Source organism: Nonomuraea aurantiaca, from assembly GCF_020215705.1.
Classification (GTDB): Bacteria; Actinomycetota; Actinomycetes; order Streptosporangiales; family Streptosporangiaceae; genus Nonomuraea; species Nonomuraea aurantiaca.
The window spans coordinates 1-55,839 of sequence record NZ_JAIWNB010000001.1 but is presented as its reverse complement, the minus strand read 5'-3'; the positions used below and the strand labels follow the sequence as shown (position 1 = coordinate 55,839).

Sequence of the window (55,839 nt, the reverse complement as noted above, 5' to 3'; positions counted from 1 at the left end):
TCGACCAGCACCGAGCGGTTGCCGTTGTGCCAGTCGAGCGCGACCAGGCCGTGCTGCCCGACCCGCTGCGCGGCGGCCAGCTCGGTCAGGTAGTCGTGCACCGACTGCCCCCGGTCCGCCGCGAGCCGCGCGTACGAGGTGGGCACTGCGTTGTCGACGAACCAGGCGAAGATGTCGCCCACACCCGACTGTCCCGCCTCGTATCCCCACAGTCCCGGAACGATCCCGTCCTGGACCACCCCGCACATGCCGGGCACCTCGGCGAGCTGGTCGGACGGCATCACGTGGCAGGTGGAGGTGCCCATGATGGCGACCATCTGGCCGGGCCGGACCGCGTCGGCCGCGGCGGAGGTGACGTGCGCGTCGACGTTGCCGACCGCGATCGCGATGCCCTCGGGCAGCTTGGTCCACTCGGCGGCCTGCGCGGTCAGCCGCCCGGCGAGCCCGCCCAGCGGAGCCAGCTCATGCCCCAATTTGTCGACAAATCCGGAAAAGCCGGGGTTGAGGGCGGCGAGGAAGTCCTCAGACGGATAGCCCCCATCCTGAAAAATCCCTTTGTATCCGGCGGTGCAGACGTTGCGCGTCTCGACCCCGGTGAGCTGCCAGATGATCCAGTCGGCCGCCTCGATCCACCGCTCGGCCCGCCCGTAGGTCTCCGGGTCCTCTTCGAGCATCTGAAGGCCCTTGGCGAACTCCCACTCCGAGGAGATCTTGCCGCCGTAGCGCGGCAGCCAGCTCTCCCCGCGCCGGGCGGCCAGCTCGTTGATCCGGTCGGCGTGCGCCTGCGCCGCGTGGTGCTTCCACAGCTTGGGCCAGGCGTGCGGCCGCTCGGGCGTCTGGAAGGCGAGCGGCGTGCCGTCGGAGGTGGTCGGCAGCACCGTGCACGCGGTGAAGTCGGTGCCGAGCCCGACGACCTGCGCCGGGTCGATCCCGGCCGCGGCCACGGCCTCGGGCACCGCGGTGCGCAGCACGTCCAGCCAATCCTGCGGGGACTGCAGCGCCCAGTCGGGTCCCAGCCGGACCTCGGAGCCGGGCAGCCGGTCCTCGATGACGCGGTGGGCGTACTCGTGCACGGCGGTGCCGACCTCGGCGCCGTCCTCCACCCGCACCACCACGGCGCGGCCGGACAGCGTGCCGAAGTCGACACCAATCACGTATGTGTTGTTGTTAGCGTTCACACATTCTCCCTATATCCGGTACGGCGGAGGCCGTACCGGAGGTCAGGTCCGGCGGGCTGAGAACAGGCGCTGGAGCAGGATGAAGACGAAGAGCAGAAGTCCGATGAATATCTTGGTCCACCAGGAGCTCAGCGTGCCCTCGAAGCTGATGACCGTCTGGATCAGGCCCAGCACGAGCACGCCCAGGACGGTGCCGAGCAGGAACCCCGAGCCGCCGGTCAGCAGCGTGCCGCCGATGACGACGGCCGCGATGGCGTCGAGCTCCATGCCGACGGCGTGCAGCCCATAGCCCGACAGCATGTAGAACGACAGCAGCACCCCGCCGAGCGCCGAGCAGAACCCGCTGACCGTGTAGACCGTGATTTTCGTCCGGGCCACGGGCAGGCCCATGAGCAGCGCGGACTGCTCGCTGCCCCCGGTGGCGTAGACGGAGCGGCCCAGGCGCGTGTAGTGCAGCACGTACGCCGCCACGAGCACCACCACCGCGGCGATGATCACGCTCGGCGAGATCCACAGGCCGGCGAACAGGTCGATCCTGGTCTGCGCGAACGCCGTGAACGTCGGGTCCTCGATGGGGATCGAGTCGGTGCCGATCGTGTAGCACAGCCCCCTGGCCAGGAACATCCCGGCCAGCGTGACGATGAACGGCTGGATGTCGAAGGCGTGGATGATGTACCCCATCACCAGCCCCAGCGCGGCGCCGATGAGCAGCACCAGCGGGATCACCAGGTACGGCGGCCACCCGGGCCCCTTCATCAGGCTCGCCGAGATCATCGTGGACAGCGCGACCACCGAGCCGACCGACAGGTCGATCCCCCCGGCCAGGATCACGAACGTCATGCCGACGGCCACGACCAGCAGGAAGGCGTTGTCGATGAAGACGTTGAGTATCACCTGCCCGCTGGCGAACCCCTCGTAGCGGATGCCGCCCGCGACGAACATCGCCACGAACAGGCCGGCGGTCACCAGGACGGGCACGTACTTGGCCGGGATCGTCCTGAGGCCGTTGAGCGTCACGGTCGTCATGCCGTCACCCGGACCTTCTCCTCGGCCGCCGGGCTGGGCGGCACGGCTCGGCGGCGACCGCCGAACACCTTCTCGCGGAACGACTTCGATTGGATGAGGCAGACCGCGGTCACCACGAGCGCCTTGAACAGCAGCGTGGTCTCCGGCGGCACCCCGATGGAGTAGATGGTCGTGGTCAGCGTCTGGATGATCAGCGCGCCGAGCACGGTGCCGCCGAGCGAGAAGCGTCCGCCCGACAGCGAGGTGCCGCCGATGACCACGGCCAGGATGGCGTCGAGCTCGACCCAGAGGCCGGCGTTGTTGCCGTCGGCGCTGGACACGTTCGAGCTGATCATCAGCCCGGCGACGCCGGCGCAGAGCGCGGCGAAGGCGTAGACCATGATGATGATGCCGCGCGAGCGGATCCCGGCGAGCCTGCTGGCCTCGGCGTTGCCGCCGACCGACTCGATCAGCATGCCCAGGGCCAGCCTGCGGGTGAGGAACACGGTGATCGCCAGGACCACCACGACCAGCAGGATGCCGAAGGGCACGGTCAGCCAGTAGCCGCCGCCGATGACCTTGTACGAGGGGCTGTTGACGGTGATGATCTGCCCGTCGGTGATCAGCTGGGCCAGGCCGCGCCCGGCTACCATGAGGATCAGCGTGGCGATGATCGGCTGAATGCCGACGACCGCGACGAGCAGGCCGTTCCATGCCCCGAGCAGCACCGACAGGCCGAGCGCCAGCGCCACGGCGGTGAACACGCCGGCGTCGTCGCTGATCTGCAGGCAGGCCAGCGCCCCCGCGATCGCCACCACCGAGCCGACCGACAGGTCGATGCCGCCGGTCGCGATGACCAGCGTCATCCCGAGCGAGACCAGGATGAGCGGGGCGCCGAACCGCAGGATGTCGATCAGGCTGCCGTAGAGGTGGCCGTCGCGCATCTGGATCGAGAAGAAGTTCGCGGTGAAGAACACGTTGACGAGGAGCAGCAGGGCCAGGATGACGACCGGCCAGAGCAGGCGTCTCATTCCGCTCCCCCTCCGCTCGCTCCGCCGTTCGCTCCCCCGCTGGCAATGGTCTCCATGAGCACGTCCGTGGTGAGGTCGTCGTCATTGGGCAGCTGGGCGACCAGCCTGCGGTCGCGCAGGACGCCGACCTTGTGGCTGAGCCGCAGCACCTCCTCCAGCTCGGCGGAGATGAACAGCACCGCCATGCCGCCGTCGGACAGCTGGGCGACCAGGCGCTGGATCTCGGTCTTCGCGCCGATGTCGATGCCGCGGGTGGGCTCGTCGAGGATGAGCAGCCTGGGCTCCAGGATCAGCCACCTGGCCAGCAGGACCTTCTGCTGGTTGCCGCCGCTGAGGTCGCGTACGAGGTGCTCCGGGTTGGCCGGGCTGATCTTCAGCGCGGAGATGTACTTGCCGACCAGCTCGTCCTGCTGCTCACGCGGGACCGGCCTGGTCCAGCCCCTGGTGGCCTGCAGGGCCAGGATGATGTTCTCCCTGAGCGTCAGGTCGGGGATCAGCCCGTCCGACTTGCGGTTCTCCGAGCAGAACGCGATCCGGTGGTTCATCGCGACGCGCGGCGTGCGCAGCGAGACGGGCGTGCCCTCGATGCTCACCTCGCCGGTGCTCGCGTGGTCGGCGCCGAACAGCAGCCGCGCGACCTCCGTACGGCCCGAGCCCAGCAGCCCGGCCAGCCCCACGACCTCGCCCTCGTGGACGGTCAGCGTGAACGGCTCGATGGCCCCGGCCCGGCCCAGCCCGCGCGCCTCCAGGAGCGGCCGGTCGAACACCTTGGCCTCACCGTGCAGCTTCTCCAGGGCGGCGAGCTCCTGGCCGATCATCTTGGCGACCAGCTCCACCTGGCTGAGCTCCGAGGTGAGGTATTCGCCCACCAGCCGCCCGTTGCGCAGGATCGTCATCCGGTCGGAGATCTCGTAGATCTGGTCGAGGAAGTGCGAGACGAACAGGATCGCGATGCCCTCCTCCTTGAGGGTGCGCATCACGCGGAAGAGCTGCTCGACCTCGCTCGCGTCGAGGCTGGAGGTCGGCTCGTCGAGGATCAGCACCCGGGCCTCGATGTCGATGGCCCGCGCGATGGCCACCATCTGCTGGATGGCCGGCGAGTAGGTCGACAGGGGCGCCGAGACGTCGAGGTCGAGCTCAAGCCGGGCCAGCAGCTCCGCGGCCCTGGCCCGCATCCGCGGCCAGTCGATCCGGCCCCAGCGCCGGGGCTCGCGGCCGACGAAGATGTTCTCGGCGACCGAGAGGTTCGCGCAGAGGTTGACCTCCTGGTAGACCGTGCTGATGCCGGCCCCTTGAGCCTCCAGCGGGCTGCCGAACGCGACAGGCTCGCCGAGCAGCTCGATGGTGCCGGCGTCGATGGGGTGGACGCCGGTCAGCACCTTGATCAGGGTGGACTTGCCCGCGCCGTTCTCGCCCATGAGCGCGTGCACCTCGCCCGGCAGCAGTCGCAGGTCCACGCCGTCGAGAGCCTTCACACCGGGGAACTGTTTACCGATTCCGCTCATCAGCAGGATCGGCGCGGGTACGGCCATCGGCGCCCCTCTCCTCCTCTAGCTCTTGAATGTGAGTGGGCCGGCCGCGAGGGCCGGCCCGGTCGGCGGTCAGTACTGGCGCTTGGGGAGAGCGGCCTTGGCCTGCTCCTGGTTGAACGCCGTCTCCTGCGTGATCACGCGGGTCGGCACGGTCTCGTTCTTGACGACCTTCTTGGCCAGGTCCATCAGCTGCGGGCCGAGCAGTGGGGAGCACTCGACGATGTAGTTGATCTTTCCGTCGGCGAGCGCCTGCATGCCGTCCTTGACGGCGTCAACCGTGATGATCTTGATGTCCTTGCCGGGCACCTTGCCCGCGCCCTCGATCGCCTCGATCGCACCCAACCCCATGTCGTCATTGTGCGCGTAAAGGACGTCGATGTCCGGAGTGGACTTCAGGAAGGCCTCCATGACCTCCTTGCCCTTGGCCCGGGTGAAGTCGCCGGTCTGCGAGGCCACGATCTGGAACTTGGGCTCGGCCTTGATGACCTCCTGGAAGCCGGCCTTGCGGTCGTTGGCCGGAGCCGACCCCGTGGTGCCCTGCAGCTCGACGATCTTGACCGGGTCGGTGCTGCTCTTGTACTCGTCCACCAGCCACTTGCCGGCCTTGCGGCCCTCCTCGACAAAGTCCGAGCCGAGGAAGGTCTTGTAGAGCGAGGTGTCCTTGGAGTCCACGGCCCGGTCGGTGAGGATCACCGGGATCTTCGCGTCCTTGGCCTCCTTGAGCACGGTGTCCCAGCCCGACTCCACCACCGGCGAGAAGGCGATGACGTCCACCTTCTGCTGGATGTAGGAGCGGATCGCCTTGATCTGGTTCTCCTGCTTCTGCTGGGCGTCCGAGAACTTCAGGGTGATCCCGGCTGACTTGGCCGAGTCCTGCACCGACTTGGTGTTCGCGGTGCGCCAGCCGCTCTCCGCGCCGACCTGTGAGAAGCCCATGGTGATCGCGCCACCGCCGCCTCCACCGCCACTGCCGCATCCGGCCACCGCCATGGCGGTGAACCCGGCGAGCATCAACACCGAGATCCTCTTCAACACGTGGGGTCCCTTCTGATGTGAGCGCTAACACCAAAATCACGGGTGCGTGCGCGCTTCCTTCTGTGCATGGCCTACCGCCGGGCCGTACTGGCCCGGGAGACGAGCGAGGGCGGGACCACGAGGCGTTCGCGCTCGTGGGAGCCTTGGCCCTCGATCTGCCGAAGGAGCACCTCGATGCTGTGCCTGCCCACCGCGCCGAAGTCCTGCCTGATGGTGGTGAGCGGCGGCGAGAAGAACTCCGATTCGGGGATGTCGTCGAAACCGACGACGCTCACCTGGTCGGGCACTCTCACCCCCTGCTCGGTGAACGCTCGCAGCACGCCCAGCGCCATCTGATCGTTGGCGACGAACACCGCCGTGACGTCCTTCATGCTCGCCAGGCTGCGCCCCGCCTCGTATCCCGAGCGCGGGCTCCAGTCTCCGGCGAGCGGCTCCGGGGCCTGACGGCCCGCCTGCTCCAGCGCGGCCCGCCACCCGGCCACGCGCCCCTCGGCCTCCAGCCAGTCGGAGGGGCCGCGGATGTGCCAGACCGTCTCGTGTCCCAAGGAGAGCAGGTGCTCGGTGGCCATCCTGCCGCCGCGAACCTGGTCGACGCAGACGACCGACACATCACCGGCCTCGCCGCCTTCCACGGCGACCGTGGGCACCCCGAACGGGAGCTCGCCCAGAGCCTGGGCGGCCGACCGTTGCGGCGCGACCACGACGATGCCGTCGACGCCCTGGTCGGCCAGGTAGTCGAGGGCGTCGCTGACGCCGATCTTGTCGATGGACTTGAGACTCACGATGCTGACGAAGTAGCCGGCCCCCCGGGCCGCCTGCTCGATGCCGTAGACCGTGCTGGCCGGGCCGTACAGCGTGGTGTCGAAGCTGACGACGCCGAGCGTCCTGGAGTGCTTGGTGACCAAGGCGCGGGCGACGAGGTTGCGGCGGTAGCCGAGCTTGTCGATCGCCTCCATCACCCGCGCGCGGGTCTCGCTGCGCACGTTGGGATGCTCGTTGAGCACGCGTGAGACCGTCTGGTGCGACACCCCGGCCTCTTTGGCCACATCGGCCATGACCGGCGGTCGACGCCCCTGGGTCGCTCCCACTGCCGTGCTCCCTTCCTGGCTTGGCATGACTGTGAACGTTAACAACAGGTCTCGTCAAGAGGTCGCCAGATTACGGTCGCGTCACACGAGATCTCTTGACTTCCCAGTGAGCGGCCCTCATCTTTGATGCTCAAGGACCCACTCGGGATGTTAACGCTAACATATCCGCGGAGTTACCAGCCAGAACCGGCTCTCCGTGCGCGGTTACGCCGACGATGCCGTGGAATCGCGGATCACCAGCTGGCAGGGCATGCGATGCACGCCCGGCGTGGCCCGTCCGTCGATGGCCGCGAACAGGTGCTGGGCGGCCGTCCTGCCGAGGAGTTCGAGGTTCATGTCCACGGTCGTCAGGGCGGGGCGCGTCTCGGTCGACAGCACCTCCCAGTTGTCGTAGCCGATCACCGCGATGTCGTCGGGCACCCGCCGCCCCCGCTCGCGGACCGCCTCCACGAACCCGGCCGCGACCTGGTCGCTGCCGCAGAACACCGCGTCGATCTCCGGCTGGGCCATCAGCAGCATCTCCGCCGCGTGCCGGCCCCACCGCTGCGACCACGTGCCCCAGAGCGTGTCGCCCGCCTGCTCCAGCCCCGCCTCGGACAGCGCCAGCGCCACGCCCGCCACGCGATCGCGGGCCGCCTTGTAGTGCTCGGGCCCGGTCACGTGCGCGATCCGGCGCCGGCCCAGCGCGATCAGATGGTTCATGGCCATCGCCGCGCCGCCCACGTCGTCCGGCACGAACGACACGTCCTCCGGATCGTCCGACGGCCCGTAGGCGTAGACCACCGGCACCCCGAGGTCACGGCTGACGGACAGCCGCGGATTGGTGCTCTCGCCCACCACGATCAGGCCGTCGACGCGGCGCGACAGCAGCGCCCGCAGATGGTGCTGCTCCCTGATGGCGTCGCCGCGGGCGTCGCAGAGCAGCACCGCCATCTCCCCCGCGCCGAACGCGTCCTCCGCCCCGAGCAGCACCGGAATGCCGAACCGGCCCGCGCTGTCGGAGGTGAGCAGCCCGACCGTCCGCGTCTGCCCGGACAGCAGCCCCCTGGCCAGGGCGTTCGGCTGGAAGGAGAGCTCCTCCGCCGCGGCGAGCACGCGCTGACGGGTCGAGGCCCGCACGTCCTGCCGCCCGTTGAGCGCCTTGGAGGCCGTGGCGATCGACACCCCCGCCAGGGAGGCCACGTCGTTGATGGTCGCGCGCCTACCCGCCATATTTTTCGAAACCCTTTTCAGTAACCCGATATCTAGGACAAACCATAGTACCCATTGACAGGCCCCAATGTTTCTTCTACGTTTCCGAAAACCTTTCAGTTCACGGGGGGTCCCGAAGGAGACAACCATGAGACGACGGCTGGCTGGGATCGCCTTCCTCGGATTGTTAGCGCTCACAGCGGCCGCTTGCGGCAGCGGTGGGAGCGACAAGCAGCCACAAGCGGCAGGCCCGGTCACGATCACCATGTGGACCCGCGCGGCAACGCAGGCCCAGAGCGAACGGCTGGTGAAGGCCTACAACAGCAGTCACAAGAACCAAGTGAAGCTGACCGTCATCCCGACGGACAACTACCAGCCGCGCATCGCTGCCGCGGCCGGGGCGAAACAGCTGCCGGACGTGTTCGCGGCCGACGTGATCTTCGTCCCGAACTACACCTCGCAGGGCCTGTTCATGGACATCACCGACCGGGTCAACGCCCTGCCGTACAAGGCCGGTCTCGCGCCCTCCCACATGAAGCTGGGCACGCTGGACGGCAAGTTCTACACCCTGCCCCACACGCTGGACCTGTCGGTCTGGTTCTGGAACAAGGACCTCTACGCCAAGGCCGGGCTCGACCCGGAGAAGGGGCCCAAGACGCTGAAGGAGTTCGCCGAGCAGGCCACCACGATCCAGCAGAAGCTCGGCAAGGGCGGCAAGGTGCACGGTACGTTCTTCGGCGGCAACTGCGGCGGCTGTTACGTCTTCACCTTCTGGCCCTCCGTCTGGGCGGCCGGCGCCCAGGTCATGAACGCCGAGGGCACCACCTCGCTCAACGACCAGCCCGCGATGACCGAGGTGTTCAAGACCTACCGCGACCTGTACGAGAAGAAGGTCACGGGCCCGACGGCCAAGGAGGAGCAGGGCCCGACCTGGACCGGCTTCTTCCCCAAGGGCGAGATCGGCGTCATGCCCATGCCGTCGACCACGCTCGGCACGATGCCCGCCGGCATGAAGATCGGCGTCACCCCCATCGCCGGTCCCGACGGCGGCGAGTCGACGTTCGTGGGCGGCGACTCGATCGGCATCTCCTCGACGTCCAAGAACGCCGACGCGGCCTGGGACTTCCTGTCCTGGACCGTCTCCGATGACGCGCAGGTCGAGGTCATGGCCAAGAACAAGGACGTGCTCGCGCGTACGGACCTGGCCAACAACAAGTACTCGGCTGAGGACCCGCGCGTGGTCCTGATCAACTCGCTGGTCGCCAAGGGTCAGACGCCGTTCGCGTTGCGATTCGGCCAGACGTTCAACGACCCGCAGGGGCCGTGGCTCCGGCTTGCTCGCGAGGCAGTGTTCGGCGACGCCGCGAAGGTCCCCCAACTGAACGCCGAGATAACGAAGTCCTTGCAGCAATGATTGCAACTGTGTTCATGGCCTCACTCCGTTCGGCGAGTCGGTCGCTTAAAAAGCTCCCGACTTCGTCGGGAGCGCGACCTCCGGGGCGGCGGGCGGCCCACACGGTGCCGTCCGCCCGATGGCGGAGGAGACAGGTCCAAGGCTGGCTGTACGCCGCGCCGACCGCCGTCATCGTGGGCGTCCTGTTCCTCGCGCCACTGGTGCTGGTCGTCTGGATGTCGTTGAACCGCTGGCCGCTGCTGGGCCAGGCCGTCTTCAACGCTCCCGACAACTACGCCAAGATCCCGAAGAACCCGCTGTTCTTCGACGCGGTCCTCTTCACGCTCAAGTACACCGCCATCACCACCGTCCTGCTGTCCGCCGTCGCGCTCGGCCTGGCCCTGCTGGTGCAGGAGCGACGGCCAGGCGTCGCCTTCTTCCGTACCGCGTTCTTCCTGCCCGGAGCCGTCGGCTTCGCCGCCGCCGCGCTGCTGTTCTACGGCATGCTGAACAACGACTTCGGCCCGATCGACCCGCTGCTCCAGACCCTGGGGATCACGCACGAGCCGGTGAAGTGGATCGGCACGCCCAACATGGCGTTGTTCTCCACGATCGCGCTCGTGCTGTGGCGCTTCGCCGGGTTCAACATGCTCATCCTGCTGACCGGGCTGCAGTCGATCCCCGTCGAGGTGTACGAGGCGGCCAGGAGCGACGGCGCCAACCGCTGGCAGATCTTCACCAAGATCACGATGCCGCTGCTGCGCCCGACGCTGGCGCTGATGCTGATCCTCAGCATCACGGGCTCGCTTCTGGCCTTCGACCAGTTCTTCATCTTCACCAACGGCGGCCCGGACAACAGCACGGTCTCGATGGTCATGGTCGTCTACCGCGACGCGTTCTTCCGCTTCGACCTCGGCGGGGCGGCGGCGCTGTCCGTCGTGCTGCTGGTCGCCCTGGTCGGGTTCAACACTCTGCTGATGCGGAGGCTCAAGTGAGGTACTACCCCACTGTCACAGCGCTGGCCATCCTGTTCCTGTTCCCGCTGCTGTGGAGCGGCTGGGCCTCGCTGGAGGAGCCGTCCAACTACCTGAAGATGGCCCAGTTCGGCGAGGGCGTCGACACCTACGCCACCAACAGCGTGCTGGTGTCGTCGATGACCGTCGCCGGCACGCTGATCGTCTCCGCGCTCGGCGGCTACGCCTTCGCCCGCTTCGACTTCCCCGGCAAGAACCTGCTGTTCCTGGCCACGCTGGCGATCCTCATGGTGCCGTACGCGACGATCCTCATCCCGCTCTACGTGCTGCTCGGCTACCTCGGCCTGCAGAACTCGCTGCTCGGGCTGTCGCTGGTGTTCGTGATGTTCCAGCTGCCGTTCGCCCTGTTCATGATGCGCAACGCCTTCGAGGCGATCCCGCGCGAGCTGGAGGAGGCGGCGCTGGTCGACGGCTGCGGCACCTTCCGGGCCTTCTCCCGGATCCTGCTGCACGCCGTACGGCCCGCGCTCGTCACGGTCGGCCTGTTCGCCTTCCTCGCCTCGTGGAACGACTTCTTCGCGCCGCTCATCCTGCTCAACGACGGCGCGTCGTTCACCCTGCCGGTGGCCGTGGTCAGCATGACGCAGGGCACGTTCGGCGCCATCGACTACGGCATGCTCCAGGCCGGCGTCATGGTCATGGCACTCCCCTGTCTCATCCTGTTCGTCATTCTGCAGCGCCACTACGTGCGCGGATTCATGTCGGGAGCTCTGCGTGGCTAATCCTGTCCTGCCCTCATCGGGCGTGCTGTCCCCCCTCGGCCTGGACGCCGTACGCCTGGCGCCCGGCTTCTGGGGCGACCGCATCGCCCTCAACCGGGACGTCACCATCGCCCACTGCCAGGAATGGGAGGAACGCGAAGGCTGGATCGGCAACTTCCGCGGGCGTCTCCCCCGCAAGGGCAGAGAGTTCTCCGACTCGGAGATCTACAAGCTGCTGGAGGCCATGGCGTGGGCCGACCACCCCGCGCTGCCCGAGCTGGCCGAGACGGTGGCCAGAGCCCAGGAGGGCGACGGCTACCTCAACACCCGATGGACCGGCAACCGCTACACCGACTTCGAGTGGGGCCATGAGCTCTACTGCTACGGCCACCTCATCCAGGCCGGGGTCGCCAGGCTGCGCATGCACGGCGAGGACCGGCTGACCGAGGTGGCCAAGCGGGCGGCGGACCACATCTGCCGCCGCTTCATGGACACCTCGGAGACCTGCGGCCACCCGGTGGTGGAGATGGCGCTGGTCGAGCTGTACCGGGCCACCGGCACCGCCCGCTACCTGGAGATGGCCCGCCGCTTCGTCGAACGCCGCGGCCTGCCCGCCCTGGGCGAGATCCCGTTCGGCCGCGCTTACTTCCAGGACGATCTTCCGGTACGGCGGGCGCAGTCGCTGCGCGGGCATGCCGTACGGGCGCTCTACCTGGCCAGCGGCGTCGTCGACGTGGCCGTGGAGACGGGCGACGAGGAGCTGCTGAAGGCCGTCGAAGCGCAGTGGGAGCGCGCGGTCGCCCGGCGCACCCACCTGACGGGCGGCATGGGCTCGCGGCACACCGACGAGTCCTTCGGCGAGGACTACGAGCTGCCGCCGGACCGCGCCTACTCCGAGACCTGCGCGGGCATCGCGTCGATCATGCTGGCGCACCGGCTGCTGCTGGCCACCGGCGACGCCCGGTACGCCGACGTGGCCGAGCGGACGCTGTACAACGTGCTGGCCACCGCGGTGGCCCTGGACGGCCGGTCGTTCTTCTACGCCAACCCGCTGCGCGTGCGGGTGCCGGCCGTGCCGCTGAACGGGGTCAACCACGCCGCCGAAGGCGGGCTGCGGTCGCCGTGGTTCGACGTGTCGTGCTGCCCGAACAACATCGCCCGCACGCTCGCCTCGCTGCCGGCCTACATGGCGACCAGCGACGCGGGCGGGGTGCAGATCCACCACTTCACGCCCGGCGAGATCAGCCACGGGCCGCTCGCGTTGCGGGTGGAGACCGGGTATCCGTGGACGGGCGGGGTGCGCGTGCGGGTCCTGTCGGGCGGCAGCGGGCGGATCTCGCTGCGCGTGCCCGCCTGGGCGAAGGGCGCCACGCTCGCGTATGGACCGGCCGGTGACACGGAATCGGCCGCCGGTGGGTCCGACATTTCGCATATGTCGGGTAGCCGGGAGGTCGAGCCCGGGTACGCGGTCGTCGCGGGCGACTGGCAGCCCGGTGACGAGATCCACCTCGACCTGCCGATGGCTCCCCGCTGGACCTTCCCCGACCGGCGGGTGGACGCGCTGCGCGGGAGCGTCGCGGTGGAGCGCGGGCCGCTCGTCTACTGCGCGGAGTCCGTCGCCGACGAGCCACCTCTCGCCGACGTGGCTGCCCGCATCTCGTCCCCACCCATCGACCACGAGCCCGGCCCCCAGGCGGATCATCTAGTTGACCATCCAGCCGACCACCAGGTCGGCTCTCCGGCAGGGGCGTCCGCAGCCGTCCCCGTGCCGAGGGCGGCCGGTTCCGAGGCGGGCGCGCCCGATCCCGTCGCGGGCGCGCCCGCCGCTGACCCCACCGCCGACCCCGCCACCGGTCCCGCCGCAGGTCCCGCTGTCGATCCCGTTGTGGAGATCGAGGTCGCCGTCCTGCTCGGGACGCCGGCCACCGACAACTGGCCGTACAGGCCGGTGCCCGACGCGCCGGAGGGCGTGGACACCGTGCTGCGGCTGGTGCCGTACCACCGCTGGGGCAACCGCGGCCCCGCCACCATGCGCGTCTGGCTGCCCGTCGCCGACTGACAACCCCCCATGGAGAATTCCGTGCGCAGAACCCTCTCCGGCCTGGCCGCGTTAGCCGTCGCGGGCAGCCTGCTCGCCGTCGGCTCCCCGGCCACGGCCGTGCAGGACGACCTCGGCATGCCGGTGTTCACCGGCTCCGACCCCGTCCCTGCCGAGCCCGTCCGCTACCAGCCGCGCAAGATGATGGAGGAGATCTACAAGAAGGAGAAGGGCGGCGACTCGTACTGGATCGACCGCATGCTGGCCCGCCCCGGCGACGACCCGGCGGGCACGTGGCTGATGTCACGGGGCCGGGCGCTGTTCATGAAGGAACACGACCCGTCGGTCATCGGCTTCGGCGGCAGCGTGGCGTACTGGGAGAGCATCGACAACCGCGGCGCCTACAGCGTCTCGCTCGGCACGGACCTCAAGGAGGACGTGAGCAAGCGGTTGCAGATGCCCAGCCACTGGACCGGCCACTACGCGGGCGGCGATCTGGCCGTGACCGTCAAGAAGTTCATCACGCACGAGAACGTGGCGGTCACCACGCTCGCGGTCACCAACAGGGGCACCGCGAAGCTGCAGGTGCCGGTCACGGTGACCTCCCCGTACACGAAGACCGCGGACGGCGACCGTGAGCTGACCGGCGTGGTGGCCGCGAAGAACCGGCTGACCACGCTCTTCCCCCGGCTCAGCGGCGACGGCCTGAAGGTCGCGGACGGCGCGCTGAAGGGGACGCTCTCCGTCGAGCCGGGCAAGACCGTGCGCACCAAGGTGCAGATGGGCTTCGTCACCGAGGAGCTGGCCGGGTCGCGCGCCGAGTACGACGGCTACAAGGGGCGCTCGCCGGAGAAGGCGCTGCGACGCCAGCTCCAGGACTACAACGCCTGGTGGGCGGAGAACCTGCCCTACATCGACGTGCCGGACGCCAACATCAAGAAGTTCGTCTACTACCGCTGGTGGTTGATGCGGTTCAACTTCCTCGACGCCGACATCCCGGGGAACGACTTCCAGTTCCCGACGTCGGTGGAGGGGGCGCTCGGCTACAACAACGCGATCGTGCTGACCGTGCCGATGTTCCTGCAGGATCTGAAGTATCTGCGGGACCCGATTTACTCGTACGGCCCGTGGGTGTCGGCCGGCGAAGTATCACGTAACTCGAAATATACGGATAACCCGGGTGATCCGGAGAACTGGTCGAACAGCTACACCCAGTACATCTCGGCTTCCGCGCTGGAGAGCTACCAACTCCACGGCGGCCAGCCCGCGATCCTGCGCAACCTGGCCCGCTACGCGGAGAAGGACGTCTACGGGCAGCTCAACGCCTACGACTCCAACAAGAACGGGGTCATCGAATACGACTGGGAGGCGATGACCGGCAACGACGCCGACGCGGTGTCGTTCCATTACTACAACCGGGCGAACGAGCGCCTCGAGGGCGCCTATGTCTACGCCAACGCGATGGCGGCGGCGCAGGCGTACACGCTGATCGGTGACACGGCGAAGGCCGCTGAGCTGCGGGGCGTGGCCGACAAGGTGAAGAACGGCATCCTCACCCTGCTCTGGGACGACCAGGACAAGCTCTTCAAGCACCGCGACCTGCAGACGGGCAACCTGATCCCGTGGAAGGAATCGAACAACTACATCCCGTTCGCCACCGGCATGGTCCCGACGGACGACCCGAAATATCGGGAGGCGCTCCGTCTATGGGCCGACCCCGCTGAATATCCGACTTTCCCGGCCTATACGGCTAATCAAAAGGACAAGGCGGAGGCCGCCGCGCAGGGCCACCCGGGGTCGAACAACTTCTCGCAGATCAACTCGACCCGGAACTTCTCGCTGTTCTCCAGGGCGCTGCGCGAATACACCTCGCCGTACATCACGGCCGACCAGTACAAGCAGTTGCTGTACTGGAACGCCTGGTCGCAGTTCGTCGGCGGCGACACCCGATATCCGGACGCCAACGAGTTCTGGTCGAACTGGAACCCCGCCACCAAGAGCATCGACTACCGGTCGTGGATCCACCATACGATCCTCGGTAGTAGCAACTGGACGGTCATCGAGGACGTGATGGGTCTGCGCCCGCGCTCCGACGGCAAGGTCGAGCTGTGGCCGGTCGACATCGGCTGGGACCACTTCACGGTCAACGGCATCAACTACCGCGGCAGCGACCTGAGCATCGTCTGGGACAAGCCCGGCGACGGCACGACGCATTACGCGGGCGTGCCCGAGGGTTACTCGATCCTCATCGACGGCAAGCGCAAGGTCACGCTGTCCGGGCTCGCGCACGCGGTCTGGGACCCGGCAACGGGCAAGGTCGAGGGCGGAACGGTCGTGCACGCCGAGGCGGCGCGGTCGATGAAGGCTCCTGCCGAGGTGAAGCTGTCGGGCGACCGGGTCGAGGACCTGTTCCAGAAGGCCGGGGTCGATCTCGGCTCCACCCGGCCGAACCTGGTCAAGTCCGCCACGGCCTCGTACGGTGACCCGGCGGGCGCGGTGGACGGCTTCACGATCAACGAGCCGTACTGGGGCAGCAAGGGCTCCGGCAAGGCGCAGGACTGGCTGGAGGCGGACCTGGGCTCGCCCCGGCCCGTCGACCGGCTGCGGCTGTACTTCTACAACGACCGCAAGAGCTACAGCGAGCCCGCCCTCTACACGGTGCAGTACCTCGACGGCGCCACCTGGAAGGACGTGCCCGGCCAGGCCAAGGAACCGGTCTATCCGCGGGCCAACCTCAACGAGGTCCGCTTCAGGTCCGTCACCGCCCAGAAGCTGCGCGTGCTGGTCACCCACCGGCCGGGCTACTCGACGGGCTTGAAGGAGGTGCAGGCGTACGCCACCGGCGCGGCTCCGCCGTCCGTGGGCAACCGGGCTCCGTACGTGCTGGCCGTACAGGACGCGACCTTCAACCGCCCCGGGCAGGCCAGGCTGGACGCGGTCGTCAAGGACGACGGGCTGCCGTCGGGGACGCTCAGCATGGCGTGGAGCGTCGTCGACGGGCCGGGCGAGGCGTTCTTCACCGACCCGGCGAGCCCGGCCACGGTCGCCTCGTTCACCGAGGCGGGCACGTACCACCTGAAGCTGACCGCCTCCGACGGCGCCAAGTCGGCGTCCGGCACGGTCACCGTCACGGTGGGCCAGCTGGGCACGCAGGTGAACGTGGCGCCGTACGCGACGCCGACCGCCTCCTACACCTCGCCGTGGGAGAAGGTGACGGCGATCAACGACGGCATCGAGCCGCCGCGCTCCAACGACGGCGCCAACCCGCGCTGGGGCACCTGGCCGCAGCAGGGCACGCAGTGGGTGCAGCTCGACTGGCCGTCACCGGTACGGGTGAACAAGGCGGACCTGTACTTCTTCGACGACGGCGGCGGCGTCCTCGTCCCGGCGTCGTGGAAGATCCAGGCGTGGGACGGCGACTCCTTCGAGGACGTGACCGGCGCCGCCTCCTATCCGACCGCGGCCGACGCCTACAACACGGTCTCGTTCGACACGGTGACGACGACGAAGCTGCGCGCCGAACTGGTGTCCGGCCAGGCGTCCGTCGGAGTGCTGGAGTGGAAGGCGTACGCGGTGCCGCCGGACTCGGTGCGGCCCGTGCACGTCCCCACAGTGGCCGGCACGCTGCCCCAGCTTCCGGCCAAGGTCGAGACGCTGTACGCGGACGGCGGCCGGGGTCAGGCCGCGGTGACGTGGCAGCAGGTGACCGCCGATCAGGTCAAGACCGGTGGCACCAGCTTCAAGGTCGCCGGGCTCGCCGAGGGCCTGCGCTCGCCCGTCGAGGCCACGGTGTACGTCCGGACGAGTCCGGCGGTGACCATCACCTCGATCGCCGAGGAGGCGGTGCGGACCCGGGCGGGCACCGCGCCGTCGCTGCCGGCGACCGTCGTGGCCACGTACAACGACGGGTCCAAGGACAGCTCGGTCGCGGTCACGTGGGCGGCGATCGACCCCGGTTCGTACGCCTCCCCCGGCACCTTCTCGGTGACCGGGCAGGTGGCGGGCACCACGGTCCCGGCGAAAGCGACGGTGACAGTGGAGTGACCACCACAATAAACCCGATATTTCGCCAATATTCGGGTAGCTGGGAGCCCTCGCGATCTCATGGAGGGAACCTCGATGGGCTGGAGCTACAGAAAGTCGATCAAGCTCGGGCCGTTCAGGCTCAATCTGTCACGCGGCGGCGTGGGGCACAGCTGGGGCAACCGGTTGTTCCGGGTCACCCGCACGGCGGACGGCCGCCGCACCATATCCGTCAACCTGCCCGGTGGCTTCACCTGGCGCAAGACCAGTCGGCATAACTAGCCGGATATTTCGAAGGGCCGGAGGCGACCGCCTCCGGCCCTTTTTCGTACCGCTCCCACCTGCACGTTCTCCGGCTGGCTGACGAGGCCGGGAAAGACAAGACTGCCTCTTCCTGAATATTCGCCCTAGATTCCTCGGCACCGCTTACCCCCTGAGGAGGATGTTGTGGCTGAGCTATGGGAACTGGCCGCCGGAGATCTGGCACGGCTGATCGGCACCCGCGAGGTGTCCAGCCGTGAGGTGGTCCAGGCCCATCTGACGCGGATCGCCGAGATGAACCCGCGGGTCAACGCCATCACCGTGGTGCTGGAGGAGCAGGCCCTCGACGCGGCGGACGCGGCCGACCGGGCCCTGCGCGACGGCACGGCGCCGGGCCCGCTCTGCGGCGTCCCCATGACGGTCAAGGAGAACGTCGACGTGGCCGGCTCGGCGACGACACTCGGCATCGTCCCCCTGCGCGACGCCGTCGCCCAGCGCGACGCCCATCACATCGCCCAGTTGCGCGCGGCGGGCGCGATCCCGATCGGCCGGACGAACATGCCGGAGTTCGGCATCCGCTGGCACACCGGCAACGACCTGCGCGGCGCGACCCGCAACCCCTGGTCGGCCGGCCACACGCCGGGCGGCTCCAGCGGCGGCGACGCGGCCGCGGTGGCGACCGGCCTGACCCCGCTCGGCATCGGCAACGACGGCGCGGGCTCGCTGCGCTGGCCGGCCCAGTGCTGCGGCGTCGCCGCGCTGAAGCCGTCGCTGGGCCGGATCGGCCAGCGAGGACAGGCGGCGCCGTTCGCGTTCCAGCTGCTGGGCGTGCACGGTCCGATCGCGCGGCGGGTGGCCGACCTGCGGCTGGCCTTCGACCACATGTGCGGGCACGCGCCCGGCGACTCCTGGTACGCCCCGGTTCCCCTGCGAGGCCCGGCCCCGGCGGCGCCGATCGGCGTGGCGGCGGTCACCGGCCTCGACGCGGACCCCCAGGTCACCGCCGCCGTGCGGCAGGCGGCCGAGCTGCTCGCCGGCGCCGGTTACCAGGTGACGGAGAGCCTGCCGCCCGCCCTGGACCGGGCCTCGGAGATCTACACCCAGATCATGTCCTCCTACAGCCGTGTCCACGAGGAGCAGCCACCCGTCGAGGCGGTCGCCTCCAAGGAGTTCGTCCAGTTCTGGACCGCCTACAAGGAGATCTGGGCGCGAGCGGGCGGGCGCGCCGCCTTCGACCCGATGATGGAACGCGCCGCCATCATGCGGACCTGGGCCGACTGGACGGCCTCGACCCCGCTGGTCCTCGCGCCGATCTGCACGATCCCGGCCTTCCCGGTGGGCGCCGACCTCGATCCCGAGTGGCTGGCCGGGTGGCCGGCGGCGCTGCGCATGAGCGTGGTGGCCAACCTGCTGGGGCTGCCGTCGGTCGCCGTCCCGACCGGTCTGGCGGACGGGCTGCCGCAGGTCGTACAGATCATCGGACCGCGCTTCCGCGAGGACCTGTGCCTGGACGCGGCCGCCGCCATCGAGGCCGGAACCCCGCCCCTGACACCGATCGACCCCCGATAACCGGTGGACACAGGTCCAATACTGAACGCATGACACGAATGCGGCGCATCCTCGTGGCCGGCATCAGCGGGGCCGGCAAGTCCACCATGGCACGGGCTCTGAGTTCGCGGCTCGCGGTGCCGTACCACGAAATGGACGCCCTGCACTTCGCCGGCCCCGGCTGGGCCGTGAACGACGCGTTCGCCACGCAGGTCGCCCAGATCGCCGCCTCTCCGGCCTGGATCTTCGACTCGTACGGCTATCCCCAGGTCCGCGACCTGCTCTGGGAGCGTGCCGACACCGTCGTGTGGCTGGACTACTCCAGGCGCGTCATCATGCCGCGGGTCCTGAGGCGATCGCTACGGAGGACCCTTCTCCGCGAGCGGATCTTCGGCGGTAATCGCGAGACCCTGACCGGCTGGTTCCGCCGCGATCACCCCGCGTGGTGGGCGGGTCACAGCACAGGGTGCGCCGGACGGACATCCAGCGGCGGGTCCACGATCCCCGCTTCGGCCCCTTACGAGTGATTCGCTTCGGCTCTCCGGACGAAGCCGACGACTGGCTGCGCGGTCAGTGACAGGTCTCAGCGGAGCGCTCTGGCCAGCGGCGTGTCGGCCGCCGGGTCCAGCGGCTCGGCCAGCATGAACGGCATCTGCGCCATGAACCTCGGCCGCTCGCCCAGGTGCTCCTGCGCGGCGTGCACGGTCAGCGGATGCACCAGGTAGGCGTCGCCCGGTGAGCCGGTCGCCAGCGCCACCGGCCGGTCCTTGCTGGCCGCGTCCACCAGCGCGCCCGCGCTGATGTGGTCGTATACCTGCTGCTCGCCCAGCGCCCCGAAGCTGTCCCGCTGCGACCCCGCCCTGATCCGGGTCGGCGCGTCCGACTCGCCGACCTCCGAGAACAGCATCAGCACCAGGAGGGTATGCGAACGGGCGGTCACCCCCCAGCTGCCGTCAGGCCGCTGAACGCCGGCGTCCAGGTGCCAGCCGCGGTCGTCGGCCGGCGGTCGCCGCGGGAACCGGATCGGGATGTTGCCCACCGCGCCGCGCGGCTGCCAGCCGCCCTTCCCGCACACCGCGTCCAAGCCCGCCGCCAGCTCGGGCGATCGGACCAGCTCGCCGAACGGCCCCTGCCCGGTCATGTCCGCGGCCCACACCACCGGCTCGCGCCATCCTTCAGGCTCGTCCGGCGACAGGCCGATCTGCTTCCACAGCAGCGCCTGCGCCGCCTCACCCTGCTCGCGCGATCCGATCGTCAGCTTCACGAAGCCGTCCCGCACAAACGACTCCACCAGTGCCTCCATGGCAACCACGCTATTCATGGCCGCAACCGGTTTTCGCGCAGGACCTGCTGCGAGACGGCAACACCATCCTGTTGACCCAGTTGCCGGGACCGGCCTACTCCGCCGTCGCCCGCGACTCCGACGGCAACCCGATCGCCACCGGACTGGGCGAGAGCGTCAACGAGGCCCTGCGACGCCTGCGCCCACCCGAGGCCGGGGCCTGATCACTTGCCGTCCTTGTCGGAGTCGGCCGAGAAGACGATCACCCCCAGATAGCCGTCGTCCTCCTCGGTCATCTTCAGCAATCCATAGCGAGAAACCCCGGGCCTTTGGGCCCGGGAGGAATCGCTGACGGCGCCGCACGTCTGTTCTAGTCACGGTAATTTCACAGTGTGAAATTCGTTGTGCAGGTTCGGCTGTTCCCCACGCCCGCCCAGGAGGCGGCGCTGGCGGACACGCTGCGCCTGTGCAACGAAACAGCGAACCTGGTCTCCCGGATCGCGTGGGAGACGAAGACGTTCCGCAACTACGACCTGCGCGCGCACACCTACGGCGAGCTGAAGAACATGGGCCTGTCGGCCCAGCCCGCCCAGCACGTGATCAAGAAGACACGCTCGCCCCTGTCGAGGTGGTCACCGCTGGCGCGTCCTGGCCGCAGGCTGCGAGCAGGCCGCCCAGCCCTAGCAGAACTTCTCTTACGCCAGCAAAGCTAAGAAACCCCCCTTGGGACGCCATTTGCGGCGGATGAACTTTTCATGAGTCTCCGCCCGTACAAATCAGGACAAGCCTCCCGGATGGCCCTTGGCTTGCTACTGTCCTCTTAGCCGGGTGGGAGCGAGGAGATGACAAATGAATGACACGCCCCGACGGCCAGGGGTGTCGGCCAACGCTCCCAGCGTCGCCCGGATGAACGACTACTTCCTGGGCGGCAAGGACAACTTCGCCGCCGACCGCGAGGCGGCCGCGCGGGTCCTGGCGCTGATCCCCGACGCCAAGGTCATGGGCGAGTACGTCCAGGAATTCCGCGAACGGGTCGTGCGCTACCTGGTCGAGCAGGGTGTCTCGCAGTTCGTCCACGTCAGCTCCGGGCTGCCCACCAAGCGGAACCTCCACGAGGTGGCCCAGTCGCTCGACCCGGACGCCAACGTCGTGTACGTCGCCGACGACCCGGTCGCGCTCAACCACGCGCGGGCGCTGCTCGCCACCAACGCGCGCACGGGAGTGGTCGAAGGGGACATCCTCCACCCCGACGCCATGCTGGACGATCCCGCTCTGAGCCAGCTGATCGACTTCGACCGGCCCGTCGGCGTCCTGATCATTGGCGCGCTCCAGTACATCCCCGACGAGGACGGCCCGTTCGAGCACGTGGCCCGGCTGTGCGAGCGGCTGGCGCCCGGGAGCTTCCTCTGCCTCACCCACGCCGTCTTCGACGGCCGCCCCGAGATAGCCGAGCAGATCGCTGACGTCTTCCGGGAGGCGCTCAACCGGCCCAAGGGCGGTCCGCGCACCCGTGACCAGGCGGTGCGCTTCTTCGACGGGCTGGAGCTCGTCGACCCCGGCTTCGTCTATGTCCGCCAGTGGCGCTCCGGCACCCCGATCTCCGACCAGGAGGCGAAGCGGGCCTGGGTCCTGGCCGGAGTCGCCCGCAAGCCGTGATCCTGCGGGCCGGGTCCTACCGGTCGGGGGTCGGAACCGATACGCGCGCCGACCGCGCCCTGATCTCGCCGAGCGCGGCGTGGCTGGCCCGGATGTCGGAGATCAGCACGTACGCGACCAGCAACAGCCCGAGACAGAGGGCGTCGGCCCCCCACCAGGGGATCTCGGCGAGCAGCAGATAGCCGTCACTGTCGCTCAGCGACCTGATCACCACCGTCACCGCGGCCACCACCACGGTGACCATCAGCCAGCTGCGCAATCGGGGCAGATTCCCGTTGTTCCACAGCCGGATCCGCCAGGTCATGAACACGGTGAGCACGCCGAGCAGAGCACAGAACCCGATCAGCCACCACGGCAGCGCGAAGGCGGTCTGATCGGCGATCTGCGCCTGGGTGGTGCGCAGCTCGGCCTCGGCCTTCCGCTTGGCCACCATGGCCGCGTCGAGCTGCTTCTGCAGCTGGGCCACGCTCTTCTCCTGCCGCGTCTCCTGACGCGGCGGCGTGGAGACGTCCGTCGGCAGCATCCGCGCCACGACGGTCAGCATGATCGCCACGAAGGACAGTGCCAGGACGATGGACATGAACAGGTCGATGAAGCGCAGGTCGAGCGGCGGCGCGAACGATCTGACGGCGCGCTTCCTCACTGCTCCCTCACCAGGGTGTACTTCTGCGGCCGGCTCTCGGCGGCGCTCAACCGCTCCACCGCGGTGCGCAGCGCGTCCAGGCCCTTGACCAGCTCCTCGGTCCTGCCTCTGGACTGGGACAGCTCCTGGGTGAGCCCCGTCATGGCGGGCGCCACCTGCTTGACGGGCAGGCGCGCGATATAGATGAGGAACACCTCGTCGGCGGCCACCACGCTGGCCCGCTCCGCCCGCTCGATCAGCGCCATCCCGCCGAACGCGAGCACGCTCAGGAACAGCGCGACCAGGGTGACGCCGAACGCGGACGCCAGCTCGGGCAGCACGTGCTGCTTGAGCGCGGTGATCAGCACGCTGGGGTCCCCCTGGTTGTCCAGGGCGTTCGAGAACGAGCTGACCATCGCGGCCATCGTCAGCGCGGTGCCGATGAACCCGAACACCGGCAGCGCCCAGATGAGCGCGTGGTCGAGGTGGTGCTTGTTGGCCATCTCGCTGTCGTCCAGCGCGGAGCGGGCGCCCAGCACCGCCTCACAGTCGTTCCCGGCCTCGGCCGCCTCCTTGAACAGCTTGAGCCGCCGCCCCACCAGCGTGTCGTCGTTCGGCTTCACCGCCTGCACGTTCGCCACGGCCCGCGCGGTCGCGGCACTCTCCCGCCGGATATCCGGTATGGCCCTGACGAGCCGGAGAACAGTGGTCAGGAACACCGCGATGATCAGCGTGACCACGACCTCCGCGGCCGGCGGGGCGGTGGTCGCGCCCACGGACACCAGCAACGTCTCCACCGCTCCGGCCACGAGCAGCAGCGCGGAAACCATCAGGCCCACCACAGGCGCGAACGCCGAGTGACGCCAGCCGTACTTTGACACCCTTCAACCCCACTCCGGCCAACAAACTGTCAAAGGACTACCTAAGCACACGTAAAGCAACCATTGGGTTACGGAGGGCAGATCGGCTTCCGTTGATTCGATCACAGCGACGGGCACCTCTCTCTGACACCGTGCGCGCATGGACCTTCGACCGCGCCTCCCCGACGAGCTGCACCGCAGGCCGCGCGCTGTCGCGGAAGACAACGGCAAGAGCCCTGACGCGGAAATAGTCGACGGCAACAAGCGACTCGGATGGACCTCGGCGGTCGTCTTCCTTGAGCTGAATGGCGAGACGCTGGACGCCGCCGAAGCCATCGTGACCTCCGTGACGACCGGGGAGCTGGACGACAACCCGGCCAACGTCCCCCATCTATGCGCAGCATCGCCGAATCCCGCGTCACCGCATTCACAAGCGTCACATCAGCCCTGGCGGAGGTAAATTTTCTGCGCCGTATTCCATGCGGAGGCTATGTTCCGCCTACACTCCTCAGATGCGTTACGTCCCTTTTGTCATAGTTTTTGCTGCCACGATTGCGTATTCAGCCACGCCCGCGGCAGCCATCACCAACGGCGAGGACGACGGTAACGCCCATCCGGAAGTAGGGGCCCTCGTCGCAGAGAAGCCGCACTCCGACGGTACCTGGGCGTACTGCACCGGCACCCTCGTCTCGCCGACGGTCTTCCTCACCGCCGCCCACTGCGGGGAGCGGAACCAGAAGACGGCCCGAGTCTCCTTCGCCCAGCACTACCAGCCCGAGGGCCAGGTCTACGCCGGCCGGTACATCCCCGACCCACGGTTCAGGATGAACTCGGATCTGCACGACATGGCAGTCGTCGTCTTCGACAAGCCCGTCCCGGGCATCCGGCCGGCCCAGTTGCCGGAGGTGGGCATGCTGGACCGCCTCAAGGCCGACGGCAAGCTGAAGTCCGTCCGTTTCACCCCTGTCGGGTACGGCGCCCTCTCCCCGGCCAAGAAGGGGCACGGCGAGCAGTGGCGGTACACCGACACGCGCCACCAGGCATCCATCTCGTTCAAGGGCCTGTCCGCCAAGTGGCTGGACCTTTCCCTGGTCTCCAAGGCGGACGGCAGCACCTGCTTCGGCGACTCAGGCGGCCCGAACTTCCTGGGCGGCCCCGAGTCGCATCTCCTCGTGGCCACGTCGATCAGCGGAGAGGACGACGCCTGCAAGGGAACCAACTACGACTACCGCCTGGACAAGCCTTCAGCCCGGCAATTCCTCGGCAAGTACGTCGCACTGCCCGCCGGCTCCCCGGCCGACCTCCGGTAGCCCCACTGGAAGGACGATCTCGGCCAGCTCGCGGAGCCGGGAGCAGCCGGGCACATCGATGTGCCACAATCCCGAGACACCCGCACCCCTGATTGACGACCAGGACCGCAGACGCCGAAGACCCACAGAGGACAGGCAGTCGTCGCTCCACCCCGGAGGAGCCCGCCCTGAGCCAGCGCGGGGATACGAAGTCCCGCGACATACGGTGTTCGCGGCGAACCACCCGCGCGGCACCGCGCCCGCAACGGGCAAACGCGGTCGAAAGCTGCGGCTTCCCGGATGGCCACCGCAACGAGCCGTCCCCATAGGGCGAAGCGGCCTAAACAAGAACGCCCGAGCGAAGCGAAGGCCCTACAGGGGTCGGGACCAGGCCCGACTGGAAGAAAACGCCTGAAGCCCCCGAGCGCGAAGCGCCAAAAGAGGCGAAGCCATTTGGGGGAAAAAGAAAAACAGCCCGGAGCGAAGCGAAGGCCGATTGGCCCGACGCTGGGGGTCCGGGGGTTATCCCCCGGGGTAAACAACGAGAAGGCCGTTGGGGAAGCGAAGCCCCCGTAGGGGGCGAGCGACCAACCAACCCCGCCGACGAGTGGAGCTATGGGGATTCGAACCCCAGACCCCCTCCATGCCATGGAGGTGCGCTACCAGCTGCGCTATAGCCCCTTGATGCGGTCTTAGTGTATCGGAATCTGGGGGTGTCTGTGTCACACACGATCCCCCGTGATACGTCTTAAGTCTCATGTCGACCTTCGAAGACCACCGCAGCCTGCTGACCGGCGTCGCGTACCGGATCCTGGGCAGTGTGGCCGATGCCGAGGACGTGGTGCAGGAGGCGTGGCTGCGCTGGTCCGGGGTGGATGAGACGACCGTCGCCGATCCCAGGGCGTACCTGGTCAGGGTCGCGTCGCGGCTGGCCATCGACCGGTTGCGGTGGGCGAAGTCGCGGCGCGAGTCGTACGTCGGCCCGTGGTTGCCCGAGCCCATCAGCACCGCGCCCGACGTGGCGGAGCACGCGGAGCTGGCCGACTCCGTCGAGTTCGCGCTGCTCGTGGTGCTCGAAACGCTCTCGCCGCTGGAGCGGGCGGTGTTCGTGCTGCGGGAGGCGTTCGATCTGCCCTTCTCCGAGATCGCCGAGGTGATCGGCCGGGCCGAGCCCGCCACGCGGCAGCTGGCCAGGCGCGCCCGCGATCACGTACAGGAGAAGCGGCCCCGCTTCGACGTGGACCGCGGCGAGCGGCGGCGCATCACCGAGCGCTTCATCCGCGCCTCCACCAGCGGTGACCTGGATGGGCTGATCGAGCTGCTGTCCACCGACGTGACGCTGGTGAGCGACGGCGGCGGCAAGGCCCGCTCCCCGCTGCGCGCCCTGACCGGCGCCGCGAACGTGACGCGCTTCCTGACGTCCATCACCACCCCCGACGGCGTCGCCAAATTCATGGCCTCGATCGGCGCGAGCGACTGCGTCACCCTGTCGTACGACCTGGCGACCGTGAACGGCGCACCCGCCATAGTCGTCTCGGCCGCGGGCCGGGTCGTCACCGTCATCTCCCTGCTCGTCACGGACGGCAAGATCGACACCATCTACCTCATCGCGAACCCGGACAAGATCACCCACCTCGACGCCCCGACCTGACGCGTCCGGGCCACCGTCACCCCCGCGTCCTCCACCACCACTACGCCGTCCGGGCCATCGGTATCCCCGCCTCCTCCACCAGCGCCCGCAGATCCACCCCGCCGTCCCGCAGGATCCGCCCCACCCCGTTCGAATAGTCGGCCAGCAACCCCCAAAGCAGCCGCTCCCCCGTGACCGCCCCCGGCCGCCACATCGCCACCTCCACCGCCTTGCGCGCGTGCATGGCCAGCGGCACCGCCCCCAACGGCCCGTACAGGGTCACCCGCAGCGGCTTGAGGCGCGACCGCGTCAGTCGCCACCGGGCGGGGTCGGCGGTCCCCTCCCTGGTACGGCGGTGCACGGCGTCGAGGTCGATCCCCAGGGTGGCGAGCAGCTCATGGGCGTCACCGAGATCCACCTGCCCCCGCACGTCCTCAGCCGTCATGGTGAACCGCTCCAGCGAGAAGGGCCGGATCTCGGCCAGGGCGAGCAGCAGGAGGTCAGGGGTGAGCGCCGGCCGCCCCGCGTCGAGGGCCAGTGTGCCGGCCCTGATCAGCGTGCGGCGGGCGGGGTCGGTGAATCTGGCGAGCATGTGGCTACCTTCCGACTCGGCGGGCGTGCTTGCGGTGCGCGGACTGCCGCCTGATCCCGAGGGCGTCGGCGATCTGCTCCCAGGACCACCCCCGGTCTCGCGCGTTGGACACGTGCGTGGCCTCGAGCTCCTCCAGCAGAGCTCTCAGGGCGGCCACGGCCGCCAGACCCACACCGGGATCGCGATCGGTGGCCGCCTCGGCCAGCTCGTTGACCTTCATGGTGTCAGCATGCGCTGACAAGCATCCGCTTGTCAGCATATGCTGACACCCTCAAAGGCGCTCCGCCAGGACGACCAGGATGGGCAGAGCGGCGGCCAGACGTGCGCGTTCCTCCTCGGTGAGCGAGTCGACGACCGCGGCCAGCCGTTCGGTGACGACCTGTTCGCGGCTGTTCAGCGCGCCGCGACCGGCGTCCGTGATGGCGGTGATGACCCGGCGCCCGTCGGCCGGGTCGGGCCCCCGCGACACCATGCCCCGGCGGTGCAACCCGCCCAATGCCGTGCCGATCGCCTGAGCGGTCACCTTCTCCAGGTTCGCCAGCTGGGCCGAGGTGTGGGGCCCCTCGCGCTCCAGCCGCGACAGGACCGCGATCTCGGTGAAGGAGACATCATCGTCCGAGGCATATGCGTACAGCTGGCGGATACGCCGGGCCAACCGCCCGACCGCGAGCCGCAGATCTTTAGCGAGCACGAAGCCAAGCCTAGCTTTATCAATCTGGCTTTGGTAATTTCGCCCCACTATGTGCTACGACAACGATGCACGACCACCCGCCCACACCGCCCCCATCACCGGCACGAGCGCCGCCGGCATCAGGCTGACCTCGGCCGACGGCACCGTGTTCGCCGCCTACGAGGCCCGTCCCGACGACGTCCGCGGGCCGGGCGTGGTCATCCTGCCCGACCTGCGCGGGCTGCACGACTTCTACAAGCAGCTCGCCGTACGGCTGGCGGAGCAGGGCCACCCGGCCATCGCCATCGACTACTACGGCAGGACCGCCACCGACGACGAGCGGGGCGAGGACTTCCCCTTCATGGAGCACGTCTCCAAGCTCGGCAGGCAGACCATCCAGGACGACATCATGGCCGCGGCCGACCGGCTGGGCAGGCCGGCGGTGGCGCTCGGATTCTGCGCGGGCGGGCGCAACGCGTTCCTGGCATCGGCGCCGCGCTTCGGGCTGGCGGGCGTGATCGGCTTCTACGGCGCGCCGGGCATCGTGGGCCCGTACGGTCCGGGGCCGACGCAGCACGCGGCCGAGCTGGGCGCGCCGATCCTGGGCCTGTTCGGGGGCGCCGACGAAAAGATCACCGGTGAGCAGGTGAGCGAGTTCGGCGAGGCGCTGACGGAGGCGGGGGTGGCACACGAGCTGATCACGTACCCGGGCGCCCCGCACGGCTTCTTCGACGCCACCGCCGCCGAGCACGAGGCGGCCTGCGCCGACGCCTGGCAGCGGGTGCTCGCCTTCCTCAGCGACAAGTAGTACGCATGGTCAGCGCGGCATCCGCCAGATCCAGCTCGACCGTGACGACCCCGAGCTCCGCCGTACCCCGGACATGCGTGCCGCCGCACGGGATCGAGGTCTCCCCTTCCGGCAGCGCGCAGTGCCACGTACGGCGGGCCGTCAGCCCGGGCTCCGGCACATCGAGCCAGACCGCCGCGTCGGCCGCGACCCACGCCTTGAGCCGGTCGTTCACGTCCGAGGCGATCTGCGAGAGATCCAGCCCCTCGGCGGAGAACCCCTTCTTCCGCAGGGACTTGCCGAGCCGGTAGACGTCCTCGCTGCCGAAGGGGGAGATCCGCGAGGAGGTGATCGCGCTCTGGTCGAAGTCCGGGTGGCCGAGCCCGTCGGGGGTCACGGGCTTGCGCCAGTGCCTGGCCAGGGCGGCGTTCAGGGCGAGCGCGGCCAGGTGGCAGGCGGTGTGCCCGGCCGACAGGGCCGCCCGATGGCCGGGGTCCACCTCCAGCGCGACCTCGGTCCCCACGGGCAGCGGGGCGTCGGTCACGTGGACGACCAGCCAGGCCCAGCCCTCGGTGCCCCGGCGTACCGGGATGTCGGGGCCGAGGAAGATCTCGCCGGTGCCCGACTGGGCCCCCGTGACGCAGTCGGCCACCGGCAGCCCGCCGATCGTGCCCCGGTCGGCGGGCTGGTCCGGCCAGGTGTGATCGAGCGGGTGGAACGGTGTTTCGGCGACGACGAGACCGTGCCGGCCCCCCGCCGGCACGGCCCCGACGATTTCCGAGCGGCCACTGACATGACCGTCGGGGAAGGTGACAACTGTCGAGTTCATCCGCCCATTCTGGCAGGGACGGGCTTGTCCACCGACTGGGACTCGTCTTCGAGATACCGGTCGCGTCCCGCGTACAGCCCGGTGAGAAGCTGCACGACCAGCACCGCGAACATCAGCGCGTACGGCAGCGTCCACCCACCGGTCATCTGGTGCAGCACCCCCACGAGCAGCGGCCCCGCACCCGCGATCAGGTAGCCGGCGCTCTGCCCGAACGCCGACAGCGCGGCGGTGGTCTCCGGCGTACGCGTGCGCAGGGCGAGCATCATCAGCGCCAGCGGGAAGGACCCCATGCCGATCGCCACGAACGTCACCCAGACCGCCGCCGTCGAGATCGGCGCGAGCCACAGCCCGGCGAACCCGATGGCGTAGCAGGCGACGAGCCCGACGACCACCGGCCGCTGGTCGCGGAAGCGGGAGGCGATGACGGGCACCAGGATCGAGACCGGGATGCTCAACGCGGTGAACACGCCGAGCAGGAGCCCGGCCTGGCCGGTGGTGTAGCCGCCGTCGGTGAGGATGGTGGCGAGCCAGCCGAACATGATGTAAGCGATCATGGACTGGGTGCCGAAGTAGATCGCGACCATCCAGGCCAGCTTGCTCCTGACGAGCCGGCGGATGCCCGCGTCCTCCTGGTCGATGCGCCGCTCCGGCTCACTGCGCAGGAGCGCAAGCCACGGAATGACGGCGACGGCGGCCAGGGCCGCCCACACGCCGAGCGCGATGTGCCAGTCACCTGACGCGCGCTCGATCGGTACGGTGGCCGCGGCGGCGAGCATGGTGCCGACGGCCAGCGCCACGGTGTAGACGGTGGTCATGATCCCGGTACGGGCCGGGAAGTGACGCTTGATCAGCGTCGGGATGAGCACGTTGCCGACGGCCCCGCCCGACAGCGCGACCGCGCTGCTCAGCAGGAAGACCGGCGCGGAGCCGACCAGCGAGCGCACGAGCAGGCCCACGCCGAGCGTGACGAGCGCGAGCAGCAGCAGCCGGTGCTCGCCGACGCGCCTGGCCAGCGTGGGCGTGACCGCGCCGACCGTCGCGAAGGCCAGCACGGGTAGCGTGGTGAGCAGGCCGGTGCCGACGCTCGACATGCCGAGCGCGCCGGCGAGCCGGTCGAGCAGCGGGCCCACGCTGGTGACCGCGGTACGCAGGTTGAGCGCCGCGAGGACGATTCCCAGCACGAGGAGCCAGACAAGGGATCTGCCTTTGGACTCTTGGTCGGTCTCTTGGGCGAGCACGCTCATGCGGGGACGGTCCTCCACTCATCAAGTCATGGGATGAATCGCCATGTTAACAGGCCCGAAACCCGCATTTATTCCTAGACATGGCAAACCCCCCGAGAACACCCGGGGGGTTGCGGTGAAGCCATCACAGGATGGGGCGCGGCTCCTGCGGCGGCTCGTCACGCGGCGGCACCGGGCCGGGCGGCGGGCTGGGCACGGGGCCGGGCGGCGGCAGCGTGGCGCCGCCGGGGAACTCGCCGCCACCGCCGATGGTGCCGGGCGGCATCGGCCGATCGCCACCGCCGGGCGGCGTCGGGCGGTCCCCGGTCACGGGCGGTACCGGCTGGTCGCCGGCGTCGTAGCCGGAGCCGCTCTGGTGCGGGCCGGGCACGTCGCCGCGCCAGCCGCCGGTCTCGCCGCCGCGCGACTCGATGAACGACTTGAAGCGTTCCATGTCGTTCCTGATGCGCAGGCGGACGATCTGCAGCCAGTCACCGACCGTCTCTACGAACCCCTCGGGGTCGTACTCCATCTGGAGCGTGACCTTGGTCGTGTTCGGGTCGAGGTGGTGGAAGGTCACCACGCCCGCCTGGTGCGGCCGGTCGACCGACCGCCAGGCGATCCGCTCGTCCGGGTGCTGCTCGGTGATCTCGGCCTCGAACTCGCGCTTGACTCCCGCGATCTCGGTGACCCAGGCCGTACGTGTGTCGCTGAGTTGTTTGACTGATTCGACACCCTCCATGAACTCGGGGAAGCTCTCGAACTGCGTCCATTGGTTGTATGCCACCCTGACGGGGACCTGGACATCTACGGAGTGCTCGATCGTGCTCATGTGGGGGCCCCTGCCCGAGCCCCCGGCTCGCTAACGCCTGCGCAGCAACCAGTAGAGGCCGACGAACGGCAGTATCAGCGGGACGAACAGGTACCCCTTCCCATAGACCGACCAGACGGTGGCCTCCGGGAAAGCGGCCGGATCGAGGACGCTGGCCGTGCCGATGAGCAGCACGCCCGCCAGCTCGACACCCAGCGCCGCCAGCGCGAGGGTACGCGCCCCACGGGCCAGCGCGACGGTGAGCAGGATGTAGACCAGCGCGGCGAGCGCCGACAGCGTGTAGGCGAGCGGCGCCTCGCCGAACCGGGTGAGAATCTGCACCGTGGCCCGCGCGCCCGCGGCGAGCGCGAAGAGCCCGTAGACGGCGACGAGCGCCCGGCCCGGCCCGCTGCCGATCGCCGGCCCGCTCACGGGAAGCCCTGCCAGATCTGCAGCAGCCGGCCCGTCATCACCGCGATCGCGAACCCGGCCACGACCAGGATCGCCGGCCCCCACCGGCTCCGCTCGGCCAGCGCGAGGAAGACGCCCGCGGGCGGGATGACCGCCTGCCCGGCGAGGTAGCCGTAGAGCGTGCCCTTCTCGGCGGGGCCCTGGCCGCCGACCACGGCGGCGATCACGATGCCCGCCTGGACCAGCACCGCCACCTCCAGCACGGCGAACCCGACCAGCAGGATCATGCCCATGGACCGGTTGCGGATCGCGGCGATCAGGCTCGCCAGGGCGAGCAGCAGCGAGCCGACGATCACGATCGTGGCGACGGTGGTGTTCATCGGGAAAAGGCTATCGCCCGGGTAGGCCGCCCTCGATTCCGTCCGGCGGCCAGTCGCGGCCTGTCGTCGGCGCCCCTGACCATGCCGACCGCGCTCCTAGAATCGTCGGTATGGAGAGAGTCCTCGTCAGCGCCTGCCTGATGGGCCGGCGGGTGCGCTACGACGGCGGCGCCAAGACCAGCGCCGACGCGCGACTCGCCGCCTGGCGCGAGGAGGGCCGCTTGGTGCCGTTCTGCCCCGAGGTGGAGGGCGGGCTGCCGACCCCCCGCCCGGCCGCCGAGATCGAGGGCGGGGTGAGCGGCGCGGCCGTGCTGTCGGGAGCCGCCCGCGTGCTCACCGCCGAGGGGTCCGACGTCACGGCCGAGTTCCTGGCGGGCGCGCAGTCGGCGCTCGCCGTAGCCCGCTCCTTCGGCATCCGGGTGGCGGTGCTGAAAGAGGGCAGCCCATCGTGCGGCGCGCTGACCGTCTACGACGGCACGTTCCGGGGCCGCCGCACGCCCGGACAGGGCGTCACCACGGCACTGCTGGAGCTCAACGGGATCCGCGTCTTCACCGAGGACCATGTCGCCGAGGCCGACGCCTACCTGCGTACCCTCGACACGTAGCCGGCGGCGGCCAGGCCCGCGATCAGCAGCGCCGCCATCGTGCGGTGATACCAGGTGTTCAGCCCGGTCGTCTCGGCCGCACCGAACGCCATCGCGAGTATCCCCATCAGCACCCCGGCCAGCGCGCCCGCGTGGGTGTGGAACAAGCCCTCCCACGCCCACGGCCGTCGGCTCAGCGCGCCGTGGGCGCCGACGAGCATGGCCAGGCCGCAGAGCGTCTCCACGATCGTCGCCGGCACGATCGCGGGCTGGCGCAGCGGGCCGAGCGGGAGCCCGGTGTGCAGCAGCGCCGCGCAGAAGAAGATCAGCGCGTAGACCGCCGAGAGGGCTCCCAGCGCTTTCCGCAGTGCGTCCATGCCGTCACGTTCGCACCTGGGGCGGCGCTGGGAATCGGCTGTACGGCGATGGCTCGGCTACTCCGTCCGTAGTAGTGAGCCCCCATCAGTACTCCCAGGTGTCGGTGCGCTGCTCGCCGCTGATGCACCACACCCCCGAGCCGTGCTCGCCCTTGACCAGGTCCACCCTGATCCAGCCGGTGTTCCTGGCGACCTTGGTGGAGTAGCCGCTCCTGGGAGTGGCCGACACCAGGCGGCAACCGTCGGGCCCAAGCGTGAACGCCACCTCGCCGCCCTTCACCGACACCACCCGCAGGTTCTTCGGCGTCCTGGCGGGTGCGGGTGCCTGCGTCTTCCGCACTGCGGGTTTGGTGGGAGCGGGAGTCCTGGTGGGGGTGGGCGTCTTCGTGGGAGTGGGCGTCCTGGCGGGAGTGGTGGGACTGGTGGGAGTGGCGGGAGTGGTGGGTGTACGGTCGCCGTCCGCGACCGCCTGCGCCAGGAACGGCTCAACCTGGACATCGTCCACGAACTCGGTACGCAAGACACCGCGCACGCCGAACCACGACACTGAGACCGCGATCACGGTGGCTCCACACCAGACCACGATGTATCCAAGGGCTCGACGCATGGGACGAATTATGGACGGTTGGTGCGCATGGCGACGGTTCTCGTAGTGGAAGACGATGAATTCGTCCGGTCGGCGATCATCCGCGAGCTGGCCGGCCGGCAGCACGCGGTGCGCAGCGCGGGCTGCGCCCTGGACGCGCTCCGGGAGATCTCGCAGAACCCGCCGGACGCCGTCATCCTCGACCTCGGCCTGCCCGACCTCGACGGCTCGGAGGCGCTGAAGATGGTGCGCGGCATCTCCGACGTACCGGTCATCGTGGCCACGGCCCGCGACGACGAGGCCGAGATCGTCAGGCTGCTGGACGCCGGCGCCGACGACTACCTGGTCAAGCCGTTCTCCGGTGACCACCTGGGTGCCCGGCTGGACGCCGTACTGCGCCGGGCCAGGTCCGCGCCGCCGCCACAGGTGCTGCGCGTCGGCGGGCTGGTGGTCGACGCCAACCGGCGGGCGGCGGCGCTGGACGGCGGGCCGCTCACGCTGACCCGGCGCGAGTTCGACCTGCTCGCCTACCTCGCCACGCGGGCGGACCGGGTCGTCACCCGCAAGGAACTGCTGACCGAGGTCTGGCACCAGGCGTACGGGGACGACCAGACCATCGACGTTCACCTGTCCTGGTTACGCCGCAAGCTCGGCGAAAGCGCCTCGAACCCCCGCTACCTGCATACCGTCCGGGGCGTCGGCTTCATGCTGTCAGCGCCCCGATGAGGCGGGCGCTGGCCGTGCTGATGGTCGCCGTCACCTCGATGGTGGCGCTGGCCTTCCTGGTGCCGCTCGCTCTGATCGTCAAGGAGACGGCCCAGAGCAGGGCGGTCTCCGGCGCCGAACGTCAGGCGTCGGCGCTGGTCCCGGTGCTGGCCTTGACGACCAGAACAGACGACCTCGCCCACGCGATGGCGCGTACCGAGGCGGGCCGGCGCGGCCTGCTGGCCATCCACGTCAACGGCGGCCCGACCACGGGCACCTCCCGCGCCCCGGCCGCCGACGTGGCGCGGGCGGCGGCGCAGACCAGGGCCGACACCGTCGAGCTGCCGGCGGGCCAGGTGCTGCTCCGGCCGGTCGCGCTGGACGGTGACCGAGGCGCGGTGATCGAGGTCTTCGTGCCGGCCGACGACCTGAACCGGGGAGTCGGCACGTCGTGGGCGGTGCTGACCGGTGTGGCCGTGGTGCTCGTGCTCGGCTCGGTGCTCGTCGGCGACCGGCTGGGCGCTCGCGTGGTCCGCTCGGCCCGCCGGCTCGGTTCGGCGGCCACCGCGCTGGGCGCGGGCGACCTGAGCGAGCGCATCTATCCCGAGGGGCCGCCGGAGCTGGTCGCGGCGGCCACGGCGTTCAACGCGATGGCCAACCGGGTCACTCACCTGCTCGCCGCCGAACGCGAGCTGGCCGCCGACCTGTCACACCGCCTGCGTACGCCGCTCACCGCGCTCCGGCTCAGCCTCGACCAGCTCGGGACGCAGGCCGAGCCGAGCAGGCAGGCGCTGGCCCGGCTGGAGGTCGAGGTGGACACGATCATCTCCGCGGCCAGGCGCCCGTCACGCGCCGACCGGGTCTGCGACGCGGCGGAGGTGCTGCGCGACCGGCTGACGTTCTGGGCGGCGCTGGCGGAGGACCAGCAGCGGCCGTGGCAGCTCATCGGCGCGACGCTGCCGGTACGGGTGCCGGTGCCCGCGACCGAGCTGACGGCGGCGGTCGACGCGCTGCTGGGCAACGTGTTCCGGCACACGGCCGAGGGCACCGCGTTCAGCGTGTCCTTGCACGAGGGCAAGGACACGGTCGGCATCCTGGTCTCCGACGCCGGTCCCGGCATCGCGGATCCGGAGGCGGCGTTGGAGCGGGGCACCAGCGGCGCCGGCTCGACCGGGCTCGGCCTGGACATCGCCCGCCGGCTGGCGGAGTCGTCCGGCGGGTCACTCCGGCTGGACCGCTCGTCGCTCGGCGGGGCGCAGGTGCAGGTCTGGATCCGCCGCACTGAAAAGGCACCTAAGTCAGCCTTAAGAGCGCTTTAAAGGGCATTTTTCGCCCCCTTTCATGCCTCAACGTGATCTACATGCAGATCAAGCGCAAGGCGCTCGCCGCCGCCACCCTGACCGTTCCCACGCTGCTCGTTCTGGCCGTCGCGCCCGGTGCCGCCAGCGCCCACGGCACCATGAACAACCCGCCCAGCCGGACCCTGGTCTGCTTCAGCGAGAACCCGGAGAGCCCCAAGTCCGCCGCCTGCAAGAAGGCCGTGGAACTCGGCGGCACCCAGCCGCTCTACGACTGGAACGAGGTCAACCTGGCGAACGCCGCCGGCAGGCACCGCGAGCTCATCCCGGACGGCAAGCTGTGCAGCGCGGGCCGCGACAAGTACCGCGGCTTCGACCAGGTACGCGCCGACTGGCCCGCCACCGGCATGCCGAGCGGCGCCGCGTTCACCTTCCGCTACCGGGCGACCGCTCCGCACAAGGGCTCTTTCGAGCTGTACGTCACCAAGGACGGCTATGACCCGTCCAAGCCGCTCAAGTGGTCGGACCTGGAGTCGAAGCCGTTCCTCACCCAGCGGGACCCCGCGCTGGCGGACGGCGCCTACACCCTCCAGGGCAAGCTGCCCGCCAAGCAAGGGCGCCACCTGATCTACAGCATCTGGCAGCGCAGCGACAGCCCCGAGGCGTTCTACTCCTGCTCGGACGTGACCTTCGGTGGCGGCACGACCACCCCGACGACCAGCCCGACCACCGCCCCGACCGCTGCGCCGACCAGCAAGCCCACCACGCGGCCGACCAGCGCTCCTCCGGCGCAGCAGCCGGGCGGCATCGCCCTGTCGGCGATCAACGCGGGTGCCGGGATCAGTCCCGCCTCGGTCAGGGTGGGCGGGCAGGTGACGGTCACGGCGGTGTGCGGTGGGTCCAAGGTGCGCGGCGTGGCCTCCGGCGCCTTCAGCCCGCGCCAGGCGTTCGCTCCGGCACCGACCGCCGCCTGGACACCGTCGTTCAGAACGGCCCGAGCAGGTACGTACCCGGTGATCGTCTACTGCCGGAACGGCGGCCAGGCCCGCACCGTCCTCACCGTAAGGGCCTGAGGCCGTCCTCATTGTGGACAGCTGCGACAAATGGGTCTTCTCAGGATCAAGGCTGCTGGTTACGTTCAGGCAGCGCGGCTGTTTACGGGGCTGTCCGCGCCTGCCACACATCCCAGACCGGGATAGCGACCTGACCTCTGTCCACCCCCCACGGAGGACCCCCGATGAAGTTCCTCGCGGCATTAGGTGCTCTCGCGCTGGCCTTACCCCTGGCGCTCAGCGCGCCCACCACTGCGGCCGTCGCGGCGGCACCGCCGAACATCTCCCTCACCAATGTCAAGGCCCACCTGACGCAGCTGCAGACGATCGCCAATAACAACGGCGGCACCCGCGCGCACGGCCGGCCCGGCTACCTGGCCTCGGCCAACTACGTGAAGGGCCAGCTGGCCGCCGCCGGATACACCACGACGCTGCAGTCGTTCACCTACAACGGCGCCACCGGCTACAACGTGATCGCCGACTGGCCGGGCGGCGACCCCAACGACATCCTCATGACCGGCTCCCATCTCGACAGCGTCACCGCCGGACCCGGCATCAACGACAACGGCTCCGGCTCGGCGTCGATCCTGGAGGTCGCGCTGGAGGTCTCCCGCCAGGCGCTGCAGCCCACGAAGCACCTGCGCTTCGCCTGGTGGGGCGCCGAGGAGCTGGGGCTGCGCGGCTCGCAGTTCTACGTGAACAACCTGCCGGCCGCCGAACGTACCAAGATCAAGGCGTACCTGAACTTCGACATGGTCGGCTCCCCCAACCCCGGCTACTTTCTCTACGACGGCGACAACTCCGACGGCACCGGCTCGGGGCCCGGCCCGGCCGGGTCGGCGCAGCTGGAGCAGACCCTGGCGGCGTACTTCTCCTCCATCGGCGTCCCGACCCGCGGCACCGACTTCGACGGCCGCTCCGACTACGGCCCGTTCATCGCCGTCGGCATCGCGGCGGGCGGCACGTTCACGGGCGCGGAGGGGATCAAGTCGAGCGCGCAGGCACAGCTCTGGGGCGGCACGGCCGGCCAGGCGTTCGACGCCTGCTACCACCGCTCCTGCGACACGACCGCCAACATCAACGACACCGCTCTCGACCGCAACGCCGACGCCATCGCCTACTCCGTCTGGACGATCGCCACCGCCACACCGCCCGCGACCGTCTGGTCGGACACGTTCGAGTCCGCCACCGGCTGGGTCACCAACGCCGGCGGCACCGACACCGCGACCACCGGCCAGTGGGAGCGCGGCGACCCGGAAGCGACGACCTCCAGCGGCACCAAGCAGCTCGGCACCACGGTGAGCGGCACGAACGACCTGGTCACCGGCAGGCTGGCCGGGGCAAGCGCGGGCGAGAACGATCTGGACGGCGGCACCACCTCGATCCAGTCGCCGCCGATCACCCTGCCGGCCGGCGGGACGCTCCGGCTGTCGCTGTCGTGGTATCTCGCGCACGGCAGCAACGCCTCCACCGCCGACTTCTTCCGCGTCAGGGTGGTGGGGAGCACGTCCAGCACGGTGTTCCAGCAGCTGGGGGCGGCGAGCAACCGCGACGCGGCCTGGAGTACGGCCGGCGCCGACATCTCCGCCTTCGCCGGGCAGAGCGTCCGCGTGGTGATCGAGGCCGCCGACGCGTCGGGGGCCAGCCTGGTCGAGGCGGGCGTGGACGACGTCAAGATCACCCGGTAGTCAAATGACCCAATGAGCCCGGGCCGCGCGGCCCGGGCTCATTGCCGACCCGCCCTAGAGGGCACTCACGCGGGGGCTCACACCATCTCGCCTAAAAACGGGAGCACTGGCCCGCATCTCGGTAGAGGGACCGCCAAACCGGGCGTCACCTGCCGGTTCTCCGTTTCCAGCGGTGCTGCATGGCAACGCGCGTCCTATGTGACTGTCGTCCGGCTTACTCCCGGTTTAGATCCGCGGAGATTGAATCGGAGCAACTCAGCTGGAGGACATAGTGACGCCAACGAGTTCTGACCACCCAAACAAGGACCTGTCGATCGGACCGGACGAGCCGCGCAGGCGCGTCCCACGACCGCTGATCGTTGCCGCGACCGTCGCAGTGATGGCGACGAGCGGGATCGGAGTGGCCGCGGCGGCGTCGGGAACGCCGGCGGAGACGCCGACTCCCACGCCGACGGTCAGCGAGACACCCGCCGAGACCCCGACCGAGACACCCACCGCGCCCGAATTGCCGCCGATGAGCCCTTGGGGCTTCGTCGGCGCGATGCACGGCGAGTTCGCGGTGGCGACCAAGGACGGTTGCGGCATCGTCACGCTGCTCGCCCAGACCGGGCAGGCGACCGCCGTCGCGGCGGACTCCATCACCGTGAAGAGCCAGGACGGCTTCGAGAAGGTGTACGCGATCAGCGAGTCCACCCGCACGATCGCCGGACGCCGTGGGACCAGCAAGGTCAAGGAGGGCGACTGGGTGTCGGTGACCGCCACCGCCAACACCGACACGGGCACCCCGCCCCCCACCGAGACACCCACAGAGACACCGACCGAAACACCGACCGAAACACCGACCGAGACCCCTACAGCGACCCCCACAGAGACACCGACCGAGACGCCCACAGTCACGCCCACGGAGACGCCGACCGAGACGCCCACGGTCACGGCGACATTGGCGCCCACCGAGACGGCGGCGCCAACCGTGACGGCGACGGCCGCTTACGTCTTCGACCTGTCCAGGCCCACCAAGAACTTCTGGCGCGGCCACGGCTGGTGGCAGTCGAAGCAGCCGTGGATGAACCCGCCGACCTGGCGGACCCCGACCGCCTGCCCCACACCCACCGAAACCGTGACCCCGCCCGAAACCCCCACGGACACTCCGACACCCGACCCGACCCCGACGATCTCCGAGACCCCAACCCCGACCCCCACGCCCACCCCGAACTCGTGAGCATCCGGTAGCGGCGCGGCTCCTGTCCCGAGCAGCCCCTCACCACCCCCGGAAGTGCGCCGACCAGCCGCTCCACCCCTGAAGTCGCGGTGGGGCGGCCGATGCGAGGCGGACGTCGCCGCCCATCTTCGGTCTCATCCGCGCGCCGCCTATCATCGGACGCCGGGGGTCTGACATGTTGCGGGCGTTCTTCAAGACCGAGACCGGCAGCACCAGCGTGCTGCTGGCGGCCACTCTGCTTGCCCTGCTGTGGGCCAACTCCCCCTGGGGCGGCACGTACGAGTCCTTCTGGCACACCAACATGGGCCTGTCGTTCGGCAGCGCCACGTTCGAGCTCGATCTGCGCCACTGGGTCAACGACGGCCTCATGACCATCTTCTTCTTTCTCATCGGTCTGGAGATCTCCTACGAGGCGCGGCTCGGCCAGTTGCGGGATCGGCGGCTGATCGCGGTGCCTGCGGTGGCGGCGCTGGGCGGGATGATGGTGCCCGCCGGTGTCTATCTGGCCCTGAACGCGGGTGGGCCCGCGGCCGGTGGGTGGGGCGTGCCGATCGCCACCGACACCGCGTTCGTGCTCGGCATGCTCGCCATCGTGGGTGCGCGGTGCCCGGAGCCGTTGCGGGTGTTCCTGCTGACGCTGGCGATCGTCGACGACGTGCTGGCGATCATCATCATCGCGCTCTTCTACACCGCGAGCCTGGACGTCGTCGCCCTGGTGGTCGCGGCGGCGCTGCTGGCGGCGATCATGACGCTGCGGTGGCTGAGGATCTGGCGGGCGCCCGCGTACATCGTGCTCGGGTTCGCGCTGTGGGTGGCCACGCTGGAGAGCGGCGTGCATCCGACGCTGGTCGGCATCGCGCTGGGCATCCTGGTGTTCGTGTACGCGCCCAGCGACCGCAAGTTGCTCCGCGCCGACGAGGCCGTACACGAGTTCACCAACGACCCGAGCCCGCAGGCGGCCAGGGTGGCGGCGCGCACGCTGCGGCGCGCCGTGTCCGTGAACGAGCGGCTGCAGCTCCAGCTCCACCCCTGGAGCAGCCATGTGATCGTGCCGATCTTCGCGCTGGCCAACGCGGGTGTCCGGCTCGACGCCGAGACGCTGCGCACGGCGTTGACCTCGCCCATCACGATCGGGGTGGCCGCCGGGCTGCTGCTGGGGAAGTTCGTCGGCATCTCGCTGGGCACCTGGCTGCCGCTGAGGTTCGGCTGGGGGATCCTGCCCGGCAACCTGGTCTGGGGGCAGTTGCTGGGCGGCGCGGCGGTGTCCGGGATCGGGTTCACGGTGGCGCTGTTCATCGTGGACCTGGCCTTCGACGACCCGGCGGTGCAGAGCCAGGCGAAGATCGGCATTCTGGCCGGGTCGCTGCTGGCGGCGCTGATGGGCGGGGCGATCTTCCGGATGGTCTGGGACCGGGGCGGGGTGTGCGCGCCTCCCGACGCCGAGCCGGAGGAGGAGCTCCCCGAGCTGCTGACCGAGCCCGTGGGACCCGACGACCACGTACGGGGGCCGGCGGACGCGCGGGTGACGATCGTGGAGTACGGCGACTTCGAGTGCCCCTACTGCGGAGCTCTCCATCCGGTCCTGAGCGAGCTGCTGCGGAAGTCTGACGATGTTCGCCTCGTGTTCCGGCACTTCCCGCTGCGTACGGTGCACCCCCGGGCCTTTCCCGCCGCGGTGGTCGCCGAGGCCGCGGCGAGGGAGGGCCGGTTTTGGGAGATGCACGACACCCTCTTCGACAACCAGCGCTTCCTGACCGACACCGACCTGGCCCGCTACGCCGCCGAGCTGGACGTCGAGCCGTGGTCCGACGTACCCGCGCAGGCGGCGCGGGTCGACCGGGACGAGGAGTCGGGCCGCGCGAGCGGCGTCCGCGGAACGCCCACGCTGTTCCTGAACGGCGTCCGCTACCAGGGCGACCTGGATCTCCGTTCGATCACCAAGGCAGTGGAAAGCGCGCGCCAATCCCCGTAACGTGATCGCGACTCGATAGGGGCGGAGTGAACAAGTGAACATAGCGTCGACCTTTGGGGCTTTTGTCTTCGCGCTGCTGATGATCATCCTGCTGATCGTCGGCATCGTGCTGATGATCAGGGCAAGGGCCGAGCACGGCCGGGCTGCCATGCTGGGCTTGTACGGGTGCATCGTGTTCCTGATCAGCGTGGTGTTCGATGTCGCGCGCAGCCTCACGTTCCCGTACCTGGTCGAAGCGGTCGGCATCCGGTCGATCGGCGGGGTGGTGCTGGTGGAAGCCTTGATCAGCCTCGTACTCACCGGAGGGGGCGTGGGTCTGCTGATCTGGGCCGTGGTCGCCCGCCGCACGCCGGCCCAGCCGCCGCAGACGCCGGGCTGGCCGCAACCCCCGCAGCCGCACGGCTGGCAGCAACCCCAGCAACCGCAACAGCCGCAGCCCCAGCAGCCCGAGTGGCAGCGGCAGTCCCAGCCGCCGCCCGAGTGGCAGCCGCAGTCGCCGCCGCAGCCTCCCGCGGGCCCGCAGCCGGGCTGGCAGGACCCCGAGCGGCCCGGATGGCAGAACCCGCAGGGCTAACCAGCCGCCCGACCACCAAGGAATGTGACAATGTCTGGATAAAAGCTCTTTGCGGACGTCCGAGGGGATCATGAATCCAGAGCAGCCGGATCAGCCCGGCCCCGACCCCAACCGGACCATCAGGCATCGCTGGCCGCAACCCGAGCAACCCCACCAGGAACCCGGCCAGAGCCCTTACACGCAGCGCCTGCCGTACACCCCCGACATGCTCCCCGACGTCCCTCAATACGAGGCCGAGCCACCGAAGTCGGGCTGGTGGTGGGTGATCGTGGTCGGCGGGATCGCGATCCTGGTGGTTGTGGTGGCCGTGGTCGCCCTCCTGTGGGCCCGGAGCACCGTCGAGCCACCCGTCAAACCGGGCTCGCAGCCGACCGCCAAACCGGCCGCGCAGTCGCCCGCGCGGGTCACCGACACCAAGGCCCAGGTGTCCTACCTCATCCCGGCGGGCTGGACCAAGGCCGACCGGCCGTCCTCCACCTCGGGCATCGCCGCGGGCGGCGCGGTCGTGGTCGCCTTCCCGCAGCAGCAGGGCGGCATCGGCGGCGCCGCCACGTCCGAGCAGCTGCAGTCCACGGCCGACGCCGTGGCGCTGGACACCGCCCGGCGCTTCCTGCCCGACCTGGGCAGCCGCGACGGCCTGCGCACCAAGGCGCTGGAGGTCGGCGGCCAGCCGGCGGCCACGGCGTCGTTCCGGGTGGTGTTCAAGAGCGCCACCAAGGAGCCGGCTTATGTCCGCATCGTGGCGGTGCACACCGCCGACGGCGGCCTGTCCTACGTGTACGGCAGCACGGTGCCCGACGGCGACGCCGCCCGCCGGGCCCTCGACGGGGTGCTCGACAGCGTCACGCCCGTGTGAAGTCCATGGTCCAGTTGGTCTCCCAGGTCTGCCCGCCGTCCGCCGAGAAGGCCTGCTCCCACCGGCAGGAGTCCGGGGCGTGCACGGTCCAGATGAACCGGCAGCGCACCGACGCGCCTTCGTGCTGTTCCTCGCCGTAGAACTCCCCCCGGTCGCCGTCGAAGGCGCCGACCATGGGCGAGGTGTCGAGCGCTCCTCTGGACGTGCTGGCCCAGTAGATTGACCACTGCTTCGTATCAGGGTTGAAGATCCGGATGGTCAGCCCGGAGAAACCCCTGGTCGGGCACTTGATCTCGTCGAAGCTCGCCGCGCCGTCGAAGTGGCGGCTGGCCACGCTGGTGCCCGGGAACTCGTCCCACTCGTCACTGCCCGTCAGCGGCTTGACGAGCCTGCGGTTGATGACGTTCCAGGAGCCGGAGAGGAAGTCGAAGTCGTTCATGCGGACGAACGTAGAGCAGGGTCACTGACAGGTAGTGTCAGTGAATGCGCGCCTCCCGGCTGATCTCCCTCCTCCTGCTGCTGCAGACGCGCGGGCGCATGACGGCCCAGGAGCTGGCCGAGCGGCTCGAGGTCTCCGTACGGACGATCTACCGCGACGTCGAGTCGCTGCACACCGCGGGCATCCCGCTGTACGGCGACGCCGGGCCGAGAGGCGGCTACCAGCTCCTCGACGGCTACCGCACCAGGCTCACCGGGCTGACCACGGACGAGGCGGAGTCGTTGTTCCTCGCCGGGCTCCCGGGTCCGGCGGCCGAGCTGGGATTGGCCGCCGTGGTGACGGCCGCGCAGCTCAAGCTGATGGCCGCGCTGCCCGTCGAGCTGCGCGACCGGGCGGGGCGGATCCAGGAGCGCTTCCACCTGGACGCCCCGACCTGGTACCGCGACCAGCAGCCGGTGACGCACCTGCCCGCCGTGGCCGACGCCGTGTGGAACGAGCGCGTCCTGGAGGTCAGATACCGCCGCTGGAAGGCGCCCCAGGAGGTCGAGCGGCGGCTGGAGCCGTACGGGCTGGTGGTCAAGGCCGGGCGCTGGTATCTGGTGGCGCGGGCCGGTAACCAGGTGCGCACCTACCGGGTGTCGCAGATCCTCGGCCTGCACGCGTTACCTGAGCGCTTCACCCGGCCCGACGGCTTCGACCTGGTCGCCTACTGGCAGGAGTACCTGGCCGAGTTCGAGGCCCGGCTGCGGTGGGGCGAGGCGGTGGTCCGGCTGTCGCCGCAGGGGAAGCGGCTGCTGGCCAACCTCATGACGCCCGGCGTCGCGGCGGCGGCGAAGGAGAGCGCGCGGCCGCCGGACGGCGCGGGCTGGACTCAGGTGACGGTCCCGATCGAGTCGATCGAGCACGCGGCGGGTGAGTTCCTCCGGCTCGGCATGGACGTCGAGGTCCTCGCTCCCGCCGAGCTCCGCGACCGCATCGCCACCACGGCCGCGGAGCTGACCCGCCGCTACCACGGGTGAGCTCACCGCAGGAGCGCTGTCTCCTCAGCTTGCCAGCAGTGCGTCCAGTGCCCCTCGCCCACCTCGGTACGGCCAGGCACCCGCTCCGAGCAGACCGGCAGCGCCACCGGGCAGCGCGGATGGAACCGGCACCCGCTCGGCGGCTCGATGAGGCTCGGTGGCTCGCCATGGCGCGTCGCCGCCGGTGCCGTCACCCGGTCGGGGTCGGGCGCCGACTCCAGCAGCAGCTTCGTGTAGGGGTGGGCGGGCGACTGGGTGAGCGTCTCGCCGTCACCGCTCTCGATGAGCCGCCCGGCGTACATGACCGTGATGTCCTCGGCGAAGTAGCGCGCGCTGGCGATGTCGTGCGTGATGTACAGGAGCGCCAGCCCGCTCTCGTCGGCCAGTTCCTCCAGCAGCCGCAGCACGCCGAGCCGGATCGACACGTCGAGCATCGACACCGGCTCGTCGGCGATGAGCGCGATGGGCCGCACGGCCAGCGCGCGGGCGATCGCCACCCGCTGCCGCTGCCCGCCCGACAGCTCGTGCGGCATCTTGTCCATGAACTGATCGACCGGCGTGAGGCTGACCCGTTCGAGCAGCTCGGCGACCTGCTCCTGTTCGTGCGCGGACGAGCGGACATGTCCGTGGATGCGCAGCGGTCGCGCCAGGTGGTAGCGGACCCGGTGGAACGGGTTCAGCGACGCGAACGGGTCCTGGAAGATCAGCTGCACCTGCCGCCGGTAGTCGCGGAACGCCGGCCCGCGGTGCGCCTTCACCCGCTCGCCGCGCAGCAGCACCTCACCCGAGGTCGCCGGGTACACCTGGGCGAGCAGCCGCGCCACCGTGCTCTTGCCGCAGCCGCTCTCGCCGACCAGCGCGGTCACCGTCCCGGCGCGCAGCGCCAGGGACACCTCCTCGACCGCGCGCACCGGCGGCCGCCTCCCAAACCGGCCGCGCGGGCCACGGGCCGCGGTGAAGTGCTTGGTGAGGTTCCGGCCCTCCAGGACGATCTCGCCGCTCACTGGCGCACCCCCTTGTCGTCGTTCAACAGGCACGCGACCTGCCCTTCCGCGCCCGGGACCAGCTCGGGCCGCCGCAGCGAGCACGCGTCCATGGCGAACCGGCAGCGCGGATGGAAGGCGCAGCCGGGTGGCGGTGAGCGCAGGTCCGGCGGGGTGCCCGGGATGCCGAGCAGCTCCTCGCGCGGCCCGTGCAGGCGGGGGAACGAGCGCAGCAGGCCCAGCGTGTACGGGTGGCTGGGCGCCTTGTGCAGCGCCTTGGCCGAGCCCGTCTCCACCACCCGGCCCGCGTACATGATGGCGATCCGGTCGGAGATCTCCATGAGCAGCGACAGATCATGCGTGATGAACACGACCGCGAAGCCGTACTCCTCCCGCAGCGTCCTGATCTCGTGGAGGATCTCCCGCTGGACGACCACGTCGAGCGCGGTGGTCGGCTCGTCCATGATGATGATCTCGGGGTTGAGCGCCAGCGCGATGGCGATCGCGGCGCGCTGGCGCATGCCGCCCGACAGCTCGTGCGGGTAGCCGCGCCGGCGGTCGGCGCCGATGCCGACGCGTCGCAGGAGCTCGACCGTCCGCTCGACGCGTTCCTTGCGCGACATGCGCGGGGCGTGGATGCGGAGGACGTCGTCGATCTGGTCGCCGATCGTGCTGACCGGGTTGAGCGCGTTCATGGCGCTCTGGAAGACGACCGCCAGCTCCTTCCAGCGGAAGGCGCGCAGCTCGCCCCGGCCGAGACCGAGCACGTCGACCGGCTCGCCGTCCCTGCGGTGGTAGACGACGGAGCCCGAGGTGATCGCCGCCGGTGGGCGCAGCAGCCGGGCGACGGCGTTGGCCAGCGTCGACTTGCCGCTGCCGCTCTCGCCGGCCAGGCCGAGGATCTCGCCCCGGCGCAGGTCGAGCGAGACGTCGGAGACGGCGTGCACGGCCCCGCTGCCCGACTGGTAGTCCACGCTGAGCTCGCGGATCTCCAAGACGTTCATGAGTGGATCTCCAGGACGTTCATGCGCGCGCCTTCCGGACCTTGATCGTCCGCAGACGGGGGTTGGCGATCTCGTCGATGCCGAAGTTGACCAGCGCGAGCCCGGTGCCGATCAGCGCGATGCACAGCCCCGGCGGGATGAACCACCACCATGCCCCGATGAGCAGCGCCTGCCCGTTCTGCGCGAAGTACAGCATGCTCCCCCAGCTCACGGTCGACAGGTCGGCCAGGCCGAGGAAGGACAGCCCGGCCTCGGCCAGGATCGCGCCGACCACCGTGGCCAGGAAGCTGGTGGCGATGACGGGCAGCAGCACGGGCAGGATCTCGAAGAAGATGATCCTCAAGGGCCCTTCGCCGCCGGCCCGGGCCGCCGCCACGAAGTCGCGCCGCCGTACCGAGAGGGTCTGGGCGCGCAGCACGCGGGCACCCCAGGCCCAGCCCGTGACGGCGATCACCACGGCGACCGAGGCGACGCCGCGCTGCGGCAGGTAGCCCGCCAGCACGATGATCAGCGGCAGCGAGGGCAGCACCAGGAAGATGTTGGTCAGCACCGAGAACGTCTCGTCGATCGCGCCGCCGAAGTAGCCGCCGACCAGGCCCACCGCCACGGCCAGCACCGTGGCGATCACCGCCGACAGCAGGCCGACGCCCATCGAGATCCGGGCGCCGTACACGATCTGGGTGAGGATGTCCTGTCCGGTCTGCGTGGTGCCGAGCCAGTGCGCGGCCGAGGGGCCCTGCAGGCCGTCGTCGCTGGTGGCGGCCGGGTCGGCGCCGATGAGCAGCGGCCCGACGAGCGCCATCAGCGCGAAGAAGACGAGGATGCCCACGCCGATCTTGATCTTCACTGGGCCTCCTGCCGGGTGCGAGGGTCGAGGACCACGTACGCGAGGTCCGCCAGGAAGTTGGCGACGAGCACGGCCAGCGAGATGACGAGGAAGATGCCCTGCATGAGCGGAAAATCCTCGTTCTCCACGCCTTTGAGGAGCATCGACCCGATTCCCGGATAGGAGAACACGATCTCGGTCAGCACCGAGCCGCCCACCACGAAGCCGAGCGACAGGGCGAAGCTGGTGATGTTCGGCAGGATCGCGTTGCGGGCCGCGTAGGCCCACATGACCCGGCGGCTGGTCAGCCCCTTGGCCTCGGCCATCACCACGTAGTCCTCGCCGAGCGTGGTCACCATGACGTTGCGCATGCCGAGGATCCGGTCGGCCATCGAGGCGACCACGATCGTGACGGCCGGCAGCGTCGCGTGGTAGAGCACGCTCGCGGCGAACTCCCCGGTGAAGCCGGGCACGACCTCCAGCCCGTACGCCCGCGAGACCGGGAACCACTGGAGCGTCACCCCGAAGACGAACACCAGCGCCAGCGCCACCCAGAAGTACGGCACCGCGTGCATGAACGTGGCGGCGGGCAGCACCCCGTCGAGCCAGGTGCCGCGCTTCCACGCCATCAGCACGCCCAGCGAGGTGCCGACGAGGTAGCTGATCAGCGTCGCCACGCCGACCAGCCCGACCGTCCACGGCAGGCTGTCGGCGATGACGGTGGACACTTCGGTGGGAAAGAAGGTGATCGAGCGGCCGAGTTCCCCGTGAGCGAGATTGCCCAGATAATCCAGATACTGCTGCCACAGGCTCGCGTCGCTGATCCCGAAGGCCCGCCGCATCGCGTCGATGGCGGCGGGGTCCACGTTGTCCCTCATCCGGGCGACCAGCAGCTCGACCGGGTCCCCCGGCATGAGCCGGGGGATGAGGAAGTTGAGCGTGACGGCGGCCCAGGCCGTGAGCAGGTAGAACCCGAGCCGTCTGGCGAGAAACCTCACTTGGCCGCCGGCTTCAGGTGGAGCAGGACCACGGCGGCGTCGGGCGAGGTGAACGGCGAGGGCATCGCGTACGGATCCTGCTCGGAGGGCCAGCCGACATACTTGTTCGTCCGGTACTGCGACCAGGCCGGACTGTAGAACAGCGGCACCGTCGGCAACTTCTCCACCATGATCTTGCCCAGCCCCTGGACGGCCTTCTGCTGCGCGGCCTGGTCCTCGGTGGCCGCGTACTCGTCGATCAGCTTGTCGGTCTCGGCGTCCTTCCACCGCTGGTAGTTGCCGGTCCCCGGCTTGCCGACCGGCTGTGCCAGGTCGCCGTAGAGCATCGAGCGCATCTGGAAGTACGGCGTGGGCCCGGAGGGCGTGGCCCTGATCGACAGGTCGTAGTCACCCTTGCCGACCTTGGACACCCAGTCCGCGAACGCCACGCCCCGCGTGTCCACCTTGATGCCGACCTTGGCCAGGTCCTCCCTGATGAGCTGCGCGGCGTTCACCCAGTCGGTGAACGGCGAGGGCACCAGCAGAGTGAAGCTCAGCTTGGCCGGGTCGACGCCCTTGAGCAGCTCCTTGGCCTTCTCGACGTCCACCTTGAAGGCCGCGTCCTTGTACTCCGCGGGCAGGTAGGCCTCGCCGCCCGGCATCGGCACGCTGGTCGGGTGCGCCGGCTTGGTGTAGCCGCGCTCGGCCACCCGGACGATCTTGTCCCGGTCGACGGCCAGACTGATGGCCTGCCGTACCTCGGGCTTGGCCAGGATCGGGTTGGCCTGGTTGGGCAGCAGGTTCACCACGCCCTCGGGCGGGAAGAAGAACTTGTTGATCTCCGGCTTGCCCTGGACGTAGATCTTGTCGATGTCGGGCACGAACGCGCCCGCCCAGTCGAGCTCCCCCTGCTGAAGCGCCGTCTGCACCGCATTGGCGGTGTAGGCGGGGAACTTCACCGTCGGCACCTCCGGCTTGCCCGGCTGCCAGTAGCCCGGGTTCTTCTCCATCTCGTAGAGCTGCGAGCTGAACTTCGACAGCTTGTACGGCCCGGTCCCCACCGGCTTGGGGTTGGCGAAGGTGACCGGATCCTGCTGCTTCTCCCAGATGTGCTTGGGCACGATGGGGGTGTTGCCGGCGATGTTGTAGAGCTTGGCGTACGACGTGGACTTGAAGGTGAGCCGCACCTTGTCCGGTGCGAGGACCTTGGTGCCCGCGATCTCCAGCGCGCTCCTGTTGAGCTGAGCGTTCTTGCCGAGCAGGTCGAAGGAGAACGCCACGTCGTCGGCGGTGAACGGCTGCCCGTCGGTCCACTTGACCCCCTGACGCAGGGTGAAGGTGATCGTCTTGCCGCCGTCGGACCACGCGTGCTCAAGAGCCAGCCAGGGGGTGACCTCGCCGGGCTTGAGCTTGTTGAAGAACTCCAGCGTCTCGTAGATCATCCCGGACGTGCCGAAGTTCACGTTCTCCAGGTGGTACGGGTTGAAGTCCTCCTGGAAGGTGCCCGCGTCCACCGCATGAATGACTAACGGCGGCGAACCGGCGGTGTTCTTGCTCGTGGAGCCGCTGCTCGAACAGCCCGCCACCGCGACGGCCAGCGCCGCGGTGACCACCAGGCCTCGTTTCATTGGGGTGCCGCCTTTCCGAGATAACGCGCCCGGAGATCGCGAGAGCCCTTCGGCGCGGCGAACGCCTGGGCCCGGCGGAATCCGGCTGGTGCGCCGCGCACGATCGTCAGCGCGCGGTAGTAGTCCACGTACGGGAAGCCGTACGTCTCGCCTCGGGCGTACGCGTAACCCGTGATCGCCTCCGACCAGACCTCGTAGGCCTCGTCGGACAGGTCGACGAACACGTCGGGCGTGTAGCCGTCGGCGTCCTCCCAGTTGTCCGCGTAGTAGAGCTCGCTCGCCCAGTACGCGGGCAGCTCGCGCTCGAGCGTCTTCAGGCCGCCGTAGAAGCGGGCGTCCTGCACGATCCGGTGGGTGCGGGCGTGGTCCTTGTGGATGGATGCGCCCCAGTGGGTGAGGATGACGTCCGGCCTGAGCTCCCTGATCAGGTCGCCGACCCGCATCTTGACGTCCTCGTCCTCCGGCAGCAGGCCGTCCTCGTAGTCGAGGAAGCGCACGCCCGCGCCGATCGCCGCGGCGAACATCTCCGCCTCCGCGCGCTTCTGCTCGGCGTACTCGGGGATGGACAGGCGCGGGTGGCCGCGCTCCCCGAGCGTGAGGTGCAGCAGCGTCGCGCGGTCGCCGCGCAGGACGTGCTGTGCGAGCACGGCGCCCGCCGTCAGGTCCAGGTCGCCCGCGTGGGCACCGATGGCGAGCACATGAGTCACGCCGACCGCCTCATGACGTGGAAGCGCCTGGTGACCTCGTAGCCGGCCCTGGTGTAGAGGTGACCGGCCGGGCCGGCCTCGCCGGTCCACAGGAACCACGAGCTGTGCAGGGCCTCGGCCCGCATCATGGTCATGGTCAGGTGGAGGAGGATCTTGCCGAGCCCGGTGCCCCGCTCGCCCGGATCGACCCCGAACGGCCCGAACCTCTCGGGGATGCCCCGGTAGGCCCCGTATAACGCGAAACCGACTATTTCCGCTTTTTTCGCGATCATCATGCGTTTGGTGTCGCGGTGCTGCCTGATCGCCTCGCCCCAGTCCGGGTTGAAGACGTCGGCGGCGAACCGGATGAGCTCCGGTAACTCCCCTTCACGCGGGCTGCGGAACGCGTACCCCTCGCTCTCCCGCTTGGCCCGCAGCGCGTGCACCTCCGCGGGCGTCACATAGCCGACCAGCGTGCGGTCCATCGCGACCGGCGAGTAGAGCGTCTCGAACCCCAACCCGCCCAGCAGCCGGAACCCGTCGGGGTAGAGCGCGGCGTCGGCTCCCGGCAGCACGTAGTTGGGCGTGTAGGAGGAGAAGTCGATCCTGGTTCTGCCCTGGGCTTCGAGGAAGGCGACCGCCTCACCGAGCAACCGCCGCCCGAGCCCGGCCCCCCGGTGCTCGGGCGCCACGAAGAAGAACGGGATCCAGCCCGTCTCCGGCTCCAGGTCGGTGCCCGGGGCGAGCGGGGTCAGCCGGCGCACGGCGTACGCGCAGCCGGCCACGCGCCCGTCGATCACGGCGACCCGCAGGCCCTCGGGGTCGAAGTTGGGGTCGAGCAGTACGCAGTCGCGGAACCAGCCGGAGGTCGTGGGGTCGCCTGGCATGCTCTGATTCCAGGCGTCTATGAGGGAGATCTCGTCCCCCGAGGCGAACGCGCGGACAGTGACCATGGGGGTCCTTTCACCCTGGGCTCTGCCTTCCCACCCTCCCCAGTGATTAAGAGCCAGGTCAAGAGGTATCAGGAAAAAATTTTCCACGGCGACGTAGACCTAGAAACTTTCTTTCGTCTCCGGTAAGTATGGAACGTTGACCGTGATCCGGCCTGTCAGAGGACGCGGAACCAGAGGTTCGTCGCCTGCGGCGCGCTGGTCAGGCTCAGGCGTTCGAGCTTGACGTCGGCCCCGCCCGGCCGGTCGAACAGCCGGACCCCGTCGCCGAGCAGGACGGGCGCGATGAACACGAGGATCTCGTCGAGCACACCGGCCTCCAGGCACTGCCGGGCGATGTCGGCGCCGAGGACGTTGACGTACTTGTCCCCCGCGGCGGCCTTGGCGGCGGCGACGGCCCCGCCCAGGTCCCCGACGAAGGTGACACCCGGCACCGGCACGTCCGGCACATGGTGGGTGAGCACGAACTGGGGTCCGGTCCATCCCCCGCCGAACGGCTTGCCCTCCTTGTCGGTGCCCCTGTGCGGATCGTCGCCGCGGAAGGTGCGGTTGCCGACGAGCAGGGCGCCGATCTTGCCGATGACCTCGTCCACCAGCGGGTTGGGGCCGATGTGCTCGGTCAGCCAGGACATGTCACCGCCTGCCCCCGCGATGAACCCGTCCAGCGACATGGTGCACGAATACAGCAGCTTGCTCACGACGTACCTCCATCAACGCGATCGACGCTTGATGAGACGGAGGCTCGGCCGAAAACTCATCGGTGCGTCGGCGGCAGCCCGAAAGCCGCGAACAGGCCGGGATCGTGGAAGGCGGTCATCTCCGCGATGCGGCCGCCCTCGATCCGCAGCACGGAGATCGCGAAGGCGCGGTAAACGGCCTCGTCAGGGCTCCGTACGTAGGCCGCCACCGCCGGCTGCCCGTTGGGCCCCGGTCGCCACCATCCGGAACCGCCCCACGTAGTCCGGCGAGCCGGCGTCCCAGCTCGCCGCCAGCGCCGCCACGCGTCACGCCCCTGGAACCACATGGGGTACGGCGGCATCGCCGTCCGCACGTCCTCGGCCAGCAGCGCCGCGACCTGCCTGGCCGGCCAGCCGAGCACGTCACGCAGGATCAGCACCGCCCGCTGCCTCGGCGGCAGGTGCTGGATCGCGGCCAGGAACGCCAATTCGATCGTCTCCCTGGCCACCACCACGGCGTCCGGCTCGTCTCCGCTCGGCCCGGCCGCCTCCCACAGCCGATCCGGAAACGGCTGCAACCACGCGATGTCGGTACGGGGCGGCAGGAACTTGTTGGTCGAGGACAGCGTCGTCTGGGAGAGCCGCACCATCCCCGGCGGCGTGAAGTCGTTGTCCGGGGCCTCATCCCATTCGAACCCGAGCATTCCCGCCGCGACGTCGCAGTCTGCCCAGGTTGCAGATTCGCCACCGACGTGTTGCGCCAGAACCGCACGTTTCCTTGTAGCAGACGAGCGTCCGGAACGGCGTCATCGCGCCGGTGATGCTCGGCTCCCATCTGGTCTTCCAGAAGATCTCGTTGCCGGAGAAGAAGGCCACGTTCACCCCACCGTCGCGGGCGGTCTCCACGGTGTTGCGCATCTGGTTCGACCAGTACTCGTCATGCCCGACGGAGAGGAACGTTCTGTGCTCCAGCAGTTCCTGGCCGCGGGTGGCGCTGTCCACGCCGCTGAAATAGCTCACGTCATATCCGTTGGCCTCAAGCCATCGGACCATGGGGTATTCGGCGTTGAAGAAGAAGCTCTCCGGGGCGTCCATGGAGAAGGGGTCGCGCGTCTTGAACGGGCGGTTGTAACTCACCTTGTAGGCGCGGCCCACGGGATTGCCGAAGTAGAGGCTGTTCCCGCCGTACCTGTTGTACGCCTGCCAGGTCGTGTCGGAGGTCTGCACGAGAATGTCGGAGCCCCTGGTGTCGCCCGAACCACGAAAATGATGTGGCTGGCACCGGTCGTCCCGTCCTCCCGGACCAGCTTCGCGATATAGACCCCGGAAACGGCGTCGCTGGGCACCGCCCAGGAGGCGGACACCGCCCAGTTCCCGCAGTCGACGAACCCGGTCGACGTATCCTCCGCGCATTGGGGCTGCGACTGGGGCAGGGCGACGGACGGCTGGACCGTCGTCATCTTTCGCGCGCCCATTCCGCCGTAATAACCGATGCGGTAGATGTCGAGGCGATAATCGCTCGCCACGGTGTCGACCTTGAACAGCACGGTCTCCCCGTGATTGACGCTGATCTGCGTCGCATAGCCCTGGATGGTGCCGCTGCCCGCTCCCGAGATGTCCCATTCACTGGCGGGGTTGCCGGGTTTGCTGTTCTCTATGCAGATGACGGAGGTCGCCGGGCAGACAGCAGCGGCTCTCCCGCCGCCGACCTGCACCCCCGAGCGGGTCTCCCGCGCCTGCCGACGGGCGCCTTTCGCGACACGGGCCGCGAAGTCCGACGCGCTCCGCGCAGGTTCCGCACCGGCCGCGGAGTCCGACGGGCTCCGCGCCGGTTCCGCACGGCCCGTGCCCGCAGAGGCCGAGGCCCTCGCGAGGGGCCGCTCTTCAAGGGCCTGCGCGGCGGGCCCGCGTGCCGAGGCCGTATCCGCCCGGACCACGCGCGCCTCGGCGCCGGATCCGCCCCCCGGCCCGCCACCAGGCCGGCCACCATGGCCATGACCAGCCCGGCCCAGGGCAGCCGACGCCTCCCCACGGCCTTTTGCTCACGCTCCGACATGTGCCACCCCCGGTCGCAGTACCCCACGCAACAGAGCCGGACAGAAGACGGCGCAAACTGTCAAGATCATCGACTCAATGAGGAATGCTAGGGACCGGACCGGTTACTCCTGGGGCGAGCGGTGATACGACAGCAGCTCTTATGAAATGGGCGTGTCGCCGCTTATAACGAGGAAAATCCCGGCAACCCGCCGCGCTGCGGCCAACAACCCCCTCCATAGTCGAGACCCGCCCCGGAAACCGCATTTGTCGCAGCACTGTCACGAACAACGGAACGAGGGACAACAGACCTTTTAGAACTCGGCTCTTGTCGCCCGGCCGAATATCTCGACGAGTTCGCTCGCACAGTGGTCCGGGTCGAGGCCGCCGACGATGCGGTCGGCCATCGCGTCGATCGACGCGCGCAGGGCCGTGCTCATCAGCACGCTGTCGAACGCCCTGAAAGCCCCCGTACGCTGCCCGTCCGTGAACAGCGCCACCAGCCTGGCGATCGCGGCGTCCCGCTCGTGCTCACCCGCGAACGCCTGGTTGTACGCGATCTGCTGCACCGCGCGCACGTGTGCGGGATGGGCGGCGATGAAGGCGATGTTGGCCCGGATGAATGCCTCCAGCTGCGCCTCGGCTCCGGAGGCGGCCTGCAGCGCCGGACGCATGAAGACGGCCGCGTCGGCGATGACCTGACCCACCACGGCCTCGAAAAGCTGCTCCTTGCTGGAGAAGTGATAGGAGATCAGCCTCTTGCTGCTGAGCCCGGCATGCTCGCAGATGGCCTCGAACGTGGTCTCCGCATAGCCGCGCTCGGCGAGCACGGCGATGGTGGCGGAGGCGATCTGGGCTTTGCGGGCCTCGGTGGCCTCGCGACGAGTTCCGGAGGTCTGCATATCACCCCAGCTTGCCACGCTTCGGGAACGCCTCACGTACGGCACGACGGTTGACGATGACCGCGACGGCGGCGACCAGGACGCCGACCACCCCCTGCTCCGCCTTCATCCAGTCGGGATAGCCGCTGTCCGGCGCGAGGAGGATGAGCACGATCCCGATGGGCGCGGCGAGGCTGATGAAGCGGATGCGCAGGTAGGCCGATCGCTTACCGCGTGCGGCCTGCCCCGCCAGGGCCACGAGCCAGACGGAGGCGGCGGCGACGGCGGCACCGCGCAGCCACACCACCCAGTTGCCCCCGATGACGGCGGCCACGCCCAGCGTCGCGACCGAGACGACGAGCACGGCGACGAAGAGCGCCCGGACCAGATTCCACGGTTTCTTATCCATGCGTATAAATTTACACAGCTGGATAACGAACTGCAAGAGCCTGTCGGATCGAGTGACCACCAAGCGAGCCGGACAAACTGGAGCGGCTGCATCGGCAGGCCGAAGCGGGCTCGCTGACGTAGTGCGTCGCCCAGGCACTCCCGTGAGCAGGGCTCACCGCAGAGAGATAGAGGGCATGCGGGGGGGGCGATGGCGTCCCGTGGAGTGGTGTAACTACGTGATCGACGGTTGCGATTCTGAGTGCGTGGTGAGCTCGGCCGGGTCGCGTGCAGCGCTGCCGGTGTGGAGGTCGGCCATGGAGGTCTCCGACAGGTA

Annotated in this window: 57 protein-coding genes, 1 tRNA gene and 1 pseudogene (1 of these 59 only partly in view); 25 read left to right on the top strand and 34 right to left on the bottom strand. The window is 69.5% G+C overall.

Features of this window, described 5'->3' with window-relative positions:
* The 7 genes from araB to LDL49_RS00260 all read right to left on the bottom strand — a co-directional run.
* Window positions 1-1,154: the 5' portion of a ribulokinase gene (gene araB, locus LDL49_RS00290; protein ID WP_225288801.1), read on the bottom strand. It extends 472 nt beyond the left edge of the window; the window shows 1,154 of its 1,626 coding nt (coding positions 1-1,154); its start codon is at window positions 1,152-1,154; the stop codon falls past the left edge of the window.
* Between the two features lie 66 nt (window positions 1,155-1,220).
* Window positions 1,221-2,204 (bottom strand): galactofuranose ABC transporter, permease protein YjfF, encoded by a 984-nt coding sequence (gene yjfF, locus LDL49_RS00285; RefSeq protein WP_225288800.1) that lies wholly within the window; start codon window positions 2,202-2,204, stop codon window positions 1,221-1,223.
* Complete coding sequence (locus LDL49_RS00280; protein ID WP_225288799.1) at window positions 2,201-3,214, bottom strand: ABC transporter permease; 1,014 nt, start codon at window positions 3,212-3,214, stop codon at window positions 2,201-2,203. The genes yjfF and LDL49_RS00280 overlap by 4 nt, the downstream gene beginning before the upstream one ends.
* A complete protein-coding gene (locus tag LDL49_RS00275; protein WP_225288798.1) occupies window positions 3,211-4,746 on the bottom strand; it encodes a sugar ABC transporter ATP-binding protein in 1,536 nt (511 codons plus the stop codon). Before LDL49_RS00275 ends, LDL49_RS00280 begins: the two co-directional genes overlap by 4 nt.
* 69 nt (window positions 4,747-4,815) lie before the next feature.
* Window positions 4,816-5,781, bottom strand: a complete 966-nt coding sequence (locus LDL49_RS00270; protein ID WP_225288797.1) for an ABC transporter substrate-binding protein — start codon at window positions 5,779-5,781, stop codon at window positions 4,816-4,818.
* A 71-nt stretch (window positions 5,782-5,852) separates the two neighbouring features.
* Window positions 5,853-6,836: a LacI family DNA-binding transcriptional regulator gene (locus LDL49_RS00265; RefSeq protein ID WP_225289825.1), complete on the bottom strand. Its 984-nt coding sequence runs from the start codon at window positions 6,834-6,836 to the stop codon at window positions 5,853-5,855.
* A gap of 237 nt (window positions 6,837-7,073) precedes the next feature.
* Window positions 7,074-8,081 (bottom strand): LacI family DNA-binding transcriptional regulator, encoded by a 1,008-nt coding sequence (locus LDL49_RS00260; protein ID WP_225288796.1) that lies wholly within the window; start codon window positions 8,079-8,081, stop codon window positions 7,074-7,076.
* Between the two features lie 127 nt (window positions 8,082-8,208).
* Between LDL49_RS00260 and LDL49_RS00255 the strand changes: the two genes are divergently transcribed.
* The 8 genes from LDL49_RS00255 to LDL49_RS00220 all read left to right on the top strand — a co-directional run bounded on the left by LDL49_RS00255 (window position 8,209) and on the right by LDL49_RS00220 (window position 19,585).
* Complete coding sequence (locus tag LDL49_RS00255; RefSeq protein WP_225288795.1) at window positions 8,209-9,474, top strand: ABC transporter substrate-binding protein; 1,266 nt, start codon at window positions 8,209-8,211, stop codon at window positions 9,472-9,474.
* Window positions 9,475-9,578: 104 nt separating this feature from the next.
* A complete protein-coding gene (locus LDL49_RS00250; protein ID WP_225288794.1) occupies window positions 9,579-10,448 on the top strand; it encodes a carbohydrate ABC transporter permease in 870 nt (289 codons plus the stop codon).
* Window positions 10,445-11,209, top strand: coding sequence for a carbohydrate ABC transporter permease (locus tag LDL49_RS00245; protein WP_225288793.1), 765 nt, complete (start codon window positions 10,445-10,447; stop codon window positions 11,207-11,209). The genes LDL49_RS00250 and LDL49_RS00245 overlap by 4 nt, the downstream gene beginning before the upstream one ends.
* Window positions 11,202-13,247: a glycoside hydrolase family 127 protein gene (locus tag LDL49_RS00240; protein WP_225288792.1), complete on the top strand. Its 2,046-nt coding sequence runs from the start codon at window positions 11,202-11,204 to the stop codon at window positions 13,245-13,247. Before LDL49_RS00245 ends, LDL49_RS00240 begins: the two co-directional genes overlap by 8 nt.
* A gap of 21 nt (window positions 13,248-13,268) precedes the next feature.
* Entirely contained in the window at window positions 13,269-17,270 is a 4,002-nt protein-coding gene (locus LDL49_RS58120) for an Ig-like domain-containing protein (protein ID WP_225288791.1), read from the top strand.
* A 60-nt stretch (window positions 17,271-17,330) separates the two neighbouring features.
* Complete coding sequence (locus tag LDL49_RS00230) at window positions 17,331-17,531, top strand: DUF4236 domain-containing protein (RefSeq protein ID WP_225288790.1); 201 nt, start codon at window positions 17,331-17,333, stop codon at window positions 17,529-17,531.
* Window positions 17,532-17,696: 165 nt separating this feature from the next.
* Window positions 17,697-19,079: an amidase gene (locus LDL49_RS00225; RefSeq protein WP_225288789.1), complete on the top strand. Its 1,383-nt coding sequence runs from the start codon at window positions 17,697-17,699 to the stop codon at window positions 19,077-19,079.
* Window positions 19,080-19,108: 29 nt separating this feature from the next.
* Window positions 19,109-19,585 (top strand): P-loop NTPase family protein, encoded by a 477-nt coding sequence (locus LDL49_RS00220; protein ID WP_225288788.1) that lies wholly within the window; start codon window positions 19,109-19,111, stop codon window positions 19,583-19,585.
* Between the two features lie 56 nt (window positions 19,586-19,641).
* On the opposite strand, the gene LDL49_RS00215 is transcribed toward LDL49_RS00220, so the two are convergent.
* Complete coding sequence (locus tag LDL49_RS00215; protein WP_225288787.1) at window positions 19,642-20,361, bottom strand: phytanoyl-CoA dioxygenase family protein; 720 nt, start codon at window positions 20,359-20,361, stop codon at window positions 19,642-19,644.
* 71 nt (window positions 20,362-20,432) lie between these two features.
* On the opposite strand from LDL49_RS00215, the gene LDL49_RS56515 reads away from it, so the two are divergent.
* The 3 genes from LDL49_RS56515 to LDL49_RS00205 all read left to right on the top strand — a co-directional run bounded on the left by LDL49_RS56515 (window position 20,433) and on the right by LDL49_RS00205 (window position 21,996).
* On the top strand, window positions 20,433-20,564 hold the full coding sequence (locus LDL49_RS56515; protein ID WP_263654443.1) for a hypothetical protein: 132 nt from the start codon (window positions 20,433-20,435) through the stop codon (window positions 20,562-20,564).
* Between the two features lie 168 nt (window positions 20,565-20,732).
* Window positions 20,733-21,053 carry a hypothetical protein gene (locus LDL49_RS00210; protein ID WP_225288786.1) on the top strand — a complete coding sequence of 107 codons (321 nt, stop codon included), beginning with the start codon at window positions 20,733-20,735 and terminating at the stop codon, window positions 21,051-21,053.
* A 136-nt stretch (window positions 21,054-21,189) separates the two neighbouring features.
* Complete coding sequence (locus LDL49_RS00205; RefSeq protein WP_225288785.1) at window positions 21,190-21,996, top strand: SAM-dependent methyltransferase; 807 nt, start codon at window positions 21,190-21,192, stop codon at window positions 21,994-21,996.
* Window positions 21,997-22,012: 16 nt separating this feature from the next.
* Here the strand turns inward: LDL49_RS00205 and LDL49_RS00200 are convergent, their stop codons facing one another.
* Both LDL49_RS00200 and LDL49_RS00195 read right to left on the bottom strand, forming a co-directional pair.
* Window positions 22,013-22,639, bottom strand: coding sequence for a hypothetical protein (locus LDL49_RS00200; RefSeq protein ID WP_225288784.1), 627 nt, complete (start codon window positions 22,637-22,639; stop codon window positions 22,013-22,015).
* Window positions 22,636-23,448: a hypothetical protein gene (locus LDL49_RS00195; RefSeq protein WP_225288783.1), complete on the bottom strand. Its 813-nt coding sequence runs from the start codon at window positions 23,446-23,448 to the stop codon at window positions 22,636-22,638. The genes LDL49_RS00200 and LDL49_RS00195 overlap by 4 nt, the downstream gene beginning before the upstream one ends.
* A 190-nt stretch (window positions 23,449-23,638) precedes the next feature.
* Between LDL49_RS00195 and LDL49_RS00190 the strand changes: the two genes are divergently transcribed.
* Together LDL49_RS00190 and LDL49_RS00185 are read left to right on the top strand one after the other, a co-directional pair.
* Entirely contained in the window at window positions 23,639-23,938 is a 300-nt protein-coding gene (locus LDL49_RS00190; protein WP_225288782.1) for a hypothetical protein, read from the top strand.
* 52 nt (window positions 23,939-23,990) lie between these two features.
* The gene (locus LDL49_RS00185; RefSeq protein WP_225288781.1) at window positions 23,991-24,788 is read left to right on the top strand and encodes a trypsin-like serine protease; all 798 of its coding nucleotides are present in this window, start codon (window positions 23,991-23,993) and stop codon (window positions 24,786-24,788) included.
* Between the two features lie 587 nt (window positions 24,789-25,375).
* Here the strand turns inward: LDL49_RS00185 and LDL49_RS00180 are convergent.
* Window positions 25,376-25,448, bottom strand: a tRNA-Ala gene (locus LDL49_RS00180).
* A gap of 76 nt (window positions 25,449-25,524) precedes the next feature.
* Here LDL49_RS00180 and sigJ point away from each other — a divergent pair.
* Entirely contained in the window at window positions 25,525-26,418 is an 894-nt protein-coding gene (gene sigJ / locus LDL49_RS00175) for an RNA polymerase sigma factor SigJ (RefSeq protein ID WP_225288780.1), read from the top strand.
* A 40-nt stretch (window positions 26,419-26,458) separates the two neighbouring features.
* Here sigJ and LDL49_RS00170 read toward each other — a convergent pair whose 3' ends face one another.
* From LDL49_RS00170 to LDL49_RS00160, 3 genes are read right to left on the bottom strand one after another with little or no spacing between them, the layout of a single operon-like run.
* Window positions 26,459-26,989 (bottom strand): Clp protease N-terminal domain-containing protein, encoded by a 531-nt coding sequence (locus tag LDL49_RS00170; protein ID WP_225288779.1) that lies wholly within the window; start codon window positions 26,987-26,989, stop codon window positions 26,459-26,461.
* Between the two features lie 4 nt (window positions 26,990-26,993).
* Window positions 26,994-27,209, bottom strand: coding sequence for a helix-turn-helix domain-containing protein (locus LDL49_RS00165; RefSeq protein WP_225288778.1), 216 nt, complete (start codon window positions 27,207-27,209; stop codon window positions 26,994-26,996).
* Between the two features lie 51 nt (window positions 27,210-27,260).
* Complete coding sequence (locus tag LDL49_RS00160) at window positions 27,261-27,680, bottom strand: MarR family winged helix-turn-helix transcriptional regulator (RefSeq protein WP_225288777.1); 420 nt, start codon at window positions 27,678-27,680, stop codon at window positions 27,261-27,263.
* 49 nt (window positions 27,681-27,729) lie between these two features.
* Here LDL49_RS00160 and LDL49_RS00155 point away from each other — a divergent pair, with 49 nt between their 5' ends.
* Entirely contained in the window at window positions 27,730-28,467 is a 738-nt protein-coding gene (locus LDL49_RS00155; RefSeq protein ID WP_225288776.1) for a dienelactone hydrolase family protein, read from the top strand.
* Here LDL49_RS00155 and LDL49_RS00150 read toward each other — a convergent pair.
* The 5 genes from LDL49_RS00150 to LDL49_RS00130 all read right to left on the bottom strand — a co-directional run bounded on the left by LDL49_RS00150 (window position 28,454) and on the right by LDL49_RS00130 (window position 32,100).
* Complete coding sequence (locus LDL49_RS00150; protein ID WP_225288775.1) at window positions 28,454-29,275, bottom strand: alanyl-tRNA editing protein; 822 nt, start codon at window positions 29,273-29,275, stop codon at window positions 28,454-28,456. The genes LDL49_RS00155 and LDL49_RS00150 overlap by 14 nt on opposite strands.
* Window positions 29,272-30,519, bottom strand: a complete 1,248-nt coding sequence (locus tag LDL49_RS00145; RefSeq protein ID WP_225288774.1) for a CynX/NimT family MFS transporter — start codon at window positions 30,517-30,519, stop codon at window positions 29,272-29,274. Before LDL49_RS00145 ends, LDL49_RS00150 begins: the two co-directional genes overlap by 4 nt.
* 124 nt (window positions 30,520-30,643) lie before the next feature.
* Window positions 30,644-31,330: an SRPBCC family protein gene (locus LDL49_RS00140; protein WP_225288773.1), complete on the bottom strand. Its 687-nt coding sequence runs from the start codon at window positions 31,328-31,330 to the stop codon at window positions 30,644-30,646.
* Between the two features lie 30 nt (window positions 31,331-31,360).
* Window positions 31,361-31,741 (bottom strand): hypothetical protein, encoded by a 381-nt coding sequence (locus tag LDL49_RS00135; protein ID WP_225288772.1) that lies wholly within the window; start codon window positions 31,739-31,741, stop codon window positions 31,361-31,363.
* Window positions 31,738-32,100: a hypothetical protein gene (locus tag LDL49_RS00130; RefSeq protein ID WP_225288771.1), complete on the bottom strand. Its 363-nt coding sequence runs from the start codon at window positions 32,098-32,100 to the stop codon at window positions 31,738-31,740. The genes LDL49_RS00135 and LDL49_RS00130 overlap by 4 nt, the downstream gene beginning before the upstream one ends.
* Before the next feature lie 110 nt (window positions 32,101-32,210).
* Here LDL49_RS00130 and LDL49_RS00125 point away from each other — a divergent pair, with 110 nt between their 5' ends.
* On the top strand, window positions 32,211-32,705 hold the full coding sequence (locus LDL49_RS00125; RefSeq protein ID WP_225288770.1) for a 2-thiouracil desulfurase family protein: 495 nt from the start codon (window positions 32,211-32,213) through the stop codon (window positions 32,703-32,705).
* Here the strand turns inward: LDL49_RS00125 and LDL49_RS00120 are convergent.
* Window positions 32,681-33,061 (bottom strand): hypothetical protein, encoded by a 381-nt coding sequence (locus tag LDL49_RS00120; protein WP_225288769.1) that lies wholly within the window; start codon window positions 33,059-33,061, stop codon window positions 32,681-32,683. The genes LDL49_RS00125 and LDL49_RS00120 overlap by 25 nt on opposite strands.
* An 85-nt stretch (window positions 33,062-33,146) precedes the next feature.
* On the bottom strand, window positions 33,147-33,623 hold the full coding sequence (locus tag LDL49_RS00115; protein WP_225288768.1) for a hypothetical protein: 477 nt from the start codon (window positions 33,621-33,623) through the stop codon (window positions 33,147-33,149).
* A gap of 72 nt (window positions 33,624-33,695) precedes the next feature.
* Here LDL49_RS00115 and LDL49_RS00110 point away from each other — a divergent pair, with 72 nt between their 5' ends.
* From LDL49_RS00110 to LDL49_RS00075, 8 genes are all read left to right on the top strand, one after another.
* On the top strand, window positions 33,696-34,373 hold the full coding sequence (locus LDL49_RS00110; protein ID WP_225288767.1) for a response regulator transcription factor: 678 nt from the start codon (window positions 33,696-33,698) through the stop codon (window positions 34,371-34,373).
* Window positions 34,370-35,671: a sensor histidine kinase gene (locus tag LDL49_RS00105; protein ID WP_225288766.1), complete on the top strand. Its 1,302-nt coding sequence runs from the start codon at window positions 34,370-34,372 to the stop codon at window positions 35,669-35,671. The genes LDL49_RS00110 and LDL49_RS00105 overlap by 4 nt, the downstream gene beginning before the upstream one ends.
* Window positions 35,672-35,712: 41 nt before the next feature.
* Window positions 35,713-36,723 carry a lytic polysaccharide monooxygenase auxiliary activity family 9 protein gene (locus LDL49_RS58115; protein ID WP_308016079.1) on the top strand — a complete coding sequence of 337 codons (1,011 nt, stop codon included), beginning with the start codon at window positions 35,713-35,715 and terminating at the stop codon, window positions 36,721-36,723.
* A 164-nt stretch (window positions 36,724-36,887) separates the two neighbouring features.
* Complete coding sequence (locus LDL49_RS00095; RefSeq protein ID WP_225288765.1) at window positions 36,888-38,390, top strand: M28 family peptidase; 1,503 nt, start codon at window positions 36,888-36,890, stop codon at window positions 38,388-38,390.
* Window positions 38,391-38,769: 379 nt separating this feature from the next.
* Complete coding sequence (locus LDL49_RS00090; protein WP_225288764.1) at window positions 38,770-39,609, top strand: hypothetical protein; 840 nt, start codon at window positions 38,770-38,772, stop codon at window positions 39,607-39,609.
* A gap of 175 nt (window positions 39,610-39,784) precedes the next feature.
* Complete coding sequence (gene nhaA / locus LDL49_RS00085) at window positions 39,785-41,581, top strand: Na+/H+ antiporter NhaA (protein ID WP_225288763.1); 1,797 nt, start codon at window positions 39,785-39,787, stop codon at window positions 41,579-41,581.
* Window positions 41,582-41,615: 34 nt separating this feature from the next.
* The gene (locus LDL49_RS00080) at window positions 41,616-42,155 is read left to right on the top strand and encodes a hypothetical protein (RefSeq protein ID WP_225288762.1); all 540 of its coding nucleotides are present in this window, start codon (window positions 41,616-41,618) and stop codon (window positions 42,153-42,155) included.
* Between the two features lie 70 nt (window positions 42,156-42,225).
* Complete coding sequence (locus tag LDL49_RS00075) at window positions 42,226-43,011, top strand: hypothetical protein (protein WP_225288761.1); 786 nt, start codon at window positions 42,226-42,228, stop codon at window positions 43,009-43,011.
* Here LDL49_RS00075 and LDL49_RS00070 read toward each other — a convergent pair.
* Window positions 42,998-43,450, bottom strand: coding sequence for a hypothetical protein (locus LDL49_RS00070; RefSeq protein ID WP_225288760.1), 453 nt, complete (start codon window positions 43,448-43,450; stop codon window positions 42,998-43,000). The genes LDL49_RS00075 and LDL49_RS00070 overlap by 14 nt on opposite strands.
* A gap of 44 nt (window positions 43,451-43,494) precedes the next feature.
* Between LDL49_RS00070 and LDL49_RS00065 the strand changes: the two genes are divergently transcribed.
* Entirely contained in the window at window positions 43,495-44,469 is a 975-nt protein-coding gene (locus LDL49_RS00065; RefSeq protein WP_225288759.1) for a helix-turn-helix transcriptional regulator, read from the top strand.
* 2 nt (window positions 44,470-44,471) lie between these two features.
* Here the strand turns inward: LDL49_RS00065 and LDL49_RS00060 are convergent, their stop codons facing one another.
* The 12 genes and pseudogenes from LDL49_RS00060 to LDL49_RS00005 form a co-directional block, all read right to left on the bottom strand.
* Window positions 44,472-45,473, bottom strand: coding sequence for an ABC transporter ATP-binding protein (locus LDL49_RS00060; RefSeq protein ID WP_225288758.1), 1,002 nt, complete (start codon window positions 45,471-45,473; stop codon window positions 44,472-44,474).
* The gene (locus tag LDL49_RS00055; RefSeq protein WP_225288757.1) at window positions 45,470-46,456 is read right to left on the bottom strand and encodes an ABC transporter ATP-binding protein; all 987 of its coding nucleotides are present in this window, start codon (window positions 46,454-46,456) and stop codon (window positions 45,470-45,472) included. The genes LDL49_RS00060 and LDL49_RS00055 overlap by 4 nt, the downstream gene beginning before the upstream one ends.
* Before the next feature lie 19 nt (window positions 46,457-46,475).
* Window positions 46,476-47,303: an ABC transporter permease gene (locus LDL49_RS00050; protein WP_225288756.1), complete on the bottom strand. Its 828-nt coding sequence runs from the start codon at window positions 47,301-47,303 to the stop codon at window positions 46,476-46,478.
* Window positions 47,300-48,280 (bottom strand): ABC transporter permease, encoded by a 981-nt coding sequence (locus tag LDL49_RS00045; RefSeq protein ID WP_225288755.1) that lies wholly within the window; start codon window positions 48,278-48,280, stop codon window positions 47,300-47,302. Before LDL49_RS00045 ends, LDL49_RS00050 begins: the two co-directional genes overlap by 4 nt.
* A complete protein-coding gene (locus LDL49_RS00040; protein ID WP_225288754.1) occupies window positions 48,277-49,887 on the bottom strand; it encodes an ABC transporter substrate-binding protein in 1,611 nt (536 codons plus the stop codon). The genes LDL49_RS00045 and LDL49_RS00040 overlap by 4 nt, the downstream gene beginning before the upstream one ends.
* The gene (locus LDL49_RS00035; RefSeq protein WP_225288753.1) at window positions 49,884-50,594 is read right to left on the bottom strand and encodes a PIG-L deacetylase family protein; all 711 of its coding nucleotides are present in this window, start codon (window positions 50,592-50,594) and stop codon (window positions 49,884-49,886) included. Before LDL49_RS00035 ends, LDL49_RS00040 begins: the two co-directional genes overlap by 4 nt.
* A complete protein-coding gene (locus LDL49_RS00030; protein ID WP_225288752.1) occupies window positions 50,591-51,526 on the bottom strand; it encodes a GNAT family N-acetyltransferase in 936 nt (311 codons plus the stop codon). Before LDL49_RS00030 ends, LDL49_RS00035 begins: the two co-directional genes overlap by 4 nt.
* A gap of 155 nt (window positions 51,527-51,681) precedes the next feature.
* Window positions 51,682-52,221, bottom strand: coding sequence for a dihydrofolate reductase family protein (locus LDL49_RS00025; protein WP_225288751.1), 540 nt, complete (start codon window positions 52,219-52,221; stop codon window positions 51,682-51,684).
* Between the two features lie 56 nt (window positions 52,222-52,277).
* Window positions 52,278-52,904 carry a sigma factor-like helix-turn-helix DNA-binding protein gene (locus tag LDL49_RS00020; protein WP_225288750.1) on the bottom strand — a complete coding sequence of 209 codons (627 nt, stop codon included), beginning with the start codon at window positions 52,902-52,904 and terminating at the stop codon, window positions 52,278-52,280.
* Window positions 52,882-53,660, bottom strand: a pseudogene (locus tag LDL49_RS00015) (N,N-dimethylformamidase beta subunit family domain-containing protein). The gene LDL49_RS00020 and the pseudogene LDL49_RS00015 overlap by 23 nt, the downstream one beginning before the upstream one ends.
* 888 nt (window positions 53,661-54,548) lie before the next feature.
* Window positions 54,549-55,136, bottom strand: a complete 588-nt coding sequence (locus LDL49_RS00010; protein ID WP_225288748.1) for a TetR/AcrR family transcriptional regulator — start codon at window positions 55,134-55,136, stop codon at window positions 54,549-54,551.
* Window position 55,137: 1 nt separating this feature from the next.
* Window positions 55,138-55,524 (bottom strand): hypothetical protein, encoded by a 387-nt coding sequence (locus LDL49_RS00005; protein WP_225288747.1) that lies wholly within the window; start codon window positions 55,522-55,524, stop codon window positions 55,138-55,140.
* Window positions 55,525-55,839: the final 315 nt, after the last annotated feature.

Excerpts from the sequence above, each read along its gene's own strand:
- yjfF (WP_225288800.1), bottom strand. The coding sequence starts at position 2,204 with ATGACGACCGTGACGCTCAACGGCCTCAGGACGATCCCGGCCAAGTAC.
- LDL49_RS00280 (WP_225288799.1), bottom strand. The coding sequence starts at position 3,214 with ATGAGACGCCTGCTCTGGCCGGTCGTCATCCTGGCCCTGCTGCTCCTC.
- LDL49_RS00275 (WP_225288798.1), bottom strand. The coding sequence starts at position 4,746 with ATGGCCGTACCCGCGCCGATCCTGCTGATGAGCGGAATCGGTAAACAG.
- LDL49_RS00265 (WP_225289825.1), bottom strand. The coding sequence starts at position 6,836 with ATGGCCGATGTGGCCAAAGAGGCCGGGGTGTCGCACCAGACGGTCTCA.
- LDL49_RS00260 (WP_225288796.1), bottom strand. The coding sequence starts at position 8,081 with ATGGCGGGTAGGCGCGCGACCATCAACGACGTGGCCTCCCTGGCGGGG.
- LDL49_RS00255 (WP_225288795.1), top strand. The coding sequence starts at position 8,209 with ATGAGACGACGGCTGGCTGGGATCGCCTTCCTCGGATTGTTAGCGCTC.
- LDL49_RS00230 (WP_225288790.1), top strand. The coding sequence starts at position 17,331 with ATGGAGGGAACCTCGATGGGCTGGAGCTACAGAAAGTCGATCAAGCTC.
- LDL49_RS00220 (WP_225288788.1), top strand. The coding sequence starts at position 19,109 with ATGACACGAATGCGGCGCATCCTCGTGGCCGGCATCAGCGGGGCCGGC.
- LDL49_RS00215 (WP_225288787.1), bottom strand. The coding sequence starts at position 20,361 with ATGGAGGCACTGGTGGAGTCGTTTGTGCGGGACGGCTTCGTGAAGCTG.
- LDL49_RS00205 (WP_225288785.1), top strand. The coding sequence starts at position 21,190 with ATGAATGACACGCCCCGACGGCCAGGGGTGTCGGCCAACGCTCCCAGC.
- LDL49_RS00195 (WP_225288783.1), bottom strand. The coding sequence starts at position 23,448 with ATGGTTTCCGCGCTGCTGCTCGTGGCCGGAGCGGTGGAGACGTTGCTG.
- LDL49_RS00190 (WP_225288782.1), top strand. The coding sequence starts at position 23,639 with ATGGACCTTCGACCGCGCCTCCCCGACGAGCTGCACCGCAGGCCGCGC.
- LDL49_RS00185 (WP_225288781.1), top strand. The coding sequence starts at position 23,991 with ATGCGTTACGTCCCTTTTGTCATAGTTTTTGCTGCCACGATTGCGTAT.
- sigJ (WP_225288780.1), top strand. The coding sequence starts at position 25,525 with ATGTCGACCTTCGAAGACCACCGCAGCCTGCTGACCGGCGTCGCGTAC.
- LDL49_RS00170 (WP_225288779.1), bottom strand. The coding sequence starts at position 26,989 with ATGCTCGCCAGATTCACCGACCCCGCCCGCCGCACGCTGATCAGGGCC.
- LDL49_RS00165 (WP_225288778.1), bottom strand. The coding sequence starts at position 27,209 with ATGAAGGTCAACGAGCTGGCCGAGGCGGCCACCGATCGCGATCCCGGT.
- LDL49_RS00155 (WP_225288776.1), top strand. The coding sequence starts at position 27,730 with ATGTGCTACGACAACGATGCACGACCACCCGCCCACACCGCCCCCATC.
- LDL49_RS00150 (WP_225288775.1), bottom strand. The coding sequence starts at position 29,275 with ATGAACTCGACAGTTGTCACCTTCCCCGACGGTCATGTCAGTGGCCGC.
- LDL49_RS00145 (WP_225288774.1), bottom strand. The coding sequence starts at position 30,519 with ATGAGCGTGCTCGCCCAAGAGACCGACCAAGAGTCCAAAGGCAGATCC.
- LDL49_RS00140 (WP_225288773.1), bottom strand. The coding sequence starts at position 31,330 with ATGAGCACGATCGAGCACTCCGTAGATGTCCAGGTCCCCGTCAGGGTG.
- LDL49_RS00130 (WP_225288771.1), bottom strand. The coding sequence starts at position 32,100 with ATGAACACCACCGTCGCCACGATCGTGATCGTCGGCTCGCTGCTGCTC.
- LDL49_RS00125 (WP_225288770.1), top strand. The coding sequence starts at position 32,211 with ATGGAGAGAGTCCTCGTCAGCGCCTGCCTGATGGGCCGGCGGGTGCGC.
- LDL49_RS00120 (WP_225288769.1), bottom strand. The coding sequence starts at position 33,061 with ATGGACGCACTGCGGAAAGCGCTGGGAGCCCTCTCGGCGGTCTACGCG.
- LDL49_RS00110 (WP_225288767.1), top strand. The coding sequence starts at position 33,696 with ATGGCGACGGTTCTCGTAGTGGAAGACGATGAATTCGTCCGGTCGGCG.
- LDL49_RS00105 (WP_225288766.1), top strand. The coding sequence starts at position 34,370 with ATGAGGCGGGCGCTGGCCGTGCTGATGGTCGCCGTCACCTCGATGGTG.
- LDL49_RS58115 (WP_308016079.1), top strand. The coding sequence starts at position 35,713 with ATGCAGATCAAGCGCAAGGCGCTCGCCGCCGCCACCCTGACCGTTCCC.
- LDL49_RS00095 (WP_225288765.1), top strand. The coding sequence starts at position 36,888 with ATGAAGTTCCTCGCGGCATTAGGTGCTCTCGCGCTGGCCTTACCCCTG.
- LDL49_RS00090 (WP_225288764.1), top strand. The coding sequence starts at position 38,770 with ATGGCGACGAGCGGGATCGGAGTGGCCGCGGCGGCGTCGGGAACGCCG.
- nhaA (WP_225288763.1), top strand. The coding sequence starts at position 39,785 with ATGTTGCGGGCGTTCTTCAAGACCGAGACCGGCAGCACCAGCGTGCTG.
- LDL49_RS00075 (WP_225288761.1), top strand. The coding sequence starts at position 42,226 with ATGAATCCAGAGCAGCCGGATCAGCCCGGCCCCGACCCCAACCGGACC.
- LDL49_RS00070 (WP_225288760.1), bottom strand. The coding sequence starts at position 43,450 with ATGAACGACTTCGACTTCCTCTCCGGCTCCTGGAACGTCATCAACCGC.
- LDL49_RS00065 (WP_225288759.1), top strand. The coding sequence starts at position 43,495 with ATGCGCGCCTCCCGGCTGATCTCCCTCCTCCTGCTGCTGCAGACGCGC.
- LDL49_RS00055 (WP_225288757.1), bottom strand. The coding sequence starts at position 46,456 with ATGAACGTCTTGGAGATCCGCGAGCTCAGCGTGGACTACCAGTCGGGC.
- LDL49_RS00040 (WP_225288754.1), bottom strand. The coding sequence starts at position 49,887 with ATGAAACGAGGCCTGGTGGTCACCGCGGCGCTGGCCGTCGCGGTGGCG.
- LDL49_RS00030 (WP_225288752.1), bottom strand. The coding sequence starts at position 51,526 with ATGGTCACTGTCCGCGCGTTCGCCTCGGGGGACGAGATCTCCCTCATA.
- LDL49_RS00020 (WP_225288750.1), bottom strand. The coding sequence starts at position 52,904 with ATGCTCGGGTTCGAATGGGATGAGGCCCCGGACAACGACTTCACGCCG.
- LDL49_RS00010 (WP_225288748.1), bottom strand. The coding sequence starts at position 55,136 with ATGCAGACCTCCGGAACTCGTCGCGAGGCCACCGAGGCCCGCAAAGCC.
- LDL49_RS00005 (WP_225288747.1), bottom strand. The coding sequence starts at position 55,524 with ATGGATAAGAAACCGTGGAATCTGGTCCGGGCGCTCTTCGTCGCCGTG.